Genomic DNA, 55844 nt, shown 5'->3' with positions numbered 1-55844 from the left:
CGGCCCGGCTCCACCTGTCCGGCTATCTCCTCTTCGGGCCGACGAGCAGGGCCACCGCCGCACTCGCCCTGCGGGAAGCCCGGCGCCGGGGCGTCCCCGTGAGCGTGGACCCGGCCTCGGCGGGGTTCCTGGCGGGCTTCGGCGCCGCGGCGTTCCTGGACCTGGTCGAAGGAGTCGATCTGCTGCTGCCCAACGCGGACGAGGCCCGCGAGCTGACCGGGCTGCCGGACGTCGCCGACGCGGCGGCCAAGCTGAGCCGTCACGTCGGCCGGGTCGCCGTCACCCTCGGGGACCGGGGCGCGCTGCTGGCCGCCGGCGGCACGGTGACCGCGCGCGTGCCCGCCGCATCGGTCCGTGTCCCGCTCGACTCGACGGGAGCGGGGGACGCCTTCACCGGCGGGTTCCTCGCCGCCCTCATCTCCGGGGCCGACGAGGTGTCCGCTGCCGCGGCGGGCTGCCGGGCCGGGGCCGCGGCGGTCGCGGCGGTGGGGGGCCGCCCCGCGTGACACCCTCAGGTTCCTTCCGGTCCGACCTGGTCCTTCCGGCACCTCCGGACGACGGCCCTCAGGCGCCGAGCCCCTTCCAGGCCGGGTGGTGCGGGTCGTCGGCCCGTACGACCGCGTCCGCCCGTCCGGCGGGTGCGACCTCCTCCTCGTACCGGGCGAAGGCGGGCAGCGTCCAGCGCTCGCTCTCCTCCGTACGCCGCCTCAGCGCCCCCGGGGAGAGGCTCAGATGGATCGCGAGGTCGAAGGGGAACCAGTGTCCGAGGAGCAGCGGGCCGTGCAGGATCAGCACCCCGCCCTCCGGAAGCGCCTGGTACGGGCTGCGGGTCGCCCGGTCCGTCCCGGGGTTCCAGAGGTCGGGCAGGACACGCCCGCTGCCGCCCGCCTCCAGGGGGCGGAAGACCTCGCGCCACAGCGCCCCCGTGTCGAACCAGCTGTCGGCGTAGGAGTCCGGGTCCTCCTTGCCGTATTCGTAGCGCAGGCTGGCCGGGCGCAGGAATCCGCCGGTCGAGACGGTGAGTACCGGGCGACCGCGGGCGCGCAGCGCCTCGGCGAGGCGTTCGGCGGGCTCCGCGGGCCGGGCGGCAGGGGCCCCGTCGACGCCGATCCTCAGCCAGGCCCCGCCGTCGGCCGGCTCGAGTCCGTCGGCGTGGGCGGCGAGGGTACGGGCCAGCCGCTCCCAGGTGATGGGTTCAAAGTGCACGCATCCATCATCGCTCTGCCCCATGATGATCCGCATGGACCTTGCCTTCGCCCGTCGCTTCGCCGCTGTCTGGCAGGACGACTGGAACTCCCACGACCTTGACCGCATCCTCGCGCACTACCACGACGACGTGACCTTCAGTTCGCCCATGATCGCCCGGCTGACGGGAGACCCGGCCGGCACGGTGCACGGCAAGGCCGCCCTGCGCGCGTACTGGGCGACCGGGCTGGAGCGGATCCCCGGCCTGAGGTTCGAGGTGATGGACGTGCGGGCGAGCGTCGACGCGCTCGTGATCGACTACCGCAACCAGATCGGCGGCAGGGTGAGCGAGGTGCTGACGTTCCGGGACGGTCTGGTCGTGGCGGGCTTCGGCGCCTACGGCGAGACGCCGGCCGGCTGACCCGGCCGTGGGGGCTGCTTCACCGCCGCGCAGTCGGCCGCGTCGGCGTCGTAGGAGAGTTCGCTGCCTTCGGGGAGCAGGTACGTCACCCACAGCACGACGGGTTCGGTCCCGAGGTTGCGCCCGATGTGCCGGTGGCGGGCTCCGGACGGTTCGATGAACGAGGTTCCGGCGGGTGTCGCCTCGACCGAGCAGTCGGCGAGGGTCCGGGTCAGGGTCCCCGACTTGACCACGACTATCAGCTGCCCGCTGTGGGTGTGCCAGCCGGTCGAGCCTCCGGGCGCCACGGTTATCTTCCGGAAGGTGACATCCGTCCGGCCCTTGGGGGCCTTCACCTTGAGCCTGCCCTCGGACGTGCCCTCGGCCACGACGGTGGCACTCACCCCGCTGCCGGGCGTGGCGACCGCAGCCGCCGGCAGGAGGCCCAGCGCGGCCACGACGACACCCACGAGGGGGACCTTGCCCAGCACCCTCCTCCGCCGCGCACTCCTTCCGTTCCCCACACCGTCCGCGCCGTCGAATCCCATGAACGCCTCCTCACCATCCGCCCATCGAACAGGCCTACAATACTGGCGAGTTGGCTGAAAAGCGTCAGGTGTGCGCGCACCGGCCGCCGCGGAGTCCGTCGGCGAAGGGGCCCTCGCCGAGCACCTCGGCCCGGCCGCTCCTGACCGCCTCCGCGAACGTGTACTCGCCTCGGCCGAGCTCCAGAGCGACGTCCGTGCCGAGCAGGAGGCACGCGTCGGGACGGTCGGCGGGTCCGTATCCGTACACCTCCGCACCCTCCGTCCGCGCACCGGCCCGGATGTGGAAGTCCCCCTCCGGGAGCCTCACTTCGAGGAGTCCGCCCTGCGTGAGGCCACTCAGCGCGCGCAGCAGCGGCAGTGCGAACCAGTGGGCCCTGACCGCGTCCGTGGGGCGGCGCTCGCCGAGCGCGGGAGCGCCCCACGCGGCGAGCGCGGTGAGCACGGGGAGCAGGCCGCGGCCGTGCTCGGTCAGTTCGTAGACCGCGGCGGCCGCCGGGGGCGGGAGCCGCCTGCGTACGGCCAGGCCGCCCTGTTCCATGTCCCTCAGCCGGGAGGCCAGCACGTCGGTGCTGACGCCGGGCAGGTCGGCGTGCAGATCGGTGTAACGGCGCGGGCCTGCCAGCAGTTCACGGACGATCAGCAGGGTCCACCGGTCGCCGACGGAGTCGAGGGCACGGGCGGTGGCGCAGAACTGGTCGTAGCTCCGGCGACGGGCGGGGCGGGCGGACTGCTGCTGCTGACGTGGCATGCGACGCAGTCTAGACAAGTTGTTGGACTTTCCAAGCCCGAGCTTGGTAAAACCAAGCATCACAGTCAGATCGGGGAGGCACGCATGGAGTTCAGGCAGTCCAGCAAGCTCAACGAGGTCTGTTACGAGATCCGGGGCCCCGTCATCGAACAGGCCAACGCCCTGGAGGAGGCGGGTCACAGCGTGCTCCGCCTCAACACGGGAAATCCGGCGCTCTTCGGCTTCGAGGCCCCCGAGGAGATCGTCCAGGACATGATCCGGATGCTCCCCCAGGCGCACGGCTACACGGACTCGCGCGGCATCCTGTCCGCCCGCCGGGCCGTGGCACAGCGCTATCAGGCGATCGGTCTGGCCGATGTCGAAGTCGACGACGTCTTCCTCGGCAACGGCGTGTCCGAGCTGATCTCCATGGCCGTGCAGGGGCTCCTGGAGGACGGCGACGAGATCCTGATCCCGAGCCCCGACTATCCGCTCTGGACCGCCGTCACCACGCTCGCGGGCGGGAAGGCCGTCCACTACGCCTGCGACGAGGGCGCGGACTGGAACCCCGACCTCGCGGACATGGCCTCGAAGATCACCGACCGCACCCGGGCCATGGTGATCATCAACCCGAACAACCCGACGGGCGCGGTCTACCCTCGCGAGGTCCTCGACGGCATGCTCGATCTGGCACGCCGGCACGGGCTGATGGTGTTCGCCGACGAGATCTACGACCAGATCCTGTACGACGACGCGGAACACCACAGCGTGGCGGTCCTGGCCCCCGACCTGCTCTGCCTCACCTTCAGCGGGCTGTCGAAGACGTACCGCGTCGCGGGCTTCCGCTCGGGCTGGATGGTGGTGTCGGGCCCGCGGCAGCACGCCCGGAGCTATCTGGAGGGGCTCACCATGCTCGCCTCCATGCGGCTGTGCCCCAACGCCCCCGCGCAGTACGCGATCCAGGCGGCGCTCGGCGGCCGGCAGTCGATCAAGGAACTGACCGCCCCGGGTGGCAGGCTGCGCGAGCAGCGCGACCGGGCCTGGGAGCGTCTCAACGAGATCCCGGGGGTGTCGTGCGTGAAGCCGAAGGGCGCGCTGTACGCCTTCCCGCGCATCGACCCGAAGGTCCACGACATCGTCGACGACGAGCGGTTCGTGCTGGATCTGCTGCTGCGGGAGAAGATCCAGGTGGTGCAGGGCACCGGCTTCAACTGGCCGCGCCCGGACCACTTCCGCATCCTCACCCTTCCGCACGCCGACGACCTGGACGCGGCGATCAGCCGCATCGGCCGCTTCCTGAACGGATACCGCCAGTGACCTGCCGGACCTGCCTTGCCCCGGTGCACACCCAGTTCGCCTCACCCGGCCTGGTGGAGGCGATCGTGGAGGGCGGACTCGATCCGGCCGAGGACCCCCGCTGGGCCGACTCGGGCGCGGCGTCGCCCGCCGAGTACGCCCGCTGGGCAGGTCATCTGTGCGGTATGACCTGCCTGCGCATGGCGCTCGGCGCCGGGGCGCCGTCCCTCTTCGCCCTGCGGGACGGGGCGCTGAAGTACGACGCGTACACCGAGGACCCCGACGGGGTGATCAAGGGGCTGGTCTACGCCCCCTTCGCCCGCTACGTCGGCGAGGTCCACGGCCTCGACGCGGTCGTCCACCCGCACCTGTCCTCCGCCGGGATCCTGGACCTGCTGGACGAGGGGCGGGCGGTGATGGCCTCCGTCCACTACGGGATCCGGCACCCGGAGCGACCGGCTCCCGGCCGTGGCGGCCATCTGGTGCTGCTGACCTCCCGCACGGCGGACGGGGCAGGAGTGCACTTCCACAATCCGTCGGGGACGACGGCCACCACCCGTGCGGCCGGCCTTCCCCTGGCGGTCTTCGAGCGCTTCTTCGCCGGCCGGGGGGTGTCCCTGCCCGGTGCCCCGGCGACTGAGGCGTAGCGGCTCCCCCTTGCGGGCGGTCCGGCCGGGTTCCGGATGTCCCGCCGGGTGCCTGTGGTCCCCCGTGGCACGGTGGGCGCCTGCCTCGTCCCACCCCTCCTCTTCTCCACCCGACGCCCGCACGGCGGGCCCGGTGTGACCGGGGCTCAGTTCCGGTCGTTCATCGACAGCCAGGTCACACCGGCCTTCCCGGACGGTCTCACGGTCCAGGAGGGAGGCGGGCGGTGGCGCGACTCCCACGGAGTGACCGGGCGGGAGCGTCCGTACGCACCGGTCCTGCTGCATCCCGCGTCGGAGGCCCGCCTGCGCGGCCCTCGGATCGATCCGATCCGCGGCGCGTACGAGAAGGCCTACGCGCGGGACTCGGTGGCCCGGCTGGACGCGCGCACCCTCGCCGGCTTCCGGGGCCCGGCCGCTCCCCGCCTGTTCAGCAGACGGGCCACCCCGTGCACTCCGGCCACGGCGGCCGGGAACAGCGCCAGACCGGCGGCGGCCGAACGGCCCTCCGTGACGGGGACACCGGCCGCGGCGAGTCGTCGCAGCGCCCAGACCGAGTACGGGATGACGACCAGCGGGGCGGTGACCGCGCCAGGGGTGTAGCCGCGGTAAGCGGCGGACTGCGCCAGATGAACCGCGCCGTGCAGCCCGAACCCGATCAGGGCCGTCCCGAAGAAGCGGCTGCGGCCTCCCGTGCGCGCACCGGACGCCGACGCCGCGGCGACCACCCCGGCCATCAGGCCGATGGCGGTGTTCACCTCGCGCTGCGAGAGATCCAGCCGCCGCCACACCCCGTCCGGCACCTGTGGGAAACGCTCCTGGAGTCGGGGGCGTGCCGTCCTGGCCCACCGGGCCATGGTCGCCAGTTCCTCCGCGTCGTGCACCGCCCACGCGGCGAACAGCCCCCAGGTCACCGCTCCCGACACCGCTCTGCCCACCATGTCCGCTCCCCCGTCCCGCCAGGTGACGCCACGACTTCGCGCCACCGGACGATCGTAAGGCCGGGCGGCGCCGTCCCCCGGGTTTCCGCTACTGTTCCCGCCGCCGGACCCGAACCTCCGGCAGCCGTTCCGGCTTCACGGGACGACACCCACGGGCCGATCACGAGCAGGGGAGCCATCGACATGGGTGCGGCGATACGCCACTTGACCGCCATCGGTCCGGGAGACCAGGTGTTCACGGTGAACATCGAGCGCGACTTCCGGTACGACCCGTACCGCGACTTCCTCGTCTGCGCGCACTGCGACTGGTCCCCGTCACTGCTGACCACGCGGCGGATCGACGCCATGGCCTGGGAGCACCTGGCCGACACCCACGGTGCGGACCGCGGGATGTCGGACCAGGAGAACGAGTCCTTCCGCAAGGCGCGTTGGGTGATGCTGCCGCTCTGCGCGGTCCTGGTCGTCGTGCTTCTGACGGTCCTGCGGAACTGACGGACCGGGCCGGGCGGTGTCAGCCCCGCAGTGCGGCGAGCGTCGCCACCGGGTCGGGGCCGGGCGCGGCCCGGGGCCACCAGTCGTCCTCGCCGGGGTCCGACTCGTAGCCGTACCAGCGGCTGTCGTGGCCGAAGCGGAGCTGGAGGGTGCCACGGGCGTTGGTCAGGTGGTTGCGCCAGGGCTGGAAGCGCGGGAAGTCGGCGGCGGCGAGAGCGGGACGGGCCCGGTCGAACGGGCCGGCCGGCGGGTCCCACGGGGTCTCCAGCACCTCCAGTCCCTCGGCACCGCCCTGCCGCCAGGCGGCGACGGCGCGGGCCAGGTCGGTCGTGCTGCGGCCGGTGGCGAAGGCCAGCTCGCGGTAGAGCGCCCGGGTCGTCGCGGTGAGCCCGGCGGTGGGACGGGACGCGGCGATCCGCACGGCGTCCTGCCAGGTGCTGAGCCCCGCGAGCGGGTCGTCCCCGGTGGTGAGCATCGCGTGGGCCCGGGCCGCGGCGTCCGTGGCGAGATGGTCGAGGCCGAGCGGGTCGCGGGCGCCGGGCAGCTCCGGGTAGGAGGGTGGTTCGCCGGGATACGGCGGCACGGGCAGGGGGGCGGGCAGCGGCGGCAGGAAGCGGCCGGACAGGGCCTCGGCGGCGGCGACCGAGGGCATGGCGGGGGTCTCGGGGCGCTCGCGCGCGGAGTGCTCCGCGTTGCGGCGGCCCAGTTCGTCGAGGAGCTCGCGCTCGCCCCTCCCCCGCATCAGCAGCAGGACGAACGGATCACTGTCCAGGAGCCGCGCCGTCTGGTAGCAGAGCGCCGCCACGTGCTTGCAGGGCCAGCCCCGGTCCGGGCAGGAGCAGTCCGGGTCCAGGTCACCGGAGGCGGGCAGCAGACGGATGCCGGCCTCTCCCGCCGTGTCGACCAGGGAGTGCGGCATCTCCTTGTCGAGCAGCGCGGACAGGTGCCCGGGCCGGGCGGCGACGGCGTCGAGGAGGGTGTCCCAGTCGGCCGCGGGGAACGTGCGCAGGCGCAGCTCCGCACGGTAGGGCCGGGGGCGGCTGCCGTGGACGTAGGCGATGACCCGGCCGGGGGTCACGGTGATCGCGGCGACGTGGCCGCCGTCCGCGTACGTGCGGCCGCGGGCGAGCCGCCCCTCGTCCATCGACAGGGATTCCAGGGCGTCCACCCAGGCCCGGCCCCACCAGCTGTCCGCGAAGAGCCCTCCGGCGTCGGAGGCGCGGGCGGGCACCGCTTCGAAGGTGCGCCGCAGGTCGTCGGGGCCCGGACGGGCCGCGGGGCTCGCGCCGGGGCTCATGACGCCCTCCGGAGCGAGACGAGATCGGCCAGGTCACGGTCGCTGAGCTCGGTCAGGGCGGCCTCGCCGGAGCCGAGCACCGCGTCGGCGAGGACCCGCTTGGACTCCAGCAGTTCGCTGATCCGGTCCTCGACCGTGCCCTCGGCGATCAGCCGGTGCACCTGCACGGGCTGGGTCTGGCCGATCCGGTAGGCGCGGTCGGTGGCCTGTTCCTCCACCGCCGGGTTCCACCACCGGTCGTAGTGGATGACATGGGCGGCCCGGGTGAGGTTCAGCCCTGTACCGGCTGCCTTGAGCGAGAGCAGGAAGACGGGGACCTCGCCGGACTGGAAGCCGTCGACCATCCGCTCCCGCTCGGGGACCGGGGTGCCGCCGTGCAGGAGCTGGGAGGGGATGGCGCGGGAGGCGAGATGGGCGGAGAGGAGCCGGGCCATCGACACGTACTGGGTGAAGATCAGGACCGAGCCGTCCTCGGACAGGATGGTGTCGAGGAGCTCGTCGAGCAGGGCCAGCTTGCCCGAGCGCCCCGTGAGCCGGGTCGGCTCCTCCTTCAGATACTGCGCGGGGTGGTTGCAGATCTGCTTGAGCGAGCCGAGCAGCTTCATGATCAGTCCGCGCCGCGCGATGCCCTCGGACTGCTCGATGAAGGCCATCGTCTCGCGCACGGCCGCCTCGTAGAGCGTGGCCTGTTCCCGGGTGAGGAAGACGGGGTGGTCGGTCTCCGTCTTGGGCGGCAGCTCCGGGGCGATGCCCGGGTCGGACTTCTTGCGGCGCAGCAGGAAGGGGCGGACCAGCCGGGAGAGCCGCTCGACCGCCTCCTCGTTGCCCAGGCCGGCGGCGGTGCCGGTGTTCTCGACGATCCTGGCGTGCCGGGCGCGGAACGCCTTCAGCGGGCCGAGCAGCCCGGGGGTGGTCCAGTCGAGCAGTGCCCACAGCTCGGAGAGGTTGTTCTCGACGGGGGTACCCGTCAGGGCGACGCGGGCGGGGGCGGGGATGGTGCGCAGGGCCCGGGCCGTCGAGGAGTGCGGATTCTTCACGTGCTGTGCCTCGTCGGCGACGACGAGCCCCCAGGTGTGTCCGGCGAGCTGCTCCGCGCCGGAGCGCATCGTGCCGTAGGTGGTGAGGACGAAGCCTCCTCCGGAGCCGTCCAGGGTGCGGTCGGTGCCGTGGAAACGGCGCACGGGGACGCCGGGGGCGAAGCGGCTGATCTCGCGGTGCCAGTTGCCGAGGAGGGAGGCGGGACAGACGACCAGGGTGGGGGCGGCGTGGGCGCGGTGCAGGTGGAGCGCGATGACGGTGATCGTCTTGCCCAGGCCCATGTCGTCGGCGAGACAGCCGCCCAGGCCGAGCGAGGTCATCCGGTCCAGCCAGGCCAGGCCGCGCAGCTGGTAGTCGCGGAGGGTGGCGTCGAGACCGGGCGGTGCCGGGAGGGTGGCGTCCTCGTCGAGGATCCGCTCGCGGAGCACGGCGAGGGCTCCGGCGGGCACGGCTTCGACCTGCTCCCCGTCGACCTCGGCGCTGCCCGTCAGGGCGACGGCGAGCGCGTCGACCGGGTCCAGGAGACCGAGCTCCCGCTTGCGCGCCTTGCGGACGAGCGCGGGATCGACGACGACCCACTGGTCCCGCAGCCTCACGATCGGGCGGTGCGCTTCCGCCAGGGTGTCCATCTCCGCCTCGGTGAGCCGGTCTTCGCCGAGGGAGAGCTGCCAGTTGAACGCGAAGAGCTGCTCGGCGTCGAAGAAGGAGGTGCCGTCGGTGGCGGATCCGGGTGCGGGCCGGACGACGGCCGCCGCGGTGAGCGAGCGGGCGAGCTCGCGCGGCCAGTGGACCGCGACACCGGCCGCCGCCAGCCGCGCCCCGGCAGCGCCGATCAGCTCCTGGAGCTCGTCCTCGGTGACGGCGAGCACGTCGGGGACGGGCTGGTCCAGCAGCCGCTCCAGCGGGGGCCAGACGCGGGCGGCGCGGCGCAGGGCGAGCACGGCGTCGATCCGGGCCCTCGGCCCGAAGGGCTCGCCCGCGCCGCCGGCCCACAGCGTGGCCGCGTCGGTGACGTAGGTCGGATCGGCCAGGCTGTGCACCTGGGTGATGGCGGCCGCCGCATGCCGGGGGGCCGGGGTGCCGGAGGTGTCCTCCTCCCCGTCCGCGCCGGGCGTGTCGAAGAGGTCGTACGCCGAGAGGTCGAGCCGGAGCGAGACGCGCACCCCCGCGTCGAGTCCGGCGGCGACCTCGACGGCCCAGGCCCGGGCGTCCGGCAGGTGCTGTGCCTCCCCGGCGGCGAACGGCGCCCCCATGGCGTGAGCGGCGGCGGGGGTCCGGGGCAGGGTGTCGGCGACGGCGTCGAGGAACGCGCCGATCAGGGCTCGGGGTTCGGGGACCCGCAGGGGTGTGCCGTCCAGCGGGACGGCGTGGCCCTCGGGTGGCATCGAGGCGGCGACGGCCCTGAGGTGGGCGACGTCCTCCGCGTCGCGCGGTCCGGCCCGCCAGGCGTCGTGGTCTCCGGCCGTCAGTCCGGGCAGGAGCCTGCCCCGCGCGACGAGGGTGAGCGCGTGCAGGGCCGCTGCACCCCACGCGCGGGTGGCGGGGTGGGCAGCCGCGCGGTGCCGGGCGCGGGCGAGGAGGGGCAGCGCCTGCCCGACGGTCAGCACCACGGCGGGCACGGTGCGGGTGCTTACATCTGCCGGACCGTCCCGGCCGACGACCGTGAGCCCGGTGACCTCGTACGTCTCGCCGGAGTCGGGGAGCACCGCGCCGGAGAGACTGGCCACCGCGGCGGACGCCGCTCCGGGGCCCGTGGATCCGTCGGGATCCACGAGGTCCGTCAGATCCGTGGGGTCTGCGAGGTCCGTCAGATCCGTGAGGCCGGAGAGGTCCGTGAGGCCGGAGAGGTCCGTGAGGCCGGAGAGGTCCGTGAGGCCGGAGAGGTCCGTGAGGCCGGAGAGACTTGTGAGTCCTGCGGCCCCTTCGGGGTCCCAGAAGGCGATCCGGCCGTCCCGGGGCAACTCCGACGGGAGGAAGACCGCGGCACACCGCAGCAGCCGGTCGGCGGTGACGTCCTGCGCCTGCCGCTCCATGTCCGCCACCCCCTCCCACTTCCGCCCGGTCGCGCTTCTCGTCCACTGGCGAGTTTAGGCGGGAGGTCTGACAGGGCCCGCCCCCGGCCGCCCCCGCACGGGCTGCGACGGGGCCGGTCCGGTCGCACGGGCTGTGACGGGGCCGGTCCGGTCGCACGGGCGGGTGCGCCGCCGTGTCGGTGCGGCGCGACGGCCTGCGGGGCTCGCCGCACGCCGTGTCAGTGCCGGGTGAAGGGCCCGCTGCGGGACGGCAGGCCGGCCCGCTGCTCCGGTCCGGACCCGGGGAGCGCCTCCGGATCGAATTCCGGCACTCCGTCCGGCTCGGGCCCGGGAACCGCGAAGGGCGCGTCCGGAAGTGGCTGGTCCGTGAAGGTCTGCTCCGTGACGGCCGGATCCACGACGGCGGGGTCCACGACGGCAGGGGGTGCGCCGGACGCACCGGTGGCGGAGGGCTCCGTGTCCGGAGCGGGCCGCCCGGGCGCGGTCTGCGGCTCTCCGGCACCTGCCGGCTGCGGCTGCCGCCCTCCCTGCTGCGCGCGTTCCAGGAAGCGGAGCAGTTCCACGGGGAAGGGCAGGACCAGCGTGGAGTTCTTCTCGGCCGCGACGGCGACCACGGTCTGCAGCAGTCGCAGTTGCAGCGCCGCCGGCTGCGTGGACATCTGCTGGGCCGCCTGTGCGAGCTTCTTCGACGCCTGCAGTTCCGCGTCGGCGTTGATGACCCGTGCGCGCCTCTCACGGTCGGCCTCCGCCTGCCGGGCCATGGAGCGCTTCATCGTCTCCGGCAGGGAGACGTCCTTGATCTCCACCCGGTCGATCTGCACGCCCCAGCCCACCGCGGGGCTGTCGATCATGAGTTCCAGCCCCTGGTTCAGCTTCTCGCGGTCGGAGAGGAGGTCGTCCAGGTCGCTCTTACCGATGATCGACCGCAGGGAGGTCTGCGCCATCTGGGACACGGCGAAGCGGTAGTCCTCCACCTGGATCACGGCGCTCGCCGGGTCCACCACCTTGAAGTAGATGACGGCGTCCACCCGCACCGTGACGTTGTCGCGCGTGATCCCGTCCTGGGCCGGCACGGGCATCGTCACGATCTGCATGTTCACCTTGCGGAGCCGGTCCACCCCCGGAACGATCATGGTGAACCCCGGCGGGCGCACCGCGTCGTGGAGCCTGCCGAGCCGGAGCACCACACCCCGTTCGTACTGCTTGACGACCCGGGCCGCGGCCAAGGTGTACACCAGGCCGACCGAGAGCACGGCGACCAACGCGATCAACAGAACCTGGACCATCACGGCCCCCTGCGTCCGGGGTGCGTTCCCGCACCCACCTGTCACGCCCTATTAACACGATATGCCCGATCAGCCCATTTTCGAACCGCCGTCCGGGTACCAGGGACCCCGGCCGGCCGCGCACCGGATGCCGGCACCGGGGGAAACGGGCAGGGTGACCAGCGCCAGCACGTCTCTGTGACGTACCGATGAGCCGGACGAGCAGACGAGGACCCCGCCCATGTCCGTCACCGCGCCCCCCACCGTTCTCCGCCGACGTACCGGCATCGCCGCCGGTGCGGTCCTGTTCGCCCTGGCCGCCACGGGCTGTTCCGGTCTGGGACGTACGGCGGTCGGACCGGTCGAGTACACGACCGACCAGGACAAGGTCGTCAGCGTGAACAGCCCGTCGGTCAAGGGCTGCCACGAAATGGGCCCCGACGGCGCGCGCGAGGTCGCCAACGAGACCAAGATCGACATGATCCTCTACCCCACCCGCGACTGCTCCGGCGGTGGGACCACCTATGTGGCCACGACGTTCACCGACGTCAACTCGCCCCGCAGCCTTCCCTGGCGCAGCTACCGCTTCGTCCACTGACCGGCGCGGGATCCCCGACCGCGACCGCCGAGCAGCGCGAACAGCTCCCGGGTCCGCTCCCGCCGCTCCCTGGCGATCAGGACGACCAGCACGACGAGCAGGGCGGGCATGACGGCGTTCGGGGGGTCGAGCAGCGTCAGCTGGACGACGGACGCACCGGCCAGCAGCCCGACGAGCGCGACGGCGGCCACTCCGGCCAGCAGCGGGACCAGCAGGGCCAGCGCACCGGCGAGCTCCAGACCGCCGATCGCGTACATCGCACCGCTGCCCCAGCCCATCCGGTCGAACGACTCGACGGCCGACGCGTGGGCGACGAGCTTGGCCACCGCGCTGAAGCCGAGGAACAGCGCGAGGAGCACACGGGCCCCGGTCAGGACGGCGGGGGCAACGCGGCGGCGCGGTGCGGAGGCGGCGTCCGGCAGGACGGGCGGGGCAGCGGCGGTGGCTTCGGGCGTGACGATTTCGGGCATGGCGGTCTCCTCCGAGGGCCTCATGGGGGACGTGCACCGGCGCGGGGGGCGGTTCCCGCCGCCGCGCTCACCGACGCTTTCGGAGAGGTAGACCTCGCCGGGCTCCGGAACTCATCGGGCTCCCGGCCCCCGATCCGCCTTCTTTCAGGGCCGCTCGGGGCGTGCCAGCACCCATACGCCGTCCGGAGTGAGGTAGCGGTCGACGAGAAGCCCGGCCTCGCCCAGATACGCCTCGAACCGCTCCACGGACAGCACCCGCGACCGGAAGGTCTGGGTCCACCGGGCGTCCTCGAACACGTACTCCGCGCGCACCTCGTTCACCCCGTCGCCCACGGGCTCCGCCGAGAGGATCCGGATGGTGCAGCCGGCGGCCAGGTCCTCCCGCTCCCGGGGCAGATCGCAGTGGTAGTCGGCGCCCTCGCGCTGGATGACCACGGCGCCGTCGTCCTTCACGTACGTACGGCAGGTGGCGAGCAGCCCCTCCCTCACCCGGTGATCGCTCGTGTGCACCAGGAACGAGCCGAGCACGACGGCGTCGAACCGCTCCTCCCCGAGGTCCAGCGCCTCGATGGGGCTCCGGACCGTGCGGGCGCCCCGCACGCGCTCCAGCATCTGCGCCGACTCGTCCACCGCCGTCACCTCGAAGCCCCGCGCGACCAGGGAATGCGTCACCCGGCCCGCCCCGCAGCCCAGTTCGAGCACGCTCGCCCCCGGCCGCAGCACCGAACCGATCACCTCCGGCTCGGTGCCCGCGGACAGGCGGGTGTAGAGCTCGACCGCGCAGCCGTCCGGAGTGATCGGGCCGGGTCCCGTCCCGCTGTGTCCCTCGCGTACCAGTTGTCCGCTCATACCCGCCGGAACGTCCGGGCGCGGGGCGGCGTTCCCGCCGTGGTCGCGGGCCGTGACGGTCAGTGATGTCGCGGGCCGAGACGGGTCAGAGGTGTCGCGGGCCGAGACGGGTCAGTGGTGGGGGTAGCGGCCCTCGGGCCACGCCACCGGCTGTTCCAGCTCCATGGACAGGTCGTCGGCGATCTCGGCGATCACGGACCGCCCCTCGGTGCGGGCCAGCCAGGAGGCCGGGAGGCGTACGTCGCCGTGGCGCGCGCCGAGCAGGTTGCCGCAGACCGAGCCCGTGGAGTCACTGTCCCCGGAGTGGTTGACCGACAGGAGCAGCGCTTCGGCGACGTCCTCGGCCCGCGGGAGCACGAGCGCGCAGTACACGGCGATGGCCAGGGCCTCCTCCGCGACCCAGCCCGCCCCCAGGGACTCGACCCGCTCGGCGGACGGACGGCCGTGGGCCGCGAGGTCGACCGCGGCACGCAGCGCGGCCGTCGTCTCCTCGTGTCCCCGCTGCCGGCCCAGCAGCTCCATGGCCCGCAGCACGGAGCCCTCCGGCGAGTCGCCCTCCAGCAGATGGGTGACGACCGCGGCGAGCGCACCCGCCGCGTAGGCCCCGGTGGGATGGCCATGGGTGATCAGCGCACACCGGGCGGCGAGCGAGAAGGCCGTCGGCGCGTCCACGCCCAGCAGGCCGAAGGGGGCCGACCGCATCACCGTGCCGCAGCCCTTGGAGTGCGGGTTGACGGGGCCCGGCAGCGCGAGTTCCACGCCGGGCGCCGGGGCCCCGCCGGACGCCAGACCCGTCAGGCACGCGTTACCCGGCGCGCGGCGCGCGTACAGCCAGGGCTGCTGCCGGAGCCAGCCGGTCCGTACGGGGTCGTCGCCGGCGCGCGGGGGCGGCGAGGGGTGGTTCTGGGTGTCGAGCCAGCGCAGATAGGCATGGTGGACGGTCTCGGCCTCCGCGCCCCCGACGCCCTTGGAGGCGGCCCGGGAGCGTGCCCTGATCAGCCCCTCGACCGTGAAGAGGGTCATCTGGGTGTCGTCCGTGATCCGCCCGATGACCCCGTCGGGGTCCGCGACGAAGCCGCGTACGCCCCGCTCCCCGTGAGCCCGGCGGATGCCGTCCAGGGAGAGGAACTCGACCGGGTTGCCGAGTGCGTCCCCGACCGCCCCGCCCAGCAGCGCGCCCCTCACCCTGGACCGGTGTACGGCCTCGGAGGCCCATGCCGTCGTCTCCGGCACCGTGTGCCCGTGCTCCGAGTTCGCCACTGCCCGCTCCCCGTCGTCCCCACCGGTTTCCGTTCGCCGGACCGCGGGGGCATGCTGGAGCGGAGGCGATGGTGATGCGTACCGGAAGTGAACCGGCCACCGCTCGCAGTCCTCTACGGATGCGACTGTGGCTGAGTGTATGGGGCATGGCCTGGGCCGTCTGCGGCCTGGTGGCCTTCGTCGCGACCGGACGCGCGGGCTGGGCGACGGCCTGCGCCGTCCTGCTGGTGGTGACGGTCACGGACCTCTGCGTCGTCGTCCACCGCATGCGGCAGGGCTCGGCCTTCCAGCCCGGCCGGAACGTCCCCCCTTACGGACCCGGGCGGGACCGGCGGCGCCGACGCGCCCCCTGATTCCCGGCGGGGCGTTCGACGCGCCCCCGGGTCACGCTCCCGCCGTCAGGGGCGGTCGTCGAAGCGGGCGGCCCGCAGGAACTCCGGGTTCGGGTCGAGCGCGGCTGCCAGCCGGAAGTGCCGGGTGGCCTGTTCGGGGCGGCCGGCCCGCTGGAACGTCCGGGCCAGGGCGAAGTGCGCGAACGCGTTGTCCGGCTCCCGCTCCAGAACCAGCTCGAATTCGAGTTCGGCCGGGCGCAGTTGGGCGGCGGCGAAGAAGGCCCGGGCGCGCAGCAGCCGGGCCGCGGTGTTCTCCGGGTGGGCGGCTATCACCGAGTCGAGCAGCTTGACCGCGCCGCGTGGATCCCGTGCGGCGAGCAGCTGCTCCGCCGCGCGGAAGTCGATGACATGGGTTTCCGGATTCCTCTCGGGCACGGCTTCATCCTTCCCCTCGCCTGCCGCTCTTCAACATCCGGCCGGGAGCCCGTATTCCGGCCGGGCGCCGGCTCAGCCGGTGGCGACCCGGGCGGTGAGCTCCGACCAGACCGCGCGGACCTGCGGTTCCAGGTCCTCCAGCGGCCCGTCGTTGTCGACGACGAGATCGGCGACGGCCAGCCGCTCCTCCCGGGTGGCCTGCGCCGCCATCCGGGCGCGGGCGTCCGGCTCCTCCATGCCGCGCAGCCGTACGAGCCGGTCGAGCTGGGTCCCGGGTGCCGCGTCCACGACGACGACCAGGTCGTACAGGGGGGCGAGGCCGTTCTCCGTGAGGAGCGGCACGTCGTGGACGACGACCGCACCGGCTCCGGCGGCCCGCTCCAGCTCGGCGGAACGGGCTCCGACGAGCGGGTGGACGATGGCGTTGAGCGTGGCCAGGCGCGCGGGGTCGGCGAAGACGATCGAGCCGAGCGCCGACCGGTCGAGGGCTCCGCCGGGCTCCAGGATTCCGGGCCCGAAGGCCTCGACGACGGCCGTGAGGCCGGGGGTGCCGGGTTCGACGACCTCGCGGGCGATCCGGTCGGCGTCGATCAGTACGGCTCCGTAGCGTGCGAGCAGCCGTGACACTTCGCTCTTGCCGGCGCCGATCCCGCCGGTCAGGCCCACTTTCAGCATGCGCCGAGCCTAACCTCCGGCCGGGGAGCGGCCGGAGGTCCCCTCAGGAATCGCCCTCGCGTTCCGCGAGGAAACGTTCGAATTCGCGGCCGATCTCGTCCGCCGAGGGAAGATCGACCGGCTCCGCGACGAGATTGCCACGCGTCTCGGACCCCGCGACCGCGTCGTACTGGTGCTCCAGGCCTTCGACGAGCGAGACGAGCTCCTCGTCGCCCTGGCCGACCTGCCGGTCGATCTCGGTCTGGGTGCGGTGCGCCTCCGTGCGCAGCGTGTGCGCGATGCCCGGCAGGACGAGCCCGGTCGCCCCGGTGATCGCCTCCAGGGCGGTGAGCGCGGCGTCCGGATAGGCGGACCTGGCGACGTAGTGCGGCACATGGGCGGCGACACCGAGGACGTCGTGCCCGACCTCCATCAGCCGGTACTCGACGAGGGCCTCGGCGGAGCCGGGCACCTGCGCCTCGTCGAAGAGGCCGCGGTGTCCGGGCATCAGGTCGGTGCGGTTGCCGTGCGGGGTGATGCCGACGGGGCGGGTATGCGGAACGCCCATGGGGATGCCGTGGAAGTTGACCGCGAGGCGGACGCCGAGGCGCTCCACGATCTGCTCCACGGCGGCGGCGAACCTCTCCCACTCCACGTCCGGCTCGGGTCCGGACAGGAGCAGGAAGGGTGTGCCGGTGGCGTCCTGTACGACCCTGACGTCCAGGGTGGGCGCCTCGAACGACGTCCACCGGTCGCGCTTGAAGGTGAGCAGCGGGCGGCGCGCCCGGTAGTCGACGAGCCGGTCGTGGTCGAAGCGGGCCACGACCTGGTGCGGCAGCGTCTCGAGCAGGCCGTCGACGATCTGCTCGCCCGTCTCGCCCGCGTCGATGTACCCGTCGAAGTGGTAGAGCATGACCAGGCCGGCCGACTCCTGGGCGAGCGCCATGTCGACGACGGCCAGGCCCTTGGGCTCCCATTCGTACAAACTCTGCGGATCAGGCACGGTTACCGCTCCTCCTCGTGTTCCTGGACAAGAACACCCCGCCCGGCCGCGGCATTCCCGCCCGCGCCGCCCGTGCTCACCGTCAGGCGAGGACCCGGGTGTGCAGTGCCGTCACCACCTTCCGCGCGGAGGTGAACGCGCCGTGCTGCCAGGCGTCGGTGTGGCTGAGGTAGTCGCCGGCGAAGTACACGTGCCCGGCAGGGTTGTTGAGAGGTGCGAAGGCGGGGGCGTCGGGCCCGCCGGACAGGGAGTGCCAGGCGGCCTCCAGGTACGGGGTCTGGCGCCAGTGGTGGGAGAACGACGTGGCGAGTTCCGTGCGGTATTTGTCACCGTGGATCTTCACGCCCTGGGCGAGTGCCCGCGCCTCCCTCTCCCGGGGTGCGAGGGCGGCGTACGCGTCGGCGTTCGAACCGGTGTTGTAGTAGCCGATGATGGTGCCGCGCTCACCGAGGTGCCCGTAGGACGGGTACCAGATGTGGGAGAGGTCCATGTCGGTCTCCGTGATGCCTCCGAAGATCCGGTGGTCGCTCTCCCACCAGCGGCTCCGGTACTCCAGGCCTATCTTGCCCGCCGAGGACGGCCTGCATGCCTCCAGGGCGCTCTGGACGGCCGGGCCGAGGTTGTGACCGGTCTTCGCCAGGATGTTGGGCGGCAGCGCGGCGATGCAGTAGTCCGCCTCGACGCGGCGGGTACGGCCCGACTGCGTGTAGGTGACGGTGACGCCGTGGGCGGTGTCGGTGATGTCGGTGACGGCCGCCCCGGTGCGGATCCTGCGCTCGCCGACCGCCCTGGTGAGTGCCGCCGGGATCCGGTCCATGCCGCCGACCGGCTGGAACATCAGCATCGCCTGGTCGTACTCGAACTCGAAGGAGAAGTAGCGTCCGACCCCGCTCGCGAAGACCTCGGAGGCGGTCGGCACGGAGCCGAGCACCTCGCCCGGGGTACCGGCCGCGGCCGGATCGACGCGGTAGCCGCGCCGGGGGCTGCCGGTGTATTCGAGCGTGTCGCCGAGGTCGCCGAACTCCTTGAGGAACTCCACCAGCCGTTCCTGGTCGTCGGCGGTGATCTGCCGGTCGAGGGCGCCCTTCCCCTCCGCCTTGGCGAGGAGCTCCGCGACGTAGCCGTACATGTCCGCCTTGGCGGTGCGGTAGCGCACCGGGGCCTTCATGCCCGCCTTCTCGTTGAAGAGGTAGGCGTTGGCGTTCTCGTTCGTGAACACCTCTACGGGTACGCCGAGTTCGCGACAGTAGTCGAGGGTGACCATCCACTGCGGGATGCGGCCGGGTCCGGCGTTCATGTACTGGCCGTCGCTGAAGCGGGCCGTCTGCCTGTTGCCGTAGGTGTCGGTGGTCGAATCGCCGCCCCGCACGGTGAAGTTCCGCCCGCCGGTGCGGCCCCGCGCCTCCAGGACGGTGCAGTCGTATCCCGCCTTGCCCAGCTCGTAGGCCGCGGCGAGGCCGGCGATGCCTCCGCCGACGACGACGACCTTCGCCGCCGCCCTGCCCTTCAGGGAGAAGTCGCCGGGGCTCGGCGCCCGGAAGGCGGGCTCGCGGGCGGCGGCCTGGGCGGTGGGAGCGAGGCCGAGCGCGCCCATGGTGGCGAACATGGCCCCGGCGCCGCCGGTGAGGCCCACGTTGCGCAGAAAGCTCCGGCGGCTGGCGCCCGCCGCCACGGGAGATGCCTGTGAGTCGCGTGAGGTGTTCGACGTGTGTGTCATTCCCTGGCTCCCCTGGTGATCCTGCTGTTGCGCGGATCCTGGCAAGCACGTGTTACGGGCCGTCAGCAACTCGTGTATCCCACACGTTTCCTCTGTCCGGCGGCGGCGTGGGCATATTGGTCCAGACCTTGACATGCCCACGCAACAGACTCACCGTCGCCGTCAGATTCAGAGACTCGCCCCACATTCACGTACGAGAACCTCTGAAACCCCTCGACGGGAAGGCACCCCATGCGCACCCGCACGCTGATCCCCGCCCTGCTGACCGCCGCGCTCGCCTCGGGCGCCCTCTCCCTCGCCACGGCCGGCGGGGCGCAGGCGGCGGTCGTCGATGTGAGCACCTCGGCGCAGCTCAAGGCGGCACTGGCCGCCGCGGCCCCCGGTGACACGATCCGGCTCGCCGACGGCACCTACACCGGCAACTTCAAGGCGACCGTCCCGGCCACCCCCTCCGCACGCATCACCCTCACCGGATCCTCCGCCGCGGTCCTGACGGCGGGCGGCGGATACGGACTGCACCTGAACGGGGCGTCGTACTGGACGGTGCGCGGCGTCACGGTCACCGGCGGCCAGAAGGGCATCGTGACCGACGCGGCGGCCGGGGTCGTCATCGACTCGGTGACCGTGCACGACCTCGACATGGAGGGAGTCCACTTCCGCACGTCCAGCCGTGACGGCGTCCTGAAGGACTCACGGATCTTCGACACGGGTCACGACGGCCGCGGCATGGGCGAGGGCGTGTACGTCGGATCGGCGGGCGACCTCACCGACCGCAGCGACGGGGTGCTGATACAGGGCAACACCATCGGCCCGGGGGTCGGGGGCGAGAACGTCGACATCAAGGAAGGCACCACGGGCGCGGTGATCGTCGGCAACACCTTCGACGGCAGCGGACTGACCGGCGCCAACTACGACGACTCCTGGGTCGACGTGAAGGGCAACGACGTGCTGGTGGAGAACAACAAGGGCGTCGCCACCACGAACAACGGATACGAGACCCACACCCAGCAGAGCGGCTGGGGCTGCGGCACGGTCTTCCGCGGCAACACCTCGGACCTCACGGGCGCCGCGGGCGCCGGGCAGCTCGCCGTGAACGTCACCAACCAGAGCGCCGCCTGCCGCACCACCGTGTACGGCAGCAACACCGTCACCGGCGGCAAGGGGCTGACGAACATCGCCGTGACGCCCTGACGCCCTCCGCCCGCGCACCGGCACACGAGTGAGGCCCGCCCCCCGAAGGGGACGGGCCTCACCTACAGCTCCACAGCTACTGCAGCCGATGAGCGGCTGGGGTCAGAGCGTCAGCTCTGGCCGCCGGCCAGCTTCTCGCGCAGGGCGGCCAGGGCCTCGTCCGACGCCAGGGCGCCGGAGTTGTCCGCGGACTCCGAGGAGTACGAGCCGCCGCCACCGCTGCCGCCGGAGGCAGCCGGGGCAGCGCCGGCCGGGGCGGCAGCGCCCTCGGCAGCGGCAGCCTCGTCGGCCTCGCGGGACTTGATGACCTGGGCCTGGTGCTGCTCGAAGCGCTGCTGCGCCTCGGCGTACTGCGTCTCCCAGACCTCACGCTGCGACTCGAAGCCCTCGAGCCAGTCGTTGGTCTCGGGGTCGAAGCCCTCGGGGTAGATGTAGTTGCCCTGGTCGTCGTAGGACGCGGCCATGCCGTACAGGGTCGGGTCGAACTCGACCGACGCCGGGTCGCCACCGAAGGCCTCGTTGGCCTGCTTCAGCGAGAGGCTGATGCGGCGGCGCTCGAGGTCGATGTCGATGACCTTGACGAAGATCTCGTCGTTGACCTGGACGACCTGCTCCGGGATCTCCACGTGGCGCTCGGCCAGCTCGGAGATGTGGACCAGGCCCTCGATGCCCTCGTCGACGCGCACGAACGCACCGAACGGAACGAGCTTGGTGACCTTACCGGGAACGACCTGCCCGATCTGGTGCGTACGGGCGAACTGCTGCCACGGGTCTTCCTGCGTCGCCTTGAGCGACAGCGAGACGCGCTCGCGGTCCATGTCGACGTCGAGGACCTCGACGGTGACTTCCTGACCGACCTCGACGACCTCGGAGGGGTGGTCGATGTGCTTCCAGGACAGCTCGGAGACGTGCACGAGACCGTCGACGCCGCCCAGGTCCACGAAGGCACCGAAGTTGACGATCGAGGAGACGACGCCGGAGCGGACCTGACCCTTCTGCAGGGTCGTGAGGAACGTCTGGCGCACCTCGGACTGGGTCTGCTCGAGCCAGGCACGGCGGGACAGGACCACGTTGTTGCGGTTCTTGTCCAGCTCGATGATCTTGGCCTCGAGCTCCTTGCCCACGTAGGGCTGGAGGTCGCGGACGCGACGCATCTCGACGAGCGACGCCGGGAGGAAGCCACGGAGGCCGATGTCGAGGATGAGACCACCCTTGACGACCTCGATGACGGTACCGGTGACGATGCCGTCTTCTTCCTTGATCTTCTCGATGGTGCCCCAGGCACGCTCGTACTGAGCGCGCTTCTTCGAGAGGATCAGGCGGCCTTCCTTGTCCTCCTTCTGGAGAACCAGGGCCTCGATCTCGTCGCCGACCTTGACGACCTCGTTCGGGTCGACGTCGTGCTTGATCGAGAGCTCGCGGCTCGGGATGACACCTTCGGTCTTGTAACCGATGTCGAGGAGGACCTCGTCGCGGTCAACCTTGACGATGACTCCGTCAACGATGTCGCCGTCGTTGAAGTACTTGATCGTCTCGTCGATCGCCGCGAGGAACGCGTCCGCGTCGCCGATGTCGTTGACCGCAACCTGCGGAGTGGTGGCGGTGGTCTCGGTGCTGCTCGTCATGTGGGAAAGGGCTCCGGTACGGACAGAGAGTCGTAGGTACTGCTACGCCGAAAGCCCGTATCGCCTCTGCAGAAGCCGGACAGCCTGGCGGGCACCCAACCTGAACCGGAGAGGCACCTCGACAACCGAGGGGACATGCAACAGACGCGAGCGCGGCCTGCTAGGTCTGAGGCGCGCAGGCTCGCAGCGCAACTTGTAGCATACGGGGGCAGCCGGACAGGGTCAATGCGCGAAGGCGCACACCCGGGGCACAACACCCCGATCCCGGCACAACTCACGTCCGCCGAGGACACATCGGCCGACAGCGGTGTGTCGCGCGCACACGGACGTACAGGGCCGTACGGCCCGTGGAGGCACCCGCGCGAAGCGGGTGAAGGCAAACTACAACGACGGGCACGATGAGCCAAGAGATCCACGGGTCCGAACCCGAAGCGACCCGGCGGCAGGCCGGCGAGTCGGAGAGCAGCCGGGCGAGCCGCGGCTGGTGGGACCGGAACGCCGACGAGTACCAGAGTGACCACGGGGCCTTCCTCGGGGACGACCGCTTCGTCTGGGGCCCGGAGGGCCTCGACGAGGCGGAGGCCGCCCTGCTGGGCCCGGCCGGGGAGCTGAAGGGCCTCGACGTCCTGGAGATCGGGGCCGGTGCCGCCCAGTGCTCGCGCTGGCTCGCCGCCCAGGGCGCCCGCCCGGTGGCCCTGGACCTCTCCCACCGCCAGCTCCAGCACGCCCTGCGCATCGGCGGCGGCGTCCCGCTCGTGGAGGCCGACGCGGGACGGCTCCCCTTCCGGGACGGCTCCTTCGACCTGGCCTGCTCCGCCTACGGCGCGGTGCCCTTCGTCGCCGACCCCGTCCAGGTCTTCCGCGAGGTGCACCGGGTGCTGCGGCCCGGAGGCCGCTGGGTCTTCTCGGTGACCCACCCGGTCCGCTGGGCGTTCCCCGACGAGCCGGGTCCGGAAGGGCTCTCCGTGTCCGCCTCCTACTTCGACCGCGTGCCCTACGTGGAGCAGGACGAGAACGGCGACGCGGTGTACGTGGAGCACCACAGGACGCTGGGCGACCGGGTGCGGGACGTCGTGGCGGGCGGCTTCCGGCTGATCGACCTCGTGGAGCCGGAGTGGCCCTCCTGGAACGCCCAGGAGTGGGGCGGCTGGTCCCCGCTGCGGGGGAACCTGATCCCCGGTACGGCGATCTTCGTCTGCGAGCGGGGCGGGCTGCCGGCCTCCTGAGACACAGGGCGGCCCGCCTCCTGAGACACGGGGCGGCCCGCCTCCTGAAGCACGGGGCGGGCTGCCCGCCTCCTGAGGCACCCCCGGCCCCGCCGGGCCGCCGGCGTACGAGACTGGGGGCGTGATCCGTACCGACGCACTGGACCAGCTGCCCGTCCGCACCGCCGTGCCCGCCCTGGAGCGGGCCCTCGACGAGCGGGGGGCGGCCGTGCTCTGCGCACCGCCCGGGACCGGCAAGACGACTCTCGTGCCCCTGGTGCTCGCCGGGCTGACCGGCGGCGGACCGCCGCGCCGGGTGCTCGTCGCCGAACCCCGCAGGATCGCCGCCCGGGCGGCGGCGCGGCGCATGGCATGGCTGCTCGGCGAGCAGGCCGGCGGCCGGGTCGGCTTCACCGTGCGCGGTGAGCGGGCGGTGGGGCCGGAGACGGTCGTGGAGGTCGTGACCACCGGGGTGCTGCTCCAGCGGCTGCAGCGCGACCAGGAACTGTCCGGGGCCGACGTCGTGATCATCGACGAGTGCCACGAGCGCCATCTGGACGCGGACACGGCCGCCGCGTTCCTCCTCGACGTACGGGGGACGATCAGGCCCGATCTGCGCCTGGTCGCGGCGTCCGCGACGACGGACGCCGAGGGCTGGGCGCGTCTGCTGGGCGACGCTCCGGTGATCGAGGCGCACGGCGTGTCCCATCCGGTCGAGGTGGTGTGGGCGCCACCGCCCACCACCGTGCGGCCGCCGCACGGGATGAGGGTGGACCCGGCCCTGCTGACGCACGTGGCCGCCGTGGTGCGCCGGGCACTGGCCGAGCGGGACGGCGACGTGCTGTGCTTCCTGCCGGGTGTCGGCGAGATCGGCCGGGTGGCCGGACAGCTCGCGGGCGTGGACGCCGAGGTGCTCCAGGTGCACGGGCGCGCCCCGGCCGCCGTGCAGGACGCGGTGCTGGCCGGGTCGTCGCGGGGCCGCCGGGTGGTGCTGGCGACCTCCGTGGCCGAGTCGTCCCTGACGGTGCCCGGGGTGCGGATCGTCGTGGACTCCGGGCTGGCGAGGGAGCCGCGTACCGACCACGCACGGGGCCTCTCCGCCCTGACGACCGTACGGGCGTCACGGGCCGCGGGCCGCCAGCGGGCGGGCCGCGCCGGGCGCGAGGCCCCGGGTGCGGTGTACCGCTGCTGGGACCAGGCCGAGGACGGGCGGCTGGCCCCGTTCCCCTCCCCCGAGATCAAGGTGGCCGATCTCGCGGCGTTCGCACTGCAGGCCGCCTGCTGGGGCGATCCGGACGCGTCCGGGCTCGCGCTCCTGGACCCGCCGCCCGCCGGCGCCATGGCGGCGGCGCGGGAGGTCCTGGGCGCGGTCGGCGCGGTCGGCGCCGATGGGCGCGCGACGAGCCGCGGCGTACGGATGTCCCGCCTCGGCCTGCACCCCCGGCTGGCCCGCGCCCTCCTGGACGGCGCGGACGAGGTGGGCGGGCGCCGCGCCGCGGAAGTGGTGGCGCTGCTGAGCGAGGAGCCGCCGCGGGAGTACGGCGACGACCTGGCCCACGCGCTGCGCACGGCACGGCGCGGCGGGGACGGTTACGCGGCGCGCTGGCGTCAGGAGGTGCGGCGGCTCTCGCAGCCGCTCGGGTCGTCGAAGGCGCCGAAGGACACGGGGACCGGTCCGGACGACGCTGCTGTCGGGCTGGTCGCGGCCCTGGCGTTCCCCGAGCGGGTGGCACGGGCCAGGGGGGAGGGGTCGTTCCTCATGGCGTCGGGGACGGGCGCGGAGCTCCGGGACGGCTCCCGGCTGCGCAGCGCGCCCTGGCTGGCGGTCGCGGTCGCGGACCGGCCCGCTCACGCCGCGTCCGCCCGGGTGCGGCTCGCGGCCGTCATCGACGAGGGCACGGCGCTGCTGGCCGCCGGGCACCTGCGGTTCTCCGGTGAGGAGGTCCGCTGGGCGGACGGCGACGTGGTGGCGCGGTCCGTCGACCGCCTGGGGGCCGTCGAACTGACGGTGCGCGCGCTGCGCGGACCCGCCCCTGAGCTGGTGCGCGGTGCGCTGCTGGAGGGGCTGCGCCGCGAGGGACCGGGGCTGTTGCGGTGGAACCGGGACAGTGAGCAGCTGCGGCTGCGCCTCGCTTTCCTGCACCGGGTGCTGGGGGCGCCGTGGCCGGACGTGTCGGACGCGGCGCTGCTGGCGCGCGCCGACGAGTGGCTGGAGCCGGAGTTGTCGCGGGCCGGGCGACGTGCCGATCTGGCGCGGATCGACGCCGGGCAGGCGGTGCGGCGGCTGCTGCCCTGGGCGACGGGCGACGCGGGGCGCCTGGACGAGCTCGCCCCGGAGCGGATCGAGGTGCCGAGCGGGTCGAGGATCCGGGTGGAGTACGGCGGCGATCAGCCGGTGCTCGCCGTGAAGGTGCAGGAGCTCTTCGGACTGGGTGAGACGCCCAGGGTGGCCGGTGTTCCCGTCGTGGTCCACCTGCTGTCCCCCGCCGGGCGCCCGGCGGCGGTGACCGCGGACCTGGCGTCGTTCTGGCGGGAGGGCTACAAGGGCGTACGGGCGGAACTGCGGGGCCGCTATCCGAAGCACCCGTGGCCCGAGGACCCCACGGCCATGGAGGCGACCCGCTTCACCACGGCGCGGCTGCGCCGGGGCTAGGACGCGAAGGAGGGGGTGTCCGGCCTGCGCCGGACACCCCCTCGTCGCTCGTCCCGTCCGGCTCAGGCCGCGGGTGCCTCGATCTTCAGCTCGACCGTCAGCGTGGCGCCGCTCGCGGTGGTGAGCCGGAGCGTGTAGGTGCCCGCCGTGTCGTCGGCGTAGATCCTCGGGAGTTCGAGGACCCCGTCGGCGCCGGTCGTCAGGTCCAGGGTGCGGACGGCCGTACCGTCGGCACCCTTGAAGTACGGACCCTTGTCGTTCTCGGCGGGCGTCTCCGCATCGGTGGTCATCGTGGCGGTGACGGCGGTGTCCGCCACCCCTGTGCCCTTGTACGTCGTCCTGACCTCGACCCGGTCGGCGAACTCGGCGCCGGTGGCGGCGGTGAGGGCCTTGTCGCCGGTGCGGACGATGGTGTCCGCGACCCGGGCGGTGACGTTCGCGGTGAAGGCGAGGGTGCGCGGTTTGGCGGTGCCCGCCACGGCCGTCACCTTGAAGGAGCCCGCCTTGTCACCTGCCGTCAGGACGGGGGCGGTGGCGGTGCCGTCGGATCCCGTGGTCACGGTGACGGTGCTCTTCCCGCCGGCGAAGCGGGTGTCCGTGACGCCGACGACGGCGAAGGTGACCGACGACTTGACGAGCGGGGCGCCGAGCGTGCTCCTCGCCCGGACCCTGACGCGCTCGGCGAACGCCTCGCCGGCCGTCGCGGTGAGGGTGCCGGTACCCGCGTTCTCGAGGCTGCCGAGCGTCGCGGGCGGGGTGGGAGGCGTAGTGGGCGGCGTGGTCGGCGGCGTGGTCGGGGGCTTGGTGGGCGGTGTCGTGGGCGGCGGTGTCGGATCCGGGCCGGGCGACGGGCTCGTGCCGGGCGTGGCCGGGCCGGGGCTCGGCGTGGGTGTGGGCGACGGGGAGGACGTGCCGCCGCCGCCCGTGCCCGCGGGAAGGACCCCCGTGCCGTCGGGGACCTCGTGGGTGCCGCGCTTGTAGTAGTCGAACCAGGAGCGCACCGTGCGCAGGTACTCCGTCGAGTGGTTGTAGCTCAGCACCGCCCGGTCGAGGTCCGCGGCGAGCGACAGGTCGCGAGGGCCCGCGCAGAGGTAGCGGCCGGCGGCCAGTGCCGCGTCGTAGATGTTGTTGGGGTCCTTGCGCCCGTCCCCGTTTCCGTCCTGGCCCCAGGTGGCCCAGGTGGACGGGATGAACTGCATCGGGCCGACCGCGCGGTCGTGGGTCGCGTCGTCGTCGTACGCCCCGCCGTCGGTGTCCTTGATCAGGGCGAAACCCTGGCCGTTGAGGGCCGGGCCGAGGATCGGGGAGAGGGTGGTGCCGTTCGCGTCGACCTTGCCGCCGCGGGCCTGGCCGGACTCGACCTTGCCGATCGCGGCGAGGAGCTGCCACGGCAGACGGCACGCGGCGTCGGAGCTCGCGAGCTCCTGCTGGGCCTTCTTGTACGCGGCCAGGACGGAGGCGGGTATGCCCGCCTCGGCGCTGCCGGTCACGGGCAGGTTCACGGAAGCGCCGGGCTTGCCGGGCGTGGTGAGCGGCGGAAGGTCCGTGTGGTAGGGCGAGTTGCCCGTGGCCGCACTGTCCTCGGACGGGGTCGCACCGGCCGCCGTACGGTCATCGGCCGCGCCGTCGGTCTGTGGTGCGGCGGGAGCCTGCGACGCCGCGAGGGCGGCGACGGCGGCCGCCGCCACCGCCGTGGTGGTGGCTCCCCTGCGAAGCCTGCGGCCGAATTGCGCTGCCATACGTGTCGGTCCCTCCCCGGTCGACGGCGCCCGCGCTCCCCAGCGCGAGGACTCAGGCGACCCTACGGCAACTCCTCGCGCCCGAACACCGGCCCCTGACCCGTTCTTACGGATTTCTCAGCTTCGTCGTCCTCAAGTCACCAAGTGGGCCGGGAGCGGTGACACGGGCTCACGCATACTTGCCGCCATGCCGTTCACGCTCAGCCATGCCGCCGCCGTGCTCCCGGGGATCCGCAGGTCCGGCGTGGGCCGTGGGCCGCTCGTCGCCTCCGCGCTCGTCGCCGGATCGTTCGCCCCCGACCTCACCTACTACGCCGACACGGTCGTCCCCCGGGCGATGGAGTTCGGCGAGGTGACACACGCCGTGTGGGGGGTGTTCACCGTGGACGTCCTCATCACCGGCGCGTTGGTGGCACTGTGGCTGATGCTCCGCGAACCTCTCGTCGCGCTGCTGCCGGGCTCGGTGCAGGGCCGCGTGCACACCTTCCTGCGGGGGCGGCGGCGCGAACCGGGGCGCCCGGTCCCGCGCGAGGCGGCGTGGTTCGTCCTGTCCGCCGTCATCGGGTCGGGAACCCACGTCGTGTGGGACGCCTTCACCCACCACGACCGGTGGGGCACGGAGCTGATCCCCGTCCTCGGCCGCAGCGTCGGTGGCCACCCCGTCTTCCAGCTGGTGCAGTACGGCAGTTCGGCCGTGGCGCTGGTGGTCCTGGCCTGGTTCACGTACACGGGCCTGCGGCACACCGGGCCCGCCCCGGTGCCGGGTTCGGTGCCGGCGCCGGGTTCGGTGCCGGTGCTGGCCCGGGCCGAACGCCGCTGGGCCGGCGCACTCCTGGCGCTGTGCGTCCTGCTCGGCACCGTCCACCGGTGCGCCCGCTGGTACGCCTACTTCGGGCACATCGACACACCGCTCGACATCATCCCGACGGCGTGCTTCGGCGCCGGGGCGGGGCTGGCGGCGGGCCTGGTGCTGTACGGGGTGTGGATGCGGCTGCTGCGGAAGGCCTCGCGGGGCCCGCGGCCGCCGGAGGGGCCCGGTGCGGCGGACACCGCACGGACGACCCGCCCTGCCGGCCGCTGAGGCCGGCAGGGCGCCGGACACACCCTCTAGTGGGCGGCTGTCTCCCAGTCCTTGCCCACGCCGACCGAGACGTCCAGCGGCGCACGGAGCGCGACCGCCGTCGACATCTCCCGGCGCAGGATCTCCTCGACCTGCTTCCGCTCGCCCTTCGCGATCTCCAGGACGATTTCGTCGTGGACCTGGAGCAGCATCCGTGACGTCAGCCGCGCCTCCGCCAGCGCCCGGTCCACCTTGAGCATCGCGACCTTCACGATGTCGGCCGCCGTCCCCTGGATCGGCGCGTTGAGCGCCATCCGCTCAGCGGCCTCGCGCCGCTGACGGTTGTCGCTGTTGAGGTCCGGGAGGTAGCGGCGGCGGCCGAGGATCGTCTCGGTGTACCCGGTGGACCTGGCCTCCTCCACGACCCGGTGGAGGTAGTCGCGAACTCCCCCGAACCGCAGGAAGTAGGTGTCCATCAGCCCGCGCGCCTCGCCGGCGTCGATGTTCAGCTGCTGGGAGAGGCCGAACGCGGAGAGCCCGTAGGCCAGTCCGTAGGACATCGCCTTGATCTTGCGGCGCATCTCCGCGTCGACGGCCGACTTGTCGACGCCGAACACCTGCGAGGCGACCGTCGTGTGCAGGTCCTCCCCGGAGGTGAACGCCTCGATCAGACCGGCGTCCTCGGAGAGGTGGGCCATCACCCGCAGCTCGATCTGGCTGTAGTCGGCCGTCATCAGCGTCTCGAAGCCCTCGCCCACGACGAAGCCCCGGCGGATCGCCCGCCCCTCGTCCGTCCGGACGGGGATGTTCTGCAGATTGGGGTCGGTCGAGGAGAGCCGGCCCGTCGCCGCGACCGTCTGGTTGAACGTGGTGTGGATACGCCCGTCCGCGGCGACGGTCTTGATCAGGCCCTCGACCGTGACCCGCAGCTTCGCCTGCTCCCGGTGGCGCAGCATGATGACCGGCAGCTCGTGCTCGGTCTGCGCGGCCAGCCACGCCAAGGCGTCCGCGTCGGTCGTGTAGCCGGTCTTCGTCTTCTTCGTCTTCGGCAGGGCCAGCTCGCCGAAGAGGACTTCCTGGAGCTGCTTGGGCGAGCCCAGGTTGAACTCGCGGCCCACCGCGGCGTGCGCCTCCTTCACCGCCTGCTGCACCGCACCGGCGAACTGCTGCTCCATGCCCTCCAGATGCGCCCGGTCGGCGGCGATGCCGTGCCGCTCCAGACGGGCCAGCATGATCGACGTGGGCAGCTCCATGTCATGGAGCAGCCCGGTGGCGCCGACCTCCTTCAGGCGTGTCGTGAACGCGTCCCCCAGGTCCAGCACCGCGCGGGCCTGCGCCATCAGCGCGTCGGCCTCCGCGCGGTCGTCCGCGCCGAAGGCCAGCTGCCCGTCGGACGCGGGTGCGGGGGCCAGCTCCCGGCCGAGGTACTCGACCGCCAGCGCGTCCAGGGCGAAGGAACGCCGGCCGGGCTTGACCAGATAGGCGGCGAGCGCCGTGTCCATGGTGATGCCCTCGAGCCGCCACCCCTGCTCGGGAAGGACCCGCAGGACGTTCTTGGCGTTGTGGAGGACCTTCGGCCGCGCGGGGTCCGCGAGCCAGGCCGCCAGGGCCTGCTCGTCGGCCTCGTCGAGCTCGGCCGGATCCAGCCAGGCGGCGGCCCCGTCGGCGGCGGCGAGCGCGACCTCGGTGACCGTGCCGGTGCCCAGCGACCAGGTGTCGACGGTCATCACACCGAGCGGCTGCCCGCCGTGGGCCTCCAGCCACGGGGCGACCTCGCCCGACCCCAGCACCGCACCGTCGAGCTCGATCCCGGCCAGGGGCTCCGGCGGGCCGGCCTCCTCCGCTCCAGGGTCGACGGCGAGCAGCCGCTCGCGCAGGCTCGGGTTACGGATCTCCAGGACGTCGAGCACGCCGGTGACCGCCGTGCGGTCGTACGGGGCGCGCTCCAGCTCGGCCGGGGCCTTGGGCAGCTCCACGTCGCGGACCATCTCGGTCAGCACACGGTTCATCTTCACCGCGTCCAGGTGGTCCCGGAAATTCTGTCCGGCCTTGCCCTTGACCTCGTCGGCCCGCTCGACCAGCTCCGCGAACGAACCGAACTGGTTGATCCACTTCGCCGCCGTCTTCTCACCCACACCCGGGATGCCCGGGAGGTTGTCCGACGGGTCGCCCCGCAGCGCCGCGAAGTCCGGATACTGGGCCGGAGTGAGCCCGTACTTCTCCTCGACCTTCTCCGGGGTGAACCGCGTCAGCTCCGAGACACCCTTCGTCGGGTAGAGCACCGTCACGTTGTCCGTGATCAACTGGAACGAATCCCGGTCACCGGTGACGATCAGCACCTCGAAGCCCGCCGCCTCGGCCTGCGTGGCCAGCGTCGCGATCACGTCGTCCGCCTCGAAGCCGTCCACCGCGAACCGGTCCGCGTGCATCGCGTCCAGCAGCTCGCCGATCAGCTCGACCTGCCCCTTGAACTCGTCGGGGGTCTTGGAGCGGTTCGCCTTGTACTCCGGGAACTCCTGCGCGCGCCACGTCTTGCGGGACACGTCGAACGCGACCGCGAAGTGCGTGGGCGCCTCGTCGCGCAGCGTGTTCGCCAGCATCGACATGAAGCCGTACACGGCATTCGTCGGCTGCCCCGTCGCCGTCGTGAAGTTCTCCGCGGGCAGGGCGAAGAACGCCCGGTACGCGAGGGAGTGCCCGTCCATGAGGAGCAGGCGCGGTCGGTTGTCTGCCGTGTTCTTCGATGCCGTCTCAGCCACGCCCCCGATCCTGCCACGGACCACTGACAATCCGGACCGGCCGCCACCCTGGACCCCTCCCGCCGCGTCCACCGGACCGGCCCCGGGCCTCGCCGCTTCCCGCAGAGCACGCCGGCACGCATGCATGACCGGCACGCATGCATGACCGGCACGCGTGCATGACCGGCACGCGTGCATGACCGGCACGCGTGCATGACAGGATCGAAGGAAAGTGAAGGCGCGGGAAGACGCGACAGGACGCCACCGCACACACGGACGCGCCGCGCGCCCGCACGCAGGGCGCCCGAAGGCTCGAAGGGGAGCACCATGGCCACCAAGCCCCCGACCGGTGACCCGGTCCAGGACGCGCCGCAGATCGACGAGGTCCAGCACTCCGCCGCCGGACTGCCGGCCGTCGCCCACACCCTGCGCGCCGCGCAGCGGCAGATGGGCGTCCGGCGCACCGCGCAGACCCTCCTCAAGGTCAACCAGAAGGACGGCTTCGACTGCCCCGGCTGCGCCTGGCCCGAGGGCGACAAGCGACACACCGCCGAATTCTGCGAGAACGGCGCCAAGGCCGTCGCCGAGGAGGCGACCCTGCGCCGCGTCACCCCCGGCTTCTTCGCCGCCCACCCCGTCGCCGACCTGGCCACCCGCAGCGGCTACTGGCTCGGCCAGCAGGGACGCATCACGCAACCCGTGTACCTGCCCGAGGGCGCCGACCGGTACGAGGCCGTGACCTGGGAGCGCGCCTTCGGGATCATCGCCGAGGAGCTCACCGCCCTCGCCTCCCCCGACGAAGCACTCTTCTACACCTCCGGCCGCACCAGCAACGAGGCCGCCTTCCTCCTCCAGCTCTTCGCGCGGGAGTTCGGCACCAACAACCTGCCCGACTGCTCCAACATGTGCCACGAGTCCTCCGGCTCGGCGCTCACCGAGACCATCGGGATCGGCAAGGGCAGCGTCAGCCTCGAAGACCTCCACCAGGCCGACCTGATCATCGTCGCCGGGCAGAACCCCGGCACCAACCACCCCCGGATGCTCTCCGCCCTCGAACAGGCCAAGTCCGCCGGAGCGAAGATCATCTCGGTGAACCCGCTGCCCGAGGCCGGCCTCGAACGGTTCAAGAACCCCCAGACCGCCCGGGGCATGCTCAAGGGCGCGGCCCTCACCGACCTCTTCCTCCAGATCCGCATCGGCGGCGACCAGGCGCTCTTCCGCCTCCTCAACAAAATGATCATCGAGGCCGACGACGCAGTCGACACCGCCTTCGTCGCCCAACACACCCACGGCTACGAGGAGTTCGCCCGGGCCGCCCGCGACGCCGACGGGGACGAGACCCTCACCGCCACCGGCCTCGACCGCGACGCCATCGAACAGGCGCTCGCCATGATCCTCGCCTCGGAGCGCACCATCGTCTGCTGGGCCATGGGCCTCACCCAGCACAAGCACTCCGTGCCCACCATCCGCGAGGTCGTCAACCTCCTCCTCCTGCGCGGCAACATCGGCAGGCCCGGCGCCGGCGTCTGCCCCGTACGCGGCCACTCCAACGTCCAGGGCGACCGCACCATGGGCATCTTCGAACGCCCCGCCCCCGCCTTCCTCGACGCCCTCGACCAGGAATTCGGCATCACGTCGCCACGCCACCACGGCTACGACGTCGTACGGTCCATCCAGGCGCTGCGCGACGGCGACGCCAAGGTCTTCTTCGCCATGGGCGGCAACTTCGTCGGCGCCACCCCCGACACCGCCGTCACCGAGACGGCCATGCGCCGGGCCCGCCTCACCGTGCACGTCTCCACCAAGCTCAACCGCTCGCACGCCGTCACCGGCACCCGCGCACTGATCCTGCCCACCCTCGGCCGCACCGACAAGGACGTCCAGGCCGGCGGCAAGCAGTTCGTCACCGTCGAGGACTCCATGGGCATGGTCCACTCCTCACGCGGCAACCTCGCCCCCGCCAGCCCCCACCTGCTCTCCGAGCCCGCCATCGTCGCCCGCCTGGCACGCGCCGTCCTCGGACCCGCCTCCACCACTCCCTGGGAGGACTTCGAGGCGGACTACGGCACGATCCGCGACCGCATCTCCCGCGTCGTACCCGGCTTCGAGGACTTCAACGCCCGCGTCGCACGGCCCGGCGGCTTCACCCTCCCGCACGCCCCCCGGGACGAACGCCGCTTCCCCACCGCCACCGGCAAGGCCAACTTCACCGCCGCACCCGTCGAGTACCCCGCACTCCCCGCAGGCCGGCTGCTGCTCCAGACCCTGCGCTCCCACGACCAGTACAACACCACGATCTACGGCCTCGACGACCGCTACCGCGGCATCAAGGGCGGCCGCCGCATCGTCATGGTGAACCCCGAGGACGCCCTCGCCCTCGGACTCGCCGACGGCTCCTACACCGACCTCGTCAGCGAATGGAAGGACGGCGTCGAACGCCGGGCCCCCGGCTTCCGCGTCGTCCACTACCCCACCGCCCGGGGCTGCGCCGCCGCGTACTACCCGGAGACCAACGTCCTGGTCCCCCTCGGCTCCACCGCGGACACCAGCAACACCCCGGCCAGCAAGTCGGTCGTCGTCCGCTTCGAGACCCCCTGAGCCCTAAGCTCACGCTCAGCCGTCTGATAAGAACAGTGCACACAGCAACGAACGACCGCACAGGATCGGAGCCGGACCCCATGGGCGAGCACACCGCACCCACGTTCCCCCAGGAGATCATCGACGAGTACGCGGCACTCGGCGTCGACCTCCCGGCACTCTTCTCCGCCGGACACCTCGGCGAGCGCATGGGCGTCACCATCATCGAGGCCTCCGCCGAGCGCGTCGTGGGCACCATGCCCGTCGAGGGCAACACCCAGCCCTACGGACTGCTCCACGGCGGCGCCTCGGCCGTCCTCGCCGAGACCCTCGGCTCCATCGGCTCCATGCTCCACGGCGGGGCCACCAAGCTCGCCGTCGGCGTCGACCTGAACTGCACCCACCACCGCGGCGCCCGCAGCGGCCTCGTCACCGGCACCGCGACCCCCGTCCACCGCGGCCGCTCCACCGCCACCTACGAGATCGTCATCACGGACGAGCACGACAAGCGGGTCTGCACCGCCCGCCTCACCTGCCTGCTCCGCGACGCCGCAGGCCCCGCCGGAGGCTGACCACCCCGCCCAACACCCCACTGCCCGGCCGGAAAGCACACCGCATTCCGGACCGGGCAGACCCATATCCGAGACCGCTCACAGAAGTTGACGGACACGCACGGTCAACACCCTTGACCGCCACTCACGTTCCATGACCCACTTCAACAGCGACGCCACTCCGCGACGAACCAAACACTTCGCACGGATGTAACACTGCGTAACACGTGTGCAATACACACAAAACACCGCGCGCCACGGCCCCCGCACCCGACCGGCCACCCCCCTCGCCCGTTGCGCCCCGATTCGCGCGTCAGCACCATGATCACCCCAAGCCCCTTAGCAGAGCTGCGGGTTCTCACCATGCGGTCACTTCACCGTCCGGGCAAAAGCCGCGCACCTCCACACTGCGACCAACAAGCCTTCCCCACGGCATAACAAGACAGTCACATCATCACCGGACCCATCCCGCACCCCCCCACCTGCCCATAGAGTCACGGCCAGTCACCGCGCCGCCGGGCGCGTCTGCTGCACGGCCCTGTATCGACCAGTACGGCCCGGCGATCGTCACGGCACCTCAGCAGAGGAGGCCGCGCCAGGGAAAGGACCTTTCGTGCGTAACCGCTCCTTGATCATTCTCACCTCGGTGTTGACCACCGGAGCCCTCACCCTCACCGCCTGCGGTTCGCGCGACGATGACAAGGGCAGCAGCGACGGCGGGAACACCACCGTCGTGATCGGTGTCGACGCTCCCTTGACCGGCGACCTCTCCGCGCTCGGACTCGGCATCAAGAACTCCGCCGACCTTGCCGTGAAGACCGCCAACAAGGAAAAGACCGTCGACGGCGTCACCTTCAAACTCGTGGCGAAGGACGACCAGGCCCAGCCCTCCGTCGGCCAGGCCAACGCCCAGTCGTTCATCAACGACAAGGAAGTTCTCGGCGTCGTCGGCCCCCTGAACTCCAGCGTCGCGCAGTCGATGCAGAAGCCCTTCAACGACGCCAAGCTGGTCCAGGTCTCCCCGGCCAACACCGGCACCGAGCTGACCCAGGGCGACGACTGGAAGAGCGGCACGAAGGCCCGCCCGTTCGCGACGTACTTCCGCACCGCCACCACCGACGCCATCCAGGGCGCCTTCGCCGCGACCTACCTCTTCGAAACGGCGAAGGTCAAGGACATCTACCTGATCGACGACCAGAAGACCTACGGCGCCGGCCTCGCCGCCTCCTTCAAGGAGACCTTCACCAAGCTCGGCGGCAAGATCGTGGGCACCGACCACGTGAACCCCGAGGAGCGCGACTTCAACGCCGTCGCCACCAAGGTCAAGAAGTCGGGCGCCAAGGCCGTCTACTACGGCGGCGAGTACCCCGCCGCCGGTCCCCTGAGCCAGCAGATCAAGGACGCCGGCGCCAACATCCCGCTCATGGGCGGCGACGGCATCTACAGCGCCGACTTCATCAAGCTGAACAAGAAGGCCGAGGGCGACCTCGCCACCTCCGTCGGCGCTCCGACCGAGAAGCTCGACACCGCCAAGAAGTTCATCGCCGACTACAAGACCGCCGGCTACAAGGAGGCCTTCGAGGCCTACGGCGGCGGCACCTACGACGCCACCTGGTCCATCATCCAGGCCGTGAAGATCGCCCACGAGAAGAACGACAACAAGGTCCCCAGCCGTGAGCAGGTCCTCGAGGCCATGGCCGAGGTCAAGTTCACCGGCGTGAGCGGGGACGTCTCCTTCGACGAGTACGGCGACACCACCAACACGATGATGACCGCCTACCAGGTCGAGAGCGGCGCCTGGAAGGACAAGAAGTCCGAGGCCGTCAAGCCGTAACCCGGTCGTCCTCCCGGCACCACAGCATTACCCCTGACCGCGCGGGAGCGCTACCAGCGCTCCCGCGCGGCGCCATATCCGAACCACTCCACGGAGGCCTTGCGGTGAACGAACTGCCGCAGCAGCTTGCCAACGGACTCATCCTCGGCGCGATGTACGGTCTCATCGCGATCGGCTACACGATGGTCTACGGCATCGTCCAGCTCATCAACTTCGCCCACGGCGAGATATTCATGATCGGAGGCTTCGGGGCGTTCACGATCACGCTGTGGATGCCCTCCAGCACCCCCCTGCTGGCCCTGATCCCCATGATGCTGGTGTTCGGCATCTTCTGCTCGGTCACCGTAGGCGTCGCGGCGGAACGGTTCGCCTACCGTCCCCTACGCGGCGCACCTCGCCTGGCACCCCTGATCACCGCGATCGGCCTCTCCCTCTTCCTGCAGCAACTCGTCTGGTGGAAATACCCGGACGCCAAGAAGGACATCACCTTCCCGCAGTTCTCCGGTGACGCCATCGCTTTCCTCGGCGCCAACATCAACCGCAACGACCTGTTCATCCTGATCGCCGCGCCCCTGTGCATGATCGCCCTCGGCTGGTTCGTCAACAAGACGCGCTCCGGCCGCGGCATGCAGGCCACAGCCCAGGACCCCGACACCGCCAAGCTCATGGGCATCAACACCGACCGCATCATCGTCATGGCCTTCGCCATCGGTGCCACGTTCGCTGCCGTGGCGGCCATCGGATACGCCCTGCACTTCGGCCAGATCGGCTTCAAGATGGGCTTCCTGATGGGCCTCAAGGCCTTCACCGCAGCCGTACTCGGCGGCATCGGCAACATCTACGGAGCCATGCTCGGCGGCATCGTCCTCGGCCTCGCCGAAGCCCTCTCCACCGGCTACATCGGCCAGATCCCGGGCCTCGAACAATTCGGCGCGCAGACCTGGGCCAACGTGTGGGCCTTCGCCCTGCTGATCCTCTTCCTGCTGTTCAGGCCACAGGGCATGCTCGGCGAACGCGTCGCGGACAGGGCGTGATCCCCATGACGACCACCGCCAAGAACCCCAACCCCCCCGTCCTCCCGCTCCCCGCCGGCGCCGCCCGCATCGGCGTCCTGGCCGGAGCCGTCCTGGTCATCACCGGCACGATGATGCCCTGGACCTGGACCAGCGCCTACCCCGGCGACCTCACGGTGTACGGGTACCCCGCCGAACTCCAGGTCGTCACCCTCGTAGGAGCCCTGCTCACCGCCCTGTTCACCCTCTCCGGCTACGGCCTCAGAGGCCTGAAATGGCTCACACCGGCCGCGAAGAACGCGCCCGTGCGGCTGATCGCCCTCGGCACCGTCGGCACCGTCGGCTACGCCATGGGCTCCATCGCCGCCGAACTCGGCGGAGTCGTCAACCTCGAACCCGGCGCCTGGATCTCCGGCATCGGAGGCCTCATCGCCCTCGTCGCCGCCCTGGGCCTGCCCACCGAGGTCGCCGACGAACACCCCGACCCCACGCTCTGGCAGCGCCTGCGCACCGCGACCAAGGCCCCCGAGGCCAAGCGGAGCGCCAAGGAACTCCCGGCCTGGGTCGAGATCATCGTGATCGCCGTCTCCTTCGCGATCGGCCTCTACGTCTTCGCGTACGGCATCGCCGCCGAGGCCGAACTCTTCATCGGCACCCTCATCGCCACCTGCTTCGGCGCCGCGGCCATCTCCAAGTCCGGGCTCCTCGCCCGGCTCAACCACCTCACGGCCAAGCACCGCAACGTCACGATGGCCTCGGCCATCGTCGCCGCCGCCTGCTTCCCGTTCACCCAGACCGACGACACCTACGCCCTCATCGGGGCCAACATCCTCATCTTCACCACCGTCGCCCTCGGCCTGAACATCGTCGTCGGCCTCGCGGGCCTGCTCGACCTCGGCTACGTCGCCTTCCTCGGCGTCGGCGCCTACGCCGCGGCCCTCGTCTCCGGCGCCCCCACCTCCAGCATCGGCGTGCAGTTCCCGTTCTGGGCCGCCGTCCTCACCGGAGCCGGTGCCTCACTGATCTTCGGCGTCCTCATCGGCGCCCCGACCCTGCGGCTGCGCGGCGACTACCTCGCCATCGTGACCCTCGGGTTCGGCGAGATCTTCCGCATCACGATGCTCAACCTGAACGGCAACACCGGCCCGGACGTCACCAACGGCTCGAACGGCATCCCGAACATCCCCGACCTCGAGTTCTTCGGGTTCAACTTCGGCGAGTCGCACGACCTCGGCGGGTTCACCCTCGGCCGGCCCAGCAACTACTTCTTCCTCATGCTGCTGGTCCTGGTCTTCGTCGTCCTCGTCTTCCAGCGCTCCGGCAACTCCCGCATCGGCCGCGCCTGGGTCGCCATCCGCGAGGACGAGACCGCCGCCACCGCCATGGGCATCAACGGCTTCCGCGTGAAGCTGATCGCCTTCGCCCTGGGTGCCACCCTCGCCGGCGTCGCCGGCACCGTCCAGGCGCACCTGCAGTCCACGGTCACCCCCGAGCAGTACCAGTTCGCCAACACCGTGCCGCCCAACTCGGCCTTCCTGCTCGCCGCCGTCATCCTCGGCGGCATGGGCACCATCAGCGGACCCCTCATCGGCGCCGCCCTGCTCTACCTCATCCCCAAGAAGCTCGAGTTCCTCGAAGAACTCCAGCTGCTCCTCTTCGGTCTCGCGCTCGTCCTGCTCATGCGCTTCCGCCCCGAGGGCCTCGTCGCGAACAAGCGGGCCAAGCTCCAGTTCCACGAGACCGACCAACTCGACGTACCCGAGCAACGGCTCCCCGAGAACACCGTCGGCGCCACGAAGGCGGGGGCGTAACCACCATGACCACCACCGCATCCACCACGGTCCTCGACGCCACCGACGTCACCATGCGCTTCGGCGGCCTCACCGCCGTGCGCTCCGTGTCCCTCACCGTCAACAGCGGCGAGATCGTCGGCCTCATCGGCCCCAACGGCGCCGGCAAGACCACCTTCTTCAACTGCCTCACCGGCCTCTACGTCCCCACCGAGGGCAAGGTCAGCTACAAAGGCACCGTCCTGCCGCCCAAGCCCCACCTCGTCACCCAGGCAGGCATCGCCCGCACCTTCCAGAACATCCGGCTCTTCGCCAACATGACCGTCCTGGAGAACGTCCTCGTCGGACGCCACACCAGGACCAAGGAAGGGCTCTGGTCCGCCCTCGTGCGCGGCCCCGGCTTCAAGAAGGCCGAAGCCGCCTCGCACGCGCGCGCCATGGAACTCCTGGAGTTCATCGGCCTGGCCCACAAGGCCGACCACCTCGCGCGCAACCTCCCCTACGGCGAGCAGCGCAAGCTGGAAATCGCCCGCGCCCTCGCCAGCGAACCCGGCCTCCTGCTCCTCGACGAGCCCACCGCCGGCATGAACCCGCAGGAAACCCGCGTCACCGAAGAGCTCATCTTCGCCATCCGCGACCAGGGCACCGCCGTACTCGTCATCGAGCACGACATGCGGTTCATCTTCAACCTCTGCGACCGCGTCGCCTGCCTCGTCCAGGGCGAGAAGCTCGTCGAGGGCGCCCCCTCCGTCGTCCAGGGCGACGAACGCGTCATCGCCGCCTACCTCGGCACCCCCTTCGAAGGAGCCCCCGGCGCCGAGGAGGCCGCCGAGGTCGCAGCCGCCGAAGCCACAGCAGCGGGCACGAACGCCGGCACCGGCAAGACGGACACCCCGACCACCACCGCCACCGAGGAGGAGGACACCCGATGACCGCACTGCTCGAGGTCGAAGACCTCCGCGTCGCCTACGGCAAGATCGAAGCCGTCAAGGGCATCTCCTTCACCGTCGAGGCCGGCCAGGTCGTCACCCTCATCGGCACCAACGGTGCGGGCAAGACCACCACCCTGCGCACCCTCTCCGGACTCCTCAAGCCCTCCGGCGGCCGCATCCTCTTCGAGGGCAAGCCACTGACCGGCATCCCGGCACACAAGATCGTCTCCCTGGGCATCGCCCACTCCCCCGAGGGACGCCACGTCTTCCCCCGGCTGACGATCGCCGAGAACCTCCTCCTCGGCGCCTACCTCCGCAACGACAAGGCCGGCATCGAAAAGGACGTCCAACGCGCCTACGACCTCTTCCCCATCCTCGGGGAACGCCGCAAGCAGGCCGCCGGAACGCTCTCCGGAGGCGAACAGCAGATGCTCGCCATGGGACGCGCCCTCATGTCCCAGCCCAAACTGCTCATGCTCGACGAGCCCTCCATGGGCCTCTCACCGATCATGATGCAGAAGATCATGGAGACCATCGTCGAGCTCAAGGCGTCGGGCACCACGATCCTGCTCGTCGAGCAGAACGCCCAGGCGGCCCTCTCCCTCGCGGACCAGGGCCACGTCATGGAGGTCGGCAAGGTCGTCCTCTCCGGCACCGGTGCCGACCTGCTCCACGACGAGTCGGTCCGCAAGGCCTACCTCGGCGAGGACTGAGCAGCACCCGCGCACAACGAGAAGGGCCCGCTCCCGGAAACGTCCCGGGAGCGGGCCCTTCTCCTGTACGGCTCCGCGGCTGCCTACTCGGCGGCCTTCTTCTTCTCGTCGGCGTCCTCGATCAGCGCCTCGGCCAGCTGCTGCATCGACATCCGCCGGTCCATCGACGTCTTCTGGATCCAGCGGAACGCGGCCGGCTCCGAGAGCCCGTAGTCCGTCTGCAGGATGCTCTTCGCCCGGTCCACCAGCTTCCGGGTCTCCAGCCGCTGCGACAGGTCCGCGATCTCGCTCTCCAGCGCCTTCAGCTCCGCGAACCGGGACACGGCCATCTCGATGGCCGGAACCACGTCGCTCTTGCTGAACGGCTTCACCAGATACGCCATCGCCCCGGCGTCCCGGGCCCGCTCGACCAGATCCCGCTGCGAGAACGCCGTCAGCATCAGAACCGGGGCGATGGACTCCTCGGTGATCTTCTCGGCGGCGGAGATGCCGTCCAGGACGGGCATCTTCACATCGAGGATCACGAGGTCGGGACGGTGCTCCCGGGCCAGCTCGACGGCCTGCTGCCCGTCACCGGCCTCACCGACGACCGAGTAGCCCTCCTCCTCCAGCATCTCCTTGAGGTCGAGACGGATCAGGGCCTCGTCCTCGGCGATGACGACGCGGGTCGTCAGCGGCGGGACGTGCGACTTGTCGTCGTCGACGGCGTCTACGGGCTGGGGCGACTCGGGGGTGGTCACGGGGCTCCTTGATTCAGGGCAGGTGCTGCTGCGAAGCAGCCTACCTACCTGCCACACCCGGCGGACACCGGGTAGACTGCTGATCGATCACCAAGCCGGGTTGGCGCAATTGGCTGACGCGGAGGTCTCAAACACCTCTGTCCGCAAGGACATGTGGGTTCGAATCCCATACCCGGCACACACGCAAAGCGGATGCTCACGTTCTCGTGAATATCCGCTTTCTGCGATCCGGAGATCGGCATCGACGTGCAGGCTGGTCACGTGAGATTTCACGGCTCAGAAACACGCCAGAAAGCGGTATCCCTGCTCCGGTCCGGCACGAAGGGCGCGGACGTTGCACGACAACTAAATGTGCCTCGCGGCACTGTCTCCTACTGGCTGCACATGGATCGGGCCAAGCACGGCGAGTGTCCAGGCCCACATGCCCCCACCTGCCATCGGTGCGACAGCGTCGAGCTGGACACCAGCGCTTATGCGTACCTCTTGGGGCTCTATCTGGGAGATGGCCATATCAGCCAGCACTCACAGCATCGAGTGCCGAACCTCATGATCACACTGGATGATTCCTGGCCCGGGATTCAGGATGAGGCCGAGACGGCGATGCGCCAGGTATTTCCCGACAACGCAACCTGCCGGGTGCGTAAACCCGGCTGCCACAACATCAAGGTCTATTCGGCACACCTCCCCTGCATGTTCCCCCAGCACGGCCCTGGACGGAAGCATGAACGTCCGATCGCATTGGAATCCTGGCAACAGGAAATCATCGAAGCGGATCCCTGGCCGCTCATCCGCGGCCTGGTCCACTCCGACGGCTGCCGTATCACCAACTGGACAACCAGACTCGTCGGCGGCGAGCGCAAACGTTACGAATACCCCCGCTACTGGTTCACCAACGTCTCCGACGACATCCGCCGGCTCTACACCGACACCCTGGACAAGCTCGGTATCGAGTGGACGCACTGCACCCGCGCGGGCAAGGAGTACAACATCTCCGTAGCCCGACGGGCGTCCGTCGCCCTCATGGACGCTCACGTCGGGCCGAAGTACTGACGACCGTTACTTCGGGCTGTCGTCCTCGCCGATGTGGTGCACCCGTACCAGGTTCGTGGAGCCCGCGACCCCGGGCGGGGAGCCTGCCGTGATGACCACGATGTCGCCCTTCTGGCAGCGGCCGATCCGCAGGAGTTCCTCGTCCACCTGCGCCACCATCGCGTCCGTGGATTCCACGTGCGGTCCCAGGAACGTCTCGACGCCCCACGTGAGGTTCAGCTGCGCGCGGGTGGCCGTGTCCGGGGTGAAGGCCAGGAGCGGGATCGGGGAGCGGTAGCGGGAGAGGCGCTTGACGGTGTCGCCGCTCTGGGTGAAGGCCACCAGGAACTTGGCGCCGAGGAAGTCGCCCATCTCCGCTGCCGCGCGGGCGACCGCGCCGCCCTGGGTGCGGGGCTTGTTGCGGTCGGTGAGGGGCGGGAGGCCCTTGGCGAGGATGTCCTCCTCGGCGGCTTCGACGATGCGGGCCATGGTGCGGACGGTCTCGACGGGGTACTTGCCGACGCTGGTCTCGCCGGAGAGCATCACGGCGTCGGTGCCGTCGATGACGGCGTTGGCGACGTCGGAGGCCTCGGCGCGGGTGGGGCGGGAGTTGTCGATCATCGAGTCGAGCATCTGGGTGGCGACGATGACCGGCTTGGCGTTGCGCTTGGCCAGCTTGATGGCGCGCTTCTGGACGATCGGGACCTGTTCCAGGGGCATTTCGACGCCGAGGTCGCCGCGGGCGACCATGATGCCGTCGAAGGCGGCGACGATGTCGTCGATGTTCTCGACGGCCTGGGGCTTCTCGACCTTGGCGATGACGGGGAGGCGGCGGTCCTCCTCGTCCATGACGCGGTGGACGTCGTCGATGTCGCGTCCGCTGCGTACGAAGGAGAGGGCGATGACGTCGGCGCCGGTGCGGAGGGCCCAGCGGAGGTCGTCGATGTCCTTCTCGGAGAGGGCGGGAACGGAGACGGCGACGCCGGGGAGGTTGAGTCCCTTGTGGTCGGAGACCATGCCGCCTTCGATGACGGTGGTGTGGACGCGGGGTCCGTCGACTCCGGTGACTTCGAGGGTGACGCGGCCGTCGTCGATGAGGATGCGTTCACCGGCGGTGACGTCGGCTGCGAGTCCGTCGTAGGTGGTGCCGCAGGTGGTGCGGTCGCCTTCCATGGGTTCGACGGTGATGGTGAAGTCGTCGCCGCGTTCAAGGAGTACGGGGCCTTCGGCGAATCGGCCGAGGCGGATCTTCGGGCCTTGAAGGTCGGCGAGGATTCCTACACTGCGGCCGGTTTCCTCGGATGCCTTGCGGACGCGGTGGTAGCGCTCTTCGTGTTCGGCATAGGTGCCGTGGCTCAGGTTGAGGCGGGCGATGTCCATTCCCGCTTCGACGAGTGCCTTGATCTGCTCGTACGTGTCGGTTGCGGGTCCCAGGGTACAAACGATTTTCGCTCGGCGCATGGTTCGAGCCTAGACCTTACCTGCGGGTAGGTAATTGTCTCCGCATGACTGACCAACAGTCTTTGGGTGAAGGGTTATTGACAACTGTTGAATTGTGCGGCGGCGCGCTCCGATGAGCGTGCGCCGGGTCGATCCGGCGAGGGGTGTGGGGGCGCCGGTCACCAGATCGAAACCTGCGCGGGGTGTTGCGGGTGGGGTCGGGCGGGTCAGAATCTACGCGCGTTGTTCGCTCGAACGAGGAGTCAAGGATGCCGTTGAACCGTAGGACGTTTCTGGGCCGTTCGGCTGTGGCCGGTGCGGGTGTGGCGCTGGCGGGAGGCGTCGGGGCGGGGCCGGCGGCGGCCTCGGAGTCGAAGGGCCACGGTCACGGGCGTCCGCCGAAGCGGTACTCGTTCACGGTGATGGGGACGACGGACCTGCACGGGAACGTCTTCAACTGGGACTACTTCACGGACGGAGAGTTCGACGACAAGGCGCACAACGATGTCGGCCTGGCGAAGATCTCGACGCTGGTGAACCAGATCCGGGAGGACCGCGGCCGCCGGAACACGCTGCTGATCGACGCGGGTGACACGATCCAGGGCACGCAGTTGTCGTACTACTACGCGAAGATCGATCCGATCACGGCGAAGCGCGGTCCGGTGCATCCCATGGCGCAGGCGATGAACAAGATCGGTTACGACGCCGCCGCGCTCGGCAATCACGAGTTCAATTACGGTATTCCGGTGCTGCGGAAGTTCGAGGAGCAGTGTGACTTTCCGCTGCTCGGGGCGAATGCGCTGGACGCGAAGACTCTGCGGCCGGCGTTCGCTCCGTATGTGATCAAGCGGATGCGGACACCGCACGGCCGCGATGTGCGGGTGGCGGTGCTGGGGTTGACGAATCCCGGGATCGCGATCTGGGACAAGGCGAACGTGGGCGGGAAGATGGTGTTCCCGGGCCTTGAGGAGCAGGCGGCGAAGTGGGTGCCGAAGCTTCGTTCGATGGGTGCGGATGTGGTGATCGTGTCGGCGCACTCGGGTTCGTCGGGTACGTCGTCGTACGGGGACCAGTTGCCGTACGTGGAGAACGCGGCGGGTCTGGTGGCGGAGCAGGTGCCGGGGATCGACGCGATCCTGGTGGGTCACGCGCACTCGGAGATCCCTGAGTACTTCGTGACGAACAAGGAGACGGGGAAGCGGGTCGTCCTGTCGGAGCCGTTGAAGTGGGGGCAGCGGCTGACGCTGTTCGACTTCGACCTGGTGTGGGAGAAGGGCCGCTGGGCGGTCGAGAAGGTCGGCGCCTCCGTGCTGAACTCGAACACGGTGGAGGAGGACCCGCGGATCACGTCGATGCTCGGTGACGAGCACACCAGGGTGGTGGCGTACGTGAACCAGGTGATCGGTACGTCGGTGGCGGCGATGTCGACGGTGGACGCGCCGTGGAAGGACGAGCCGGTCATCGATCTGATCAACGTGGTGCAGGCGGAGACGGTGAAGGGGGCGCTTGCGGGTGGGGAGTACGCGGCGCTGCCGGTGCTGTCGCAGGCGGCGTGCTTCTCGCGTACGGCGGCGATTCCTGCGGGTGAGGTGACGATCAAGGATGCTGCGGGGCTGTATCCGTTCGAGAACACGTTGGAGGCGCGGCTTCTGACGGGTGCGCAGTTGAAGGACTATCTGGAGTATTCGGCGAAGTACTACGTGCAGACGGCCGCGGGTGCGCCGGTGGACACGGCGAAGTTGACGAACGCGGAGAACATCCCGGATTACAACTATGACGTGGTGTCGGGGGTGTCGTACGACATCGATATCGCGAAGCCGGTGGGTTCGCGGATCGTGGGGTTGTCGTTCGAGGGGGCGCCGGTGGATCCGGCGGCGCGGTTCGTGTTCGCGGTGAACAATTACCGGGCGAGTGGCGGGGGTAATTTCCCGCATGTGCCGGGTGCGAAGCAGTTGTGGGCGAATTCGGACGAGATCCGGAACACGATCATCGGGTGGGTGCAGGCGAAGGGTTCGGTGGATCCGGCGGAGTTCGCGTCGGTGGACTGGCGGCTGACGCGGGACGGTGTGCCGGTGTTCTGACCGGTTCCCGGCCCGCTGTGCTGTCGGCCGGTGCGGGGCGGCCGTTCTCCTTCGGGAGGGCGGCCGCTTTCGTGTTCCCGGCGGGTGGAGGGGGTTCAGACGGTTGCCAGGATCGCGCTGAGCGCGAGCAGGGCGAGTCCTCCGGTGGTGATGACGATTCCGAGGTATCTGAAGAATGACGGGCTGATGCCGTCGGTTTGGGTGAGTCCGAGGTTGCCGGTCTGTTGTGCCTTGATGTCCAGGGCTGCGCGTCTGCGTGTGAGCGTGGTGTCTATGGCGCCACGGATGTCGAGCGCCCATCTTCCTCCGTAGCAGACGGCTGCGATTCCCAGCACGGCGAGGAACACCAGGACTCCGGTGGGGGTGGAGTCGGCTGTGGGTGCGGGTGATGCGGTGATGATCATGGTGCGCATCATGGCACCTGGTGGCCGGTGGTCGGCAGGTCCCCCGGGGGTGCTGGGGGCACGGCTGTGTCCGGGCTGCCGCCGCTGGTGGCGGCAGCGGTCTGCGGGTGGTGGGTTTCAGCCGTGGGGCCGGGTCCTTGGCCGAAAGTCGCGCTTGTCCTGGAGTGCGGTCCAGCATCTAGCGTCTCGGCCATGACGACACCTCAGCGCACAATCGGTTCGGGTTTCGGTGCCCGGAGCACGGTGGACGATGTCCTGAGCGGGATCGATCTGTCCGGTAGGACGGCGATCGTGACGGGTGGTTACTCGGGGCTCGGTCTGGAGACGACGCGTGCTCTGGCGGGTGCCGGGGCTCGGGTCGTGGTTCCGGCGCGGCGGCGGTCGGTCGCCGAGGAGGCGGTCGGGGGCATCGAGGGCGTCGAGACCGACGATATGGACCTGTCCGACCTCGAGAGCGTCCGGGGTTTCGCCGAGCGATTCCTGGCCTCGGGCCGCACGGTCGACATGGTGATCGACAGCGCGGGGATCATGGCGTGCCCGGAGACGAGGGTCGGTCCGGGCTGGGAGGCGCAGTTCGCGACGAATCACCTCGGCCACTTCGCCTTGGTCAACCGGCTGTGGCCGGCGATCGTGCGAGGTGGCGCGCGGGTGGTCGCTGTGTCCTCCGGTGCTCACGGTGCCGGTATGCGGTGGGACGACGTGCAGTTCGAGCGCGGCTACGACAGGTGGCAGGCGTACGGGCAGGCGAAGGCGGCGAACGTGCTGTTCGCGGTGCAGCTCGATGTGCTCGGCCGTGATGCGGGGGTCAGGGCGTTCGCGGTGCATCCGGGCAGTATCCTCACGCCGCTGCAGCGGCATCTCGCGAAGGCGGACATGGTCGGCGCCGGGTGGATCGACGAGGGCGGCAACCTGGCCGATCCGACGTTCAAGACGCCCGGGCAGGGTGCGGCGACGCAGGTGTGGGCGGCGGTCTCCCCTCAGTTGGTGGGGATGGGTGGCGTGTACTGCGAGGACTGCGACGTTGCTGAGCCTGCGGTCGAGGGTGTGGAGGGTGGAGTGCACTCGCATGCGACGGACCTCGGGGAGGCCGCGCGTCTGTGGGCGTTGTCGGCCGGGCTGACGGGTGTCGATGCTTTCGCGGCGGTGTCCCGGTAGGCCGGCGGTTCGCGCGGTGCTGTGCGCGGCGCTGGGCCGCGGGTACGGCGTCGGCTTCGGCGTTCCGGGGGATCGTGGGTGTCTGTGTGGAGCGTGTGCGGCGGGACGGCCCGTCGTCCGTGCGGGCCCTGCCGGGTCCCTCCGCGTACGGGGGCTGGAGGGCGGGAGCCTGTCCGGGCGATCTTGGGCTCCCGCTGCGGGAGCCTGTCCGGGCGATCTTGGGCTCCCGCCGCGCGGCCGCCGGGCCGGCCTCTGTGGGTCTGCCCGGGATGACGGCTCAGGAGTGACAGAGCAGGTCGAGGACGACGGCCTCGGCGTCGAGGCCGTCGAGATAGCGGTTGGCTTGTTCCCAGTGGCCGTCTGTGTCCGCGTCCATCCACGTGCCATCGAGGGTGACCAGGGCGAAGCCGGGCACGGCGCACCGGACCGACCACAGCCGTGCTTCCTCGTGTTCCTGCCCGAAGTACGCGATCGGGTCATTGAGCAGGAACGACGTGTCGAAGTGGGGGTCTCCGGCGATCGCCCGCCGGGCCACGTCCTGCACCAGCGGCTGGGCCAGATGTTCCTCCCTGGCGTCTGCCAGGGAGTACCTTTCGGGGTCGGCTTCGTGGCGAGCGAGGAAGTCTGTGAGCGGGTGGGCCGGCGGGTGTTCTGCGGTCAGCTCGGTCCAGGCGGCGAGCAGGGCGTCATGTGTGCGCGCCGCTCGTTTCCGCATGCCGTCGAAGTCGAGCAGGCCCCGAGGTCCGCCGTAGCATTCCAGTGGCCCGAGGGCGTCGAGCTTGGCCTTCCTGCGAGGCACGGTTGAGGCCGTGACGAGCCTGCGGTCGCCGTCGTGCGGGGGCAACACGAGGTAGGCGTTGCCCGCGCTGGAGTGGATGGCCCACCGGTCCCAGTGGCCGGCCGGATTCCATTCCTCGGTGAGGTTGGCGTCGTAGGGCGCCATGAGGGCAGCTATGGCTTGGGGAACCTTGCGGGGCGAGGTCGGCGGCAGGCACACAGTGGCGAAGAACTTGGTCATGCCCGGGAGCGTAAGCCCTGGGTTTTGTCCGCCCATGTGACTGTCACGTCGGCAGATCGTCATCTCGGCCGTGGGGCGGGACGATCTGACAGCTGCGGAGTGGGGCGGCTGTGGCCGTTCCTGCCAGTGGTCGCCGGCCGGTGCGGTGGGTGGCGGGATCATCGGCAGGTGATCGACGGGATCCTGCACCGGGTGCGGACCGGCATTCACCGGCGTGACCTGCCGGAACGGTTCGGGCCGTGGAAGACGGTCTATGGGCGGTACCGGCTGTGGTCGGCCGACGGTACCTGGGAGCGGCTACTCCAGCAGGTCCGGGCCGAAGTGGATGCCGTCGGTGAGATCGGCTGGGACATCGGGGTGGATTCCACGGTGGTGCGCGCTCGTCAGTACGCGGCGGGAGCCCGTACCGGCCCGCCGCCCGCGCGATCCCGGCGGGAGGGTTGCCTCGCTCCGGGTGAGAGGTTCGGTTGTCGCGAGGGGGTCGTCGATGACGGGAACCTCTTGGTCCCGGGCTGGCGTTTCGCAGCGCGTGCCTGGTCTCTGTGCGGCTCTGCGGTTTGGGTGCCTTCGGCGGCCGTTGTTTCCTTCGGGTGGGGGTGGCCGCCTCGTCATGTCAGTGGCCCTGCACGAGGGAGGTGAGCGGGCTGCCTTGTCCGGGGACGGCGGGGGTGGTGCGGGGAGTGAGGCCGAAGGTGGTGAAGGCGGTGCGCTCCGGGAGGGGGTAGGGGTTGGTGCCGGTGAGGTGGTTGAGGATCGTGGCGCTGCGCCAGGCGGCGAGTCCGAGGTCGGGGGCGCCGACTCCGTGGGTGTGGCGTTCGGCGTTCTGGACGTAGATGTTGCCGGTGAGGGCGGGGTCGAGGTCGAGGCGGAAGTCGCTGTGGATGCGGGGGCGTCCTCGGGTGTCGCGGCGGATGTGGGGGGCGATGCCGGTGAGGAGGGTGTCGAGGGGGCGTTCGCGGTAGCCGGTGGCGAGGACGACTGCGTCGGTGGTGAGGCGGCTGCGGGTGGCCTGCTGGGTGTGTTCGAGGTGGAGTTCGATGCGGTTGCCGTTGCCGGAGAGGCGGCCTGCGGTGCGGACGCCGACGCCGGGGGTGAGGGTGGCGTCGGGCCAGCCTCCGTGGAGGGTGCGGCGGTAGAGCTCGTCGTGGATGGCGGAGATGGTGTCGGTGTCGATGCCTTTGTGGAGTTGCCACTGCTGGGGGACGAGGGTGTCGCGTACGTGTTCGGGGAGTGCGTGGAAGTAGTGGGTGTAGTCGGGGGTGAAGTGTTCGAGCCCGAGCTTCGAGTACTCCATGGGTGCGAAGGCCTGGGTGCGGGCGAGCCAGTGGATCCTTTCGATGCCGAGGGGGCGGGCGCGGAGGAGGTCGAGGAAGATCTCGGCGCCGGACTGGCCGGAGCCGATGACGGTGATGTGGTCGGCTTTCAGGAGTTCTTCGCGGTGGTGGAGGTAGTCGGCGGAGTGGATGACGGGGATTTGGGGGGCTTCGGCGAGGGGGCGGAGGGGTTCGGGGATGAAGGGTGCTGTGCCGACGCCGAGGGCGATGTGGCGGGTGTGGGTGCGGCCGGGTGTCTGGGCTTCGCCTTCGGGGCCGAGGTGGGTGAAGTCGACTTCGAAGTGGGAGAGGTCGGCGTTCCAGGTGATGGTGTCGACCTGGTGGTTGAAGTGGATGGTGGGGAGCTGTTCGCTGACCCAGCGGCAGTAGGCGTCGTATTCGGCGCGGTGGATGTGGAATTGCTCGGCGAAGTAGAAGGGGTAGAGGCGGTCGCGGGTGCGGAGGTAGTTGAGGAAGGTCCAGGGGCTGGTGGGGTCGGCGAGGGTGGTGAGGTCGGCGAGAAAGGGGACTTGGAGGGTGGCGCCGTCGATGAGGAGGCCGGGGTGCCAGTGGAAGGCGGAGCGCTGTTCGTAGAAGGCGGTGGTGAGGGGGCGGCCGGGGGTGGTGGGGATGCCGTGGGCCAGGGCGGCGAGGGAGAGGTTGAAGGGGCCCAGGCCGATGCCGAGGAGGTCGTGGGTCCGGTCGCCTTCGGGGGTGGTCCGGTCGGTCATCGGGGGGTGCTGCCTTCCGTGGTGGCGTCGGCGTGGGTGCGGGTGACGAGGGTGAGGAGCTGCCGGAGGTCGTCGGGGGTGGTGTGGGGGTTGAGGAGGGTTGCTTTGAGCCAGAGGCCGTCGTGGGTGCGGGCGCGGCCGAGGACGGCGTGTCCCCGGGTGAGGAGGGTGCGGCGGATGGTGGCGACGGTGGTGTCGTCGGTGTGGGTGGGGCGGAAGAGGACGGTGCTGATGGTGGGGCGGTCGTAGAGCTCGAGGCCGTGGCTCTCGTCGATGAGGTCGGCGAGGTGGTGGGCGGCGGCGACGGTGCGGTCGATGAGGTCGGCGAGGCCGTCGCGGCCGAGTGCCTGGAGGGTGACGGCGATCTTGAGGGCGTCGGGGCGTCGTGTGGTGCGCAGGGAGCGGCCGAGGAGGTCGGGGAGGCCTGCGTCGGTGTCGTCGTCGGCGTTGAGGTAGGGGGCGTGGTGGTGGAGGGCGTCGAGGTCGTGGTGGTGGGGGACAGCGAGGATGCCTGCGGATGCGGGCTGCCAGCCGAGTTTGTGCAGGTCGAGGGTGACGCTGTGGGCACGGTGGAGGCTGCGTAGGGCGTGGCGGTGGGTGGGGCTGAAGAGGAGCGGGCCGCCGTAGGCGGCGTCGATGTGGAGTTCGGCGCCGTGGGTGGTGGTGAGGTCGGCGATGTCCGTGAGGGGGTCGATCTGGCCGGTGTCGGTGGTGCCTGCGGTGGCGGTGACGAGGAGGGGGCCGTGGTGGCGGGTGAGGGCGTCGCGGAGGGCTTCGGTGTCCATCACGCCGGTGGGGGCGGGGATGACGAGGGGGCTGGGGAGGCCGAGGAGCCAGGCGGCGCGGGTGATGCTGTGGTGGGCGTTGGCGGCGCAGATGGTCTGTACGGGGCCGTGGCGTTCGCGGGCGAGGAGCAGGGCGAGTTGGTTGGCTTCGGTGCCGCCGGTGGTGACGAGGGCGTCGGGGTCCTGGGTCTGGGGGTAGATCTCGGCGGCGAGTGCGGTGGTGAGAGCGGTCTCGAGGGCGGAGGCCGCGGGGGCCTGGTCCCAGGAGTCCATGGAGGGGTTGAGGGCCGATGCGGCGAGGTCGGCTGCGACGGCGAGGGCCAGGGGTGGGGTGTGGAGGTGGGCGGCGCAGTGGGGGTGTGCGGGGTCTGCGGCGCCTTCGGCGAGTGCGGTGACGAGGGTGCGGAGGGCGTGGTGGGCGCCGGTGCCCTGGTCGGGGATGAGGGGGCCGGTGGTGCGGTGGAGGTGGCGGGTGGTGGTGTCGGGGCCGCCGGCGGGGAGGGGGCCGCCTCTGCGGGTGGCGCCCTCGTGGAGTGCGGCGAGGACGGTGTCGAGGAGGGGGCGCAGGTGGGCGGGGCCTGCGGTGCCTCCGGCGAGGGGCGGGGTGGGCATGGGTGGTGTGGTCCTTCGGGAGCGCGGGGGCGGTCGTGCCAGCTTGTCCGGATTGCGGAGGGGGCGGCCGAAGAGCCCAACGATCTCGACCCGAAAGGGGTACTGCGACCGGGTGTGGGGGTGTCGGGGAGTGCGGAGCTGGTATAGGCGTTCGCCGTTCGCATGGGTGTGCCCGGCCTCCTTCGGTGAGGGGGCCGGGCACGGTGGTGCGGGTGGGGTATCGGTGGTGTGGGTGGGGCCGGGCACGGTGGTGTGGGTGGTGGCCGGGGTCGGTGCGCCGCTCGTGGGCGAGGGGTCGGTGCGCCGCTCGTGGGCGAAGTGGGCGGCGGGCTTCTCGCGGGGCGGGGGCGGCGGGTGGTGCGCCGGTCTCAGCGGGTCCGTACGGCGAGGGCGCGGCGGAGGTCGTCGAGCTGGTCGGTGAGTCTGCGGCGCAGGGCGGGGGTGAGTGCGGGGTTGTCGAGGGCTTGTTCGCCGAGGCGGATGCTGTCCTGGTCGACGGCGTGGGCGGGGAAGGCGTAGCGTCCGGCGGCTTCGGCGATGGCGGGGCCGCGGCGTGCGGCGAGGGCGATGGCGTCGGGGTAGTAGCGGGCCGTGTAGGGGTGGAGGAGTTCGGCCTGTTCGGGCTGCCAGAAGCCTTGGGCGGTGGCGGTGAAGAGGTAGTTGGACAGGGTGTCCTCGGTGAACATGGCGTGCCAGGCGGCTGCCTTGGCTTCGGGGGTGGGGAGGGCGGCGCGGCAGCGGGCGGCGCCTTCCTGCCCGGTGGCGCTGGGGTCGTGGTCGAGTTCGCGGGCGATGGCGGTCTCGTCGGTCGCGCCGAGGACGGCGAGGCGGGTGAGGATGCGCCAGCGGAGTTCGGGGTCGAGTTCGGGTCCGCCGGGTGCTGTGCCCTCGCGGAGCCAGTCCTGGATGGTGTCGGGCTGGGTGGCGGCGTCGATGAAGTGGCGTACGGCGGTGAGCCGGAGGCCGGGGTCGGGGCTGCCGGGGTCGGTGGTGCCGGGGGTCTGTTCCCAGTCCTCGGGGGTGAGTCCTTCGGTGCGGCGCAGGAGGTCGCGGCAGAGGGAGGTGAGGGTGGCGAGGGCGGTGGGGCGGTCCTGGGGCGGCAGGTAGCGGTCGGCGATCTGGGTGGCGGCGAAGCCGAGGACGCCTTGGACGAGGGCGAGGTCGGTTTCGTAGGGGAGGTGGGTGCGGGCGGCGGTGAGGTGGACGGTGGGGTGGAGTTCGCCGTCGCGGACCATGTCGCGGGCGGCGTTCCAGAGGAGGGCGCGGGTCAGTGCGTCGGGGATGCCGGACAGGTGGGTGAGGGCGGTGTCCCAGGAGCGGGGGTCGAGGCGGATCTTGGCGTAGGTGAGGTCTTCGTCGTTGATGACGACGAGGTCGGGGCGGTTGCCGGGCTGGGTGGCGGGGGTGGCGTCCTGCGGGATGTCGAGTGCGAAGCGGTCGCGCAGGACGAGTTGTTCGGTGCCGGTCTGGGTGTCGAGGCTGTGGTCGTAGGCGCCGACGGTGATGCGGTGGGGGCGGCTGCCCGCGTGGTCGACGGTGAGGTTCCAGCTCTGGCCGGTGCTTTCGACGTGGGCGGTGAGGGTGTCGATGCCGGTGGTGCGGAGCCAGGCGGTGGCCCAGGTGTGGACGTCGCGGTCGGTGGCGGAGGCGAGGTTGTCGATGAAGTCGGCGAGGGTGGCGTTGGCGAACTTGTGGCGTGCGAAGTGGGTGTTGATGCCGGCGAGGAAGTCCTTCTCGCCGAGCCAGGCGACGAGCTGGCGGAGTGCGGAGGCGCCCTTGGCGTAGGAGATGCCGTCGAAGTTGAGGAGGGCGGAGGCGGTGTCGGGGACCGCGTCCGGGTCGGGGGCGACGGGGTGGGTGGTGGGGCGCTGGTCGGCGTCGTAGCCCCAGCCCTTGCGGGAGACGCCGAATTCGACCCAGGTGTCGGGGTACGGGGTCTCCCCTGCTCGCACGGAGTTGAGGGCTCGGGGAAGGGTGGCTTCGGTGAGGGTCTGGTAGCCCATGTACTCGGCGAAGGACTCGTTGAGCCAGATGTCGTCCCACCAGGCGAGCGTGACGAGGTCGCCGAACCACATGTGGGCCATCTCGTGGGCGATGACCATGGCGCGGGTCTGGCGTTCGGTGCCGGTGACGGCGGAGCGGTAGACGAATTCGTCGCGGAAGGTGACGAGTCCGGGGTTCTCCATGGCGCCGGCGTTGAACTCGGGGACGAAGGCCTGGTCGTAGGAGTCGAAGGGGTAGGGCTCTTCGAACTTCTCGTGGTAGCGGTCGTAGCAGGCGCGGGTGATGTCGAGGATCTCGTCGGCGTCCGTGTCGAGGTGGGTGGCGAGGGAGCGGCGGCAGTGGATGCCGAAGGGCAGGCCGCGGTGCTCGGTGCGTACGGAGTGCCAGGGGCCCGCGGCGACGGCGACGAGGTAGGTGGAGATGGGTGGTGTGGGGGCGATGGTCCAGTGGCCTTCGGGGGCCTGGGTGGCGGTGCCGTTGCCGAGGACCGTCCAGCCGGTGGGTGCGGTGACGGTGAGGTCGAACACGGATTTGAGGTCGGGCTGGTCGAAGGCGGCGAAGACGCGCTGGACGTCGTCCATGAAGAGCTGGGTGTAGACGTAGGTCTCGCCGTCGGCGGGGTCGGTGAAGCGGTGCATGCCCTCGCCGGTGCGGGAGTAGCGCATGGTGGCGTCGACGGTGAGCTCGTGGGGGCCTTCGGTGAGGCGTTCCAGGGGGTAGCGGTTGCCGTCGAGGCGTTCGGGGTCGAGCGGTCGTCCGTCGAGGCTGAGTGAGCGCAGGGTGTCCGGCTTGATCTCGACGAAGGTGTCTCCGGCCGCGTGGGCGGTGAACCGGATGGCGGTCCTGGAGCCGAAGGTCTCGTCACCGCTGGTGAGGTCGAGGCCGACCGTGTACCGGTGTACGTCGAGGAGCTGGGCGCGGGTCTGCGCTTCGTTGCGCGTCAGTACGGACATGGCGCCCATGCTGCCGTACGGGTGTGGGGCCGTGCAGGGGGGTTCTCGCAGGGCTGACGGCGGGTGCGACGTGTCCTGCGGGGCGGCTCGCGGCCGGGCTGTTCCGGTGGGGGGACCGGTGGGTGCGGCTCCCCCGGGGGCCGGGGCCGTATCCCCGCGGAGGCGCGGGGGCCGCACGGTGGGTGGTGCGGCTCCCGGGCACGGGCGGGGCGTCCGGGTCGGTGGGGTCAGGCGTCGGGGGCCGCGGTCTCCTCCGCGATGCGTTCATGGTGGCGGATGACCTCGGCGACGATGAAGTTCAGCAGTTTCTCGGCGAAGGCGGGGTCCAGCCTGGCGCTCTCGGCGAGCTGGCGCAGCCGGGCGATCTGGCGTGCCTCGCGGGCCGGGTCGGCGGGTGGCAGGTGGTGCTCGGCCTTGAGGTGGCCCACCTGCTGGGTGGCCTTGAAACGCTCGGCGAGCATGTGGACGACTGCGGCATCGATGTTGTCGATGCTCTCGCGCAGCCGGTTCAGTTCGGCGGTGACGTACTCGTCGGTGTCGCTCGTGGTCATGGTCGACGAGCTTAGACGCCCCGGTGGGAGGAGTGTCGAGGGCGGGTGCGAGGCCGGGGTACGGGTACGGGTACGGGGGCGCCCGTCGGGACGGGCGCCCCCGTGGTGGTGCGGGGCGGGGCGGGATCGGCGGTGCGGCGGGTCAGAGGGTGGCTGCCGCCGAGGCGATCGCGGAGGCGAAGGACGAGACCTGGGTGTACACGCCGGGGTAGCCGGGCCGTGC

General features: G+C 71.2%; 48 protein-coding genes, 1 tRNA gene and 1 pseudogene (2 of these 50 only partly in view). 24 read left to right on the top strand and 26 right to left on the bottom strand.

Going from position 1 to position 55844, the window contains the following annotated elements; genetic code table 11:
- On the top strand, positions 1–506 hold the 3' portion of the coding sequence (locus ACIRJR_RS23525) for a carbohydrate kinase family protein (protein ID WP_403783924.1). It extends 388 nt beyond the left edge of the window; 506 of the gene's 894 nt are visible here — the last part of the coding sequence; its start codon lies off the left edge, out of view; its stop codon occupies positions 504–506.
- Between the two features lie 58 nt (positions 507–564).
- Here ACIRJR_RS23525 and ACIRJR_RS23520 read toward each other — a convergent pair whose 3' ends face one another.
- The gene (locus ACIRJR_RS23520; RefSeq protein WP_403783922.1) at positions 565–1206 is read right to left on the bottom strand and encodes a uridine kinase; all 642 of its coding nucleotides are present in this window, start codon (positions 1204–1206) and stop codon (positions 565–567) included.
- A gap of 34 nt (positions 1207–1240) precedes the next feature.
- Here ACIRJR_RS23520 and ACIRJR_RS23515 point away from each other — a divergent pair, with 34 nt between their 5' ends.
- Positions 1241–1606, top strand: a complete 366-nt coding sequence (locus ACIRJR_RS23515; RefSeq protein WP_403783920.1) for a nuclear transport factor 2 family protein — start codon at positions 1241–1243, stop codon at positions 1604–1606.
- On the opposite strand, the gene ACIRJR_RS23510 is transcribed toward ACIRJR_RS23515, so the two are convergent.
- A complete protein-coding gene (locus ACIRJR_RS23510) occupies positions 1582–2133 on the bottom strand; it encodes a cupin domain-containing protein (RefSeq protein ID WP_403783918.1) in 552 nt (183 codons plus the stop codon). The genes ACIRJR_RS23515 and ACIRJR_RS23510 overlap by 25 nt on opposite strands.
- Positions 2134–2197: 64 nt before the next feature.
- Positions 2198–2881, bottom strand: a complete 684-nt coding sequence (locus tag ACIRJR_RS23505; RefSeq protein WP_403783916.1) for a winged helix-turn-helix transcriptional regulator — start codon at positions 2879–2881, stop codon at positions 2198–2200.
- Between the two features lie 84 nt (positions 2882–2965).
- Here ACIRJR_RS23505 and ACIRJR_RS23500 point away from each other — a divergent pair, with 84 nt between their 5' ends.
- From ACIRJR_RS23500 to ACIRJR_RS23490, 3 genes and pseudogenes are all read left to right on the top strand, one after another.
- Positions 2966–4177, top strand: coding sequence for a pyridoxal phosphate-dependent aminotransferase (locus ACIRJR_RS23500; protein ID WP_403783914.1), 1212 nt, complete (start codon positions 2966–2968; stop codon positions 4175–4177).
- Positions 4174–4803: a peptidase gene (locus ACIRJR_RS23495; RefSeq protein ID WP_403783912.1), complete on the top strand. Its 630-nt coding sequence runs from the start codon at positions 4174–4176 to the stop codon at positions 4801–4803. The genes ACIRJR_RS23500 and ACIRJR_RS23495 overlap by 4 nt, the downstream gene beginning before the upstream one ends.
- Positions 4804–4839: 36 nt before the next feature.
- Positions 4840–5145: pseudogene (locus ACIRJR_RS23490) on the top strand (DUF3574 domain-containing protein); the annotation flags it as partial.
- Between the two features lie 8 nt (positions 5146–5153).
- Here the strand turns inward: ACIRJR_RS23490 and ACIRJR_RS23485 are convergent.
- Complete coding sequence (locus ACIRJR_RS23485) at positions 5154–5741, bottom strand: HXXEE domain-containing protein (RefSeq protein ID WP_403784268.1); 588 nt, start codon at positions 5739–5741, stop codon at positions 5154–5156.
- A 183-nt stretch (positions 5742–5924) separates the two neighbouring features.
- Between ACIRJR_RS23485 and ACIRJR_RS23480 the strand changes: the two genes are divergently transcribed.
- Positions 5925–6233, top strand: coding sequence for a hypothetical protein (locus tag ACIRJR_RS23480; RefSeq protein ID WP_403783910.1), 309 nt, complete (start codon positions 5925–5927; stop codon positions 6231–6233).
- A gap of 19 nt (positions 6234–6252) precedes the next feature.
- On the opposite strand, the gene ACIRJR_RS23475 is transcribed toward ACIRJR_RS23480, so the two are convergent.
- The 3 genes from ACIRJR_RS23475 to ACIRJR_RS23465 form a co-directional block, all read right to left on the bottom strand.
- The gene (locus ACIRJR_RS23475; protein ID WP_403783908.1) at positions 6253–7530 is read right to left on the bottom strand and encodes an SWIM zinc finger family protein; all 1278 of its coding nucleotides are present in this window, start codon (positions 7528–7530) and stop codon (positions 6253–6255) included.
- A complete protein-coding gene (locus ACIRJR_RS23470) occupies positions 7527–10601 on the bottom strand; it encodes a DEAD/DEAH box helicase (protein WP_403783906.1) in 3075 nt (1024 codons plus the stop codon). Before ACIRJR_RS23470 ends, ACIRJR_RS23475 begins: the two co-directional genes overlap by 4 nt.
- Positions 10602–10819: 218 nt before the next feature.
- Entirely contained in the window at positions 10820–11887 is a 1068-nt protein-coding gene (locus tag ACIRJR_RS23465) for an SPFH domain-containing protein (protein ID WP_403783904.1), read from the bottom strand.
- Between the two features lie 220 nt (positions 11888–12107).
- Here ACIRJR_RS23465 and ACIRJR_RS23460 point away from each other — a divergent pair, with 220 nt between their 5' ends.
- The gene (locus ACIRJR_RS23460; protein WP_403783902.1) at positions 12108–12464 is read left to right on the top strand and encodes a hypothetical protein; all 357 of its coding nucleotides are present in this window, start codon (positions 12108–12110) and stop codon (positions 12462–12464) included.
- On the opposite strand, the gene ACIRJR_RS23455 is transcribed toward ACIRJR_RS23460, so the two are convergent.
- The 3 genes from ACIRJR_RS23455 to ACIRJR_RS23445 form a co-directional block, all read right to left on the bottom strand.
- The gene (locus ACIRJR_RS23455; RefSeq protein ID WP_403783900.1) at positions 12446–12934 is read right to left on the bottom strand and encodes a DoxX family protein; all 489 of its coding nucleotides are present in this window, start codon (positions 12932–12934) and stop codon (positions 12446–12448) included. The two genes, ACIRJR_RS23460 and ACIRJR_RS23455, sit on opposite strands and share 19 nt — an antisense overlap.
- A 144-nt stretch (positions 12935–13078) precedes the next feature.
- Positions 13079–13783 (bottom strand): class I SAM-dependent methyltransferase, encoded by a 705-nt coding sequence (locus ACIRJR_RS23450; RefSeq protein ID WP_403783898.1) that lies wholly within the window; start codon positions 13781–13783, stop codon positions 13079–13081.
- A 111-nt stretch (positions 13784–13894) separates the two neighbouring features.
- Positions 13895–15016 carry an ADP-ribosylglycohydrolase family protein gene (locus ACIRJR_RS23445; protein ID WP_403783896.1) on the bottom strand — a complete coding sequence of 374 codons (1122 nt, stop codon included), beginning with the start codon at positions 15014–15016 and terminating at the stop codon, positions 13895–13897.
- Between ACIRJR_RS23445 and ACIRJR_RS23440 the strand changes: the two genes are divergently transcribed.
- Positions 14998–15396 (top strand): DUF6343 family protein, encoded by a 399-nt coding sequence (locus ACIRJR_RS23440; RefSeq protein ID WP_403783894.1) that lies wholly within the window; start codon positions 14998–15000, stop codon positions 15394–15396. The genes ACIRJR_RS23445 and ACIRJR_RS23440 overlap by 19 nt on opposite strands.
- A 45-nt stretch (positions 15397–15441) precedes the next feature.
- On the opposite strand, the gene ACIRJR_RS23435 is transcribed toward ACIRJR_RS23440, so the two are convergent.
- The 4 genes from ACIRJR_RS23435 to ACIRJR_RS23420 all read right to left on the bottom strand — a co-directional run bounded on the left by ACIRJR_RS23435 (position 15442) and on the right by ACIRJR_RS23420 (position 19073).
- The gene (locus ACIRJR_RS23435; protein WP_103516896.1) at positions 15442–15810 is read right to left on the bottom strand and encodes a tetratricopeptide repeat protein; all 369 of its coding nucleotides are present in this window, start codon (positions 15808–15810) and stop codon (positions 15442–15444) included.
- A gap of 72 nt (positions 15811–15882) precedes the next feature.
- Entirely contained in the window at positions 15883–16485 is a 603-nt protein-coding gene (gene coaE, locus ACIRJR_RS23430) for a dephospho-CoA kinase (RefSeq protein WP_403783891.1), read from the bottom strand.
- 43 nt (positions 16486–16528) lie between these two features.
- On the bottom strand, positions 16529–17467 hold the full coding sequence (locus ACIRJR_RS23425) for a PAC2 family protein (protein WP_403783889.1): 939 nt from the start codon (positions 17465–17467) through the stop codon (positions 16529–16531).
- 82 nt (positions 17468–17549) lie between these two features.
- Positions 17550–19073 carry a flavin monoamine oxidase family protein gene (locus tag ACIRJR_RS23420; protein ID WP_403784266.1) on the bottom strand — a complete coding sequence of 508 codons (1524 nt, stop codon included), beginning with the start codon at positions 19071–19073 and terminating at the stop codon, positions 17550–17552.
- A gap of 342 nt (positions 19074–19415) precedes the next feature.
- On the opposite strand from ACIRJR_RS23420, the gene ACIRJR_RS23415 reads away from it, so the two are divergent.
- Positions 19416–20375 (top strand): right-handed parallel beta-helix repeat-containing protein, encoded by a 960-nt coding sequence (locus ACIRJR_RS23415; protein WP_403783887.1) that lies wholly within the window; start codon positions 19416–19418, stop codon positions 20373–20375.
- A 110-nt stretch (positions 20376–20485) separates the two neighbouring features.
- Here the strand turns inward: ACIRJR_RS23415 and rpsA are convergent, their stop codons facing one another.
- The gene (gene rpsA, locus ACIRJR_RS23410) at positions 20486–22000 is read right to left on the bottom strand and encodes a 30S ribosomal protein S1 (protein WP_277334515.1); all 1515 of its coding nucleotides are present in this window, start codon (positions 21998–22000) and stop codon (positions 20486–20488) included.
- Between the two features lie 398 nt (positions 22001–22398).
- Here rpsA and ACIRJR_RS23405 point away from each other — a divergent pair, with 398 nt between their 5' ends.
- Together ACIRJR_RS23405 and hrpB are read left to right on the top strand one after the other, a co-directional pair.
- On the top strand, positions 22399–23226 hold the full coding sequence (locus ACIRJR_RS23405) for a class I SAM-dependent methyltransferase (protein WP_403783885.1): 828 nt from the start codon (positions 22399–22401) through the stop codon (positions 23224–23226).
- Between the two features lie 121 nt (positions 23227–23347).
- Positions 23348–25858 carry an ATP-dependent helicase HrpB gene (gene hrpB, locus ACIRJR_RS23400; RefSeq protein ID WP_403783883.1) on the top strand — a complete coding sequence of 837 codons (2511 nt, stop codon included), beginning with the start codon at positions 23348–23350 and terminating at the stop codon, positions 25856–25858.
- A 62-nt stretch (positions 25859–25920) separates the two neighbouring features.
- On the opposite strand, the gene ACIRJR_RS23395 is transcribed toward hrpB, so the two are convergent.
- A complete protein-coding gene (locus tag ACIRJR_RS23395; protein WP_403783881.1) occupies positions 25921–27597 on the bottom strand; it encodes a lytic transglycosylase domain-containing protein in 1677 nt (558 codons plus the stop codon).
- 187 nt (positions 27598–27784) lie between these two features.
- Between ACIRJR_RS23395 and ACIRJR_RS23390 the strand changes: the two genes are divergently transcribed.
- The gene (locus tag ACIRJR_RS23390) at positions 27785–28678 is read left to right on the top strand and encodes a DUF4184 family protein (RefSeq protein ID WP_403783879.1); all 894 of its coding nucleotides are present in this window, start codon (positions 27785–27787) and stop codon (positions 28676–28678) included.
- A gap of 26 nt (positions 28679–28704) precedes the next feature.
- Here ACIRJR_RS23390 and polA read toward each other — a convergent pair whose 3' ends face one another.
- Positions 28705–31416 (bottom strand): DNA polymerase I, encoded by a 2712-nt coding sequence (gene polA, locus ACIRJR_RS23385; protein ID WP_403783877.1) that lies wholly within the window; start codon positions 31414–31416, stop codon positions 28705–28707.
- Positions 31417–31722: 306 nt separating this feature from the next.
- Here polA and ACIRJR_RS23380 point away from each other — a divergent pair, with 306 nt between their 5' ends.
- The 7 genes from ACIRJR_RS23380 to ACIRJR_RS23350 all read left to right on the top strand — a co-directional run bounded on the left by ACIRJR_RS23380 (position 31723) and on the right by ACIRJR_RS23350 (position 40805).
- Positions 31723–33993 carry an FdhF/YdeP family oxidoreductase gene (locus ACIRJR_RS23380; RefSeq protein WP_403783875.1) on the top strand — a complete coding sequence of 757 codons (2271 nt, stop codon included), beginning with the start codon at positions 31723–31725 and terminating at the stop codon, positions 33991–33993.
- Positions 33994–34073: 80 nt separating this feature from the next.
- Positions 34074–34544 carry a PaaI family thioesterase gene (locus ACIRJR_RS23375; RefSeq protein WP_403784264.1) on the top strand — a complete coding sequence of 157 codons (471 nt, stop codon included), beginning with the start codon at positions 34074–34076 and terminating at the stop codon, positions 34542–34544.
- A 607-nt stretch (positions 34545–35151) separates the two neighbouring features.
- Complete coding sequence (locus tag ACIRJR_RS23370) at positions 35152–36357, top strand: branched-chain amino acid ABC transporter substrate-binding protein (protein ID WP_267077963.1); 1206 nt, start codon at positions 35152–35154, stop codon at positions 36355–36357.
- 104 nt (positions 36358–36461) lie between these two features.
- Positions 36462–37391 carry a branched-chain amino acid ABC transporter permease gene (locus ACIRJR_RS23365; protein ID WP_267076296.1) on the top strand — a complete coding sequence of 310 codons (930 nt, stop codon included), beginning with the start codon at positions 36462–36464 and terminating at the stop codon, positions 37389–37391.
- A 5-nt stretch (positions 37392–37396) separates the two neighbouring features.
- Positions 37397–39181: a branched-chain amino acid ABC transporter permease gene (locus tag ACIRJR_RS23360; protein ID WP_403783873.1), complete on the top strand. Its 1785-nt coding sequence runs from the start codon at positions 37397–37399 to the stop codon at positions 39179–39181.
- Positions 39182–39186: 5 nt separating this feature from the next.
- The gene (locus ACIRJR_RS23355) at positions 39187–40092 is read left to right on the top strand and encodes an ABC transporter ATP-binding protein (RefSeq protein ID WP_403783871.1); all 906 of its coding nucleotides are present in this window, start codon (positions 39187–39189) and stop codon (positions 40090–40092) included.
- Positions 40089–40805: an ABC transporter ATP-binding protein gene (locus ACIRJR_RS23350; RefSeq protein ID WP_403783869.1), complete on the top strand. Its 717-nt coding sequence runs from the start codon at positions 40089–40091 to the stop codon at positions 40803–40805. The genes ACIRJR_RS23355 and ACIRJR_RS23350 overlap by 4 nt, the downstream gene beginning before the upstream one ends.
- 83 nt (positions 40806–40888) lie before the next feature.
- Here the strand turns inward: ACIRJR_RS23350 and ACIRJR_RS23345 are convergent, their stop codons facing one another.
- Positions 40889–41545, bottom strand: coding sequence for an ANTAR domain-containing response regulator (locus ACIRJR_RS23345; RefSeq protein ID WP_103516878.1), 657 nt, complete (start codon positions 41543–41545; stop codon positions 40889–40891).
- A gap of 94 nt (positions 41546–41639) precedes the next feature.
- Between ACIRJR_RS23345 and ACIRJR_RS23340 the strand changes: the two genes are divergently transcribed.
- Positions 41640–41723 (top strand) — tRNA-Leu (locus ACIRJR_RS23340).
- 83 nt (positions 41724–41806) lie between these two features.
- The gene (locus ACIRJR_RS23335; RefSeq protein ID WP_403783867.1) at positions 41807–42595 is read left to right on the top strand and encodes a helix-turn-helix domain-containing protein; all 789 of its coding nucleotides are present in this window, start codon (positions 41807–41809) and stop codon (positions 42593–42595) included.
- Positions 42596–42601: 6 nt separating this feature from the next.
- Here the strand turns inward: ACIRJR_RS23335 and pyk are convergent, their stop codons facing one another.
- Positions 42602–44035 (bottom strand): pyruvate kinase, encoded by a 1434-nt coding sequence (pyk, locus tag ACIRJR_RS23330; RefSeq protein WP_403783865.1) that lies wholly within the window; start codon positions 44033–44035, stop codon positions 42602–42604.
- A 248-nt stretch (positions 44036–44283) separates the two neighbouring features.
- On the opposite strand from pyk, the gene ACIRJR_RS23325 reads away from it, so the two are divergent.
- Entirely contained in the window at positions 44284–46095 is a 1812-nt protein-coding gene (locus ACIRJR_RS23325) for a bifunctional metallophosphatase/5'-nucleotidase (protein WP_403784261.1), read from the top strand.
- A gap of 95 nt (positions 46096–46190) precedes the next feature.
- Here the strand turns inward: ACIRJR_RS23325 and ACIRJR_RS23320 are convergent, their stop codons facing one another.
- Positions 46191–46499, bottom strand: a complete 309-nt coding sequence (locus ACIRJR_RS23320) for a hypothetical protein (RefSeq protein WP_403783863.1) — start codon at positions 46497–46499, stop codon at positions 46191–46193.
- Between the two features lie 192 nt (positions 46500–46691).
- On the opposite strand from ACIRJR_RS23320, the gene ACIRJR_RS23315 reads away from it, so the two are divergent.
- Positions 46692–47654, top strand: a complete 963-nt coding sequence (locus ACIRJR_RS23315) for an SDR family NAD(P)-dependent oxidoreductase (protein WP_403783861.1) — start codon at positions 46692–46694, stop codon at positions 47652–47654.
- A 277-nt stretch (positions 47655–47931) separates the two neighbouring features.
- On the opposite strand, the gene ACIRJR_RS23310 is transcribed toward ACIRJR_RS23315, so the two are convergent.
- Positions 47932–48672, bottom strand: a complete 741-nt coding sequence (locus ACIRJR_RS23310; RefSeq protein WP_403783859.1) for a hypothetical protein — start codon at positions 48670–48672, stop codon at positions 47932–47934.
- A gap of 36 nt (positions 48673–48708) precedes the next feature.
- On the opposite strand from ACIRJR_RS23310, the gene ACIRJR_RS23305 reads away from it, so the two are divergent.
- Positions 48709–49311 (top strand): transposase, encoded by a 603-nt coding sequence (locus tag ACIRJR_RS23305; protein ID WP_403784259.1) that lies wholly within the window; start codon positions 48709–48711, stop codon positions 49309–49311.
- Here ACIRJR_RS23305 and ACIRJR_RS23300 read toward each other — a convergent pair.
- From ACIRJR_RS23300 to ACIRJR_RS23280, 5 genes are all read right to left on the bottom strand, one after another.
- A complete protein-coding gene (locus ACIRJR_RS23300; protein WP_403783857.1) occupies positions 49286–50716 on the bottom strand; it encodes a lysine N(6)-hydroxylase/L-ornithine N(5)-oxygenase family protein in 1431 nt (476 codons plus the stop codon). The two genes, ACIRJR_RS23305 and ACIRJR_RS23300, sit on opposite strands and share 26 nt — an antisense overlap.
- A complete protein-coding gene (locus ACIRJR_RS23295) occupies positions 50713–52113 on the bottom strand; it encodes a pyridoxal phosphate-dependent decarboxylase family protein (protein WP_403783855.1) in 1401 nt (466 codons plus the stop codon). The genes ACIRJR_RS23300 and ACIRJR_RS23295 overlap by 4 nt, the downstream gene beginning before the upstream one ends.
- A gap of 368 nt (positions 52114–52481) precedes the next feature.
- The gene (pepN, locus tag ACIRJR_RS23290) at positions 52482–55070 is read right to left on the bottom strand and encodes an aminopeptidase N (protein WP_403783853.1); all 2589 of its coding nucleotides are present in this window, start codon (positions 55068–55070) and stop codon (positions 52482–52484) included.
- Positions 55071–55297: 227 nt separating this feature from the next.
- Positions 55298–55621: a chorismate mutase gene (locus ACIRJR_RS23285; protein WP_403783851.1), complete on the bottom strand. Its 324-nt coding sequence runs from the start codon at positions 55619–55621 to the stop codon at positions 55298–55300.
- A gap of 142 nt (positions 55622–55763) precedes the next feature.
- Positions 55764–55844: the final stretch of a S1 family peptidase gene (locus ACIRJR_RS23280; RefSeq protein WP_403783849.1), read on the bottom strand. The gene runs 696 nt beyond the window's last position; only the last 81 of its 777 coding nucleotides appear in the window; the start codon falls outside the window, past its right edge; the stop codon is at positions 55764–55766.

The organism is Streptomyces sp. NPDC102402, from assembly GCF_044765765.1.
In the GTDB taxonomy this organism is placed as follows: domain Bacteria; phylum Actinomycetota; class Actinomycetes; order Streptomycetales; family Streptomycetaceae; genus Streptomyces.
The sequence above is the reverse complement of the archived record's forward strand: the minus strand, read 5'-3'. Positions and strand labels throughout refer to the sequence as shown.

Bases quoted from the DNA above. Each gene is read 5' to 3' on its own strand.
- ACIRJR_RS23515 (WP_403783920.1), top strand. From the start codon at position 1,241: ATGGACCTTGCCTTCGCCCGTCGCTTCGCCGCTGTCTGGCAGGACGAC.
- ACIRJR_RS23510 (WP_403783918.1), bottom strand. From the start codon at position 2,133: ATGGGATTCGACGGCGCGGACGGTGTGGGGAACGGAAGGAGTGCGCGG.
- ACIRJR_RS23505 (WP_403783916.1), bottom strand. From the start codon at position 2,881: ATGCCACGTCAGCAGCAGCAGTCCGCCCGCCCCGCCCGTCGCCGGAGC.
- ACIRJR_RS23500 (WP_403783914.1), top strand. From the start codon at position 2,966: ATGGAGTTCAGGCAGTCCAGCAAGCTCAACGAGGTCTGTTACGAGATC.
- ACIRJR_RS23485 (WP_403784268.1), bottom strand. From the start codon at position 5,741: ATGGTGGGCAGAGCGGTGTCGGGAGCGGTGACCTGGGGGCTGTTCGCC.
- ACIRJR_RS23480 (WP_403783910.1), top strand. From the start codon at position 5,925: ATGGGTGCGGCGATACGCCACTTGACCGCCATCGGTCCGGGAGACCAG.
- ACIRJR_RS23475 (WP_403783908.1), bottom strand. From the start codon at position 7,530: ATGAGCCCCGGCGCGAGCCCCGCGGCCCGTCCGGGCCCCGACGACCTG.
- ACIRJR_RS23470 (WP_403783906.1), bottom strand. From the start codon at position 10,601: ATGGAGCGGCAGGCGCAGGACGTCACCGCCGACCGGCTGCTGCGGTGT.
- ACIRJR_RS23465 (WP_403783904.1), bottom strand. From the start codon at position 11,887: ATGGTCCAGGTTCTGTTGATCGCGTTGGTCGCCGTGCTCTCGGTCGGC.
- ACIRJR_RS23460 (WP_403783902.1), top strand. From the start codon at position 12,108: ATGTCCGTCACCGCGCCCCCCACCGTTCTCCGCCGACGTACCGGCATC.
- ACIRJR_RS23455 (WP_403783900.1), bottom strand. From the start codon at position 12,934: ATGCCCGAAATCGTCACGCCCGAAGCCACCGCCGCTGCCCCGCCCGTC.
- ACIRJR_RS23450 (WP_403783898.1), bottom strand. From the start codon at position 13,783: ATGAGCGGACAACTGGTACGCGAGGGACACAGCGGGACGGGACCCGGC.
- ACIRJR_RS23440 (WP_403783894.1), top strand. From the start codon at position 14,998: ATGCCGTCGTCTCCGGCACCGTGTGCCCGTGCTCCGAGTTCGCCACTG.
- coaE (WP_403783891.1), bottom strand. From the start codon at position 16,485: ATGCTGAAAGTGGGCCTGACCGGCGGGATCGGCGCCGGCAAGAGCGAA.
- ACIRJR_RS23420 (WP_403784266.1), bottom strand. From the start codon at position 19,073: ATGTTCGCCACCATGGGCGCGCTCGGCCTCGCTCCCACCGCCCAGGCC.
- ACIRJR_RS23415 (WP_403783887.1), top strand. From the start codon at position 19,416: ATGCGCACCCGCACGCTGATCCCCGCCCTGCTGACCGCCGCGCTCGCC.
- rpsA (WP_277334515.1), bottom strand. From the start codon at position 22,000: ATGACGAGCAGCACCGAGACCACCGCCACCACTCCGCAGGTTGCGGTC.
- ACIRJR_RS23405 (WP_403783885.1), top strand. From the start codon at position 22,399: ATGAGCCAAGAGATCCACGGGTCCGAACCCGAAGCGACCCGGCGGCAG.
- ACIRJR_RS23395 (WP_403783881.1), bottom strand. From the start codon at position 27,597: ATGGCAGCGCAATTCGGCCGCAGGCTTCGCAGGGGAGCCACCACCACG.
- ACIRJR_RS23390 (WP_403783879.1), top strand. From the start codon at position 27,785: ATGCCGTTCACGCTCAGCCATGCCGCCGCCGTGCTCCCGGGGATCCGC.
- ACIRJR_RS23380 (WP_403783875.1), top strand. From the start codon at position 31,723: ATGGCCACCAAGCCCCCGACCGGTGACCCGGTCCAGGACGCGCCGCAG.
- ACIRJR_RS23375 (WP_403784264.1), top strand. From the start codon at position 34,074: ATGGGCGAGCACACCGCACCCACGTTCCCCCAGGAGATCATCGACGAG.
- ACIRJR_RS23360 (WP_403783873.1), top strand. From the start codon at position 37,397: ATGACGACCACCGCCAAGAACCCCAACCCCCCCGTCCTCCCGCTCCCC.
- ACIRJR_RS23355 (WP_403783871.1), top strand. From the start codon at position 39,187: ATGACCACCACCGCATCCACCACGGTCCTCGACGCCACCGACGTCACC.
- ACIRJR_RS23350 (WP_403783869.1), top strand. From the start codon at position 40,089: ATGACCGCACTGCTCGAGGTCGAAGACCTCCGCGTCGCCTACGGCAAG.
- pyk (WP_403783865.1), bottom strand. From the start codon at position 44,035: ATGCGCCGAGCGAAAATCGTTTGTACCCTGGGACCCGCAACCGACACG.
- ACIRJR_RS23325 (WP_403784261.1), top strand. From the start codon at position 44,284: ATGCCGTTGAACCGTAGGACGTTTCTGGGCCGTTCGGCTGTGGCCGGT.
- ACIRJR_RS23320 (WP_403783863.1), bottom strand. From the start codon at position 46,499: ATGATCATCACCGCATCACCCGCACCCACAGCCGACTCCACCCCCACC.
- ACIRJR_RS23315 (WP_403783861.1), top strand. From the start codon at position 46,692: ATGACGACACCTCAGCGCACAATCGGTTCGGGTTTCGGTGCCCGGAGC.
- ACIRJR_RS23310 (WP_403783859.1), bottom strand. From the start codon at position 48,672: ATGACCAAGTTCTTCGCCACTGTGTGCCTGCCGCCGACCTCGCCCCGC.
- ACIRJR_RS23300 (WP_403783857.1), bottom strand. From the start codon at position 50,716: ATGACCGACCGGACCACCCCCGAAGGCGACCGGACCCACGACCTCCTC.
- ACIRJR_RS23295 (WP_403783855.1), bottom strand. From the start codon at position 52,113: ATGCCCACCCCGCCCCTCGCCGGAGGCACCGCAGGCCCCGCCCACCTG.
- pepN (WP_403783853.1), bottom strand. From the start codon at position 55,070: ATGTCCGTACTGACGCGCAACGAAGCGCAGACCCGCGCCCAGCTCCTC.
- ACIRJR_RS23285 (WP_403783851.1), bottom strand. From the start codon at position 55,621: ATGACCACGAGCGACACCGACGAGTACGTCACCGCCGAACTGAACCGG.